Source organism: Gemella haemolysans (assembly GCF_028308085.1).
In the GTDB taxonomy this organism is placed as follows: domain Bacteria; phylum Bacillota; class Bacilli; order Staphylococcales; family Gemellaceae; genus Gemella; species Gemella haemolysans_D.
In genome coordinates this window covers 1-52,828 of sequence record NZ_JAQMFS010000070.1, presented here as the reverse complement: position 1 = coordinate 52,828, position 52,828 = coordinate 1, and the positions used below count along the sequence as shown (strand labels likewise).

Below are 52,828 nucleotides of genomic sequence, written 5' to 3'. Positions count from 1 at the left end.
AGAGGTGTTGTTTCATATGCTTGTTGTCTTCCGTATTCATAACCAGCAAAGGCTGATAGTCCGATTACAAGTGAACCACAGGCACTAGTAATAATATTCTTTTTATTCATATATATTCTCCTCAATCATTTAATTCGAAATAATTCCGTTTTATTATATCATAGTGTTTAGAGTTTGTAAATAGGAATCTTTACGATTAATTCAGCTATAAACTAAAAAATATATAATACATAAAATTAAAAATAAAGAGTAACAATTTATTTCTAAATCGTTACTCTTTATATGTTTTAATTTTTCTTTTGCCCTCTTCTTATTAATATTGCAGCCAAGATTAGCATAACTCCAACTACTTCTAAAGCTACAGTTTTTATACCAGTTTTCGGTAGCGAAGAGATTTCATTCACATTATTTATTTTTTTAGTTAATGTTTCTGGTAATTCTTCCTTCTTAACATCTACAGTTGTTTCGGGGATAACCACCCGTGCTCTTTCTTCAAGATTTTTTGTACCAATTTTTATTCGTTCTACAATCGTAAATTTACTAAAATGATTAATATTAAACTGTAGTTCCCCATCTGAATATTTACTATTAACTTTTTCAAGAGAGTTATCATTCGGAATGTGATAAACTTCTAATTCAGTATTATCCTTCTTAGTTATTATTATTTTTACCGTTCGTTCCTCATTACTATCTACCTTTTTATCATCTTTTTCAAAATGGATTTCGAACGTCTCTATAATTTTATAATCATTACCTAACTTGTTTCTAATAGATTTATTTAACTTATTATCATTTAAAGATTCAACATGTAACTTATCTGCAGAAATACTACCTTTTTTATATTCTACTTTAATATCATGACCTGATAAATTTGCAAATAACAAATCTTTATTAGGAGAATTGTTTACATCATGATATTTTTCTTTATCCGACATTACTGGGAACTTATTATCATCATCTTTTTTTACTGGAGTTTTATCTTCTTTCGGTTCTACCAACGGTTTTCTGTCTGGTTTATCAGATGGTTTATTTACAGGCTTTCCTATTGGCTTTTCCGTTTGTTTTACCGGTGGTTTTCTTACCGGTTTTCCCGCTAATTTATCTTCTGTCTTCTCTAGCGGTTTTCTAACTGGTTTATCAGTTTGCTTAACCGGAGTTTTATTTTCTGATGGTATTGGTTCAACAACCGGTCTAACTCCATTTTCATCAACAATAACTTTATTATCAGTATCCATCAGCGCCTTAGCTGTTCCAACTTTTAAACTACCCGTACTTATAAAAATACTTAATATTCCAACAGAAATATTTCTTATTGTATATTTTTTTTGTTTCACTTCTATTCTCCTCAAATGATTACAAAATCTATTTAAACTTTCTAATAATTATATTATACATTATTATTTTCATCAAGTAAAAGTTATAAAAAAGTTTGATTAGCACTCAAATTGCTAATCAAACTTTTTTTATTTCTATCTAGATAAAAATGAGAAAAATCCACTTATAATAGCAACATTAAAGAAGTCAATGAATAATGCCCCTACTATTGGCATAACGAAGAAGGCTATGTGCGAGTGTTTATATTTATCACAAACACTTTGCATATTCGCAATACCATTTGGTGTTGCTCCAAGTCCAAATCCAACGTGCCCTGCAGATAATACAGCAGCATCATAATTTCCACCCATTACTCTAAATGTAACGAAGTAGATAAATACCCATGCCAATACTGCTTGAGCTAATAATAAAGCAGCAAGTTGCCCTGCGACACTACTTAGTTCCCATAGTTTTAAACTTATCATAGCCATTCCTAAGAATAGATTTAATGAAACATCCTCTAAAATATGAATTTCTTCATAGTGTAAATCAAACTTACTTGTATGGTCCGTTACATTTCTTAAAATTGCCGCTACAATCATTGGTCCAATGTAGTTCGGAAAGTTTAAAAACTGATTTAAGAATGTAGATACATAACTACCGATAAACATTGATAATAAAATTAAGAAAAATGCTTTCGCGAAATTTTCACCATCTAATTTCTTAACATCATTATTGAATAAAAATTCATCGTTATGTACTTTTTCGTTTTCAACTTTTTCAGCAACTACTTTTAACTTTTTACCATTAATTAATCTGTTAGCTAATGGTCCTCCAAGACTAGATCCTGCGATTAGACCAAAAGTTGCTGCCGCAATCGCAACACTCTTAGCACCTGTGTGGCCCAATTCCTCAACGATCGGTGCCATCGCAGCCGCAGTACCATGTCCACCTGTCATTGCAGTTGAACCTGTTAATAGGGCTATTAGCGGATCTATTCCAGTTGCATATCCGATTCCTACCGCTACGATATTTTGAAGAACTACTAAAATTATAGCCATTAATAAAAACATAACAACTTTTCTTCCACCAACTTTTAGTAATCTCCAACTTGCATTAAATCCTATACTTGTAAAAAACACTGTCATAAAGAAACTTTGTAAAGTATTATCAAACTCAAATATTACTAAGTTTGTTTGTCTTAGGACTAGGTTTAATATCGCAAACAAGAATCCTCCAATAACTGGTGATGGAATACAGTATGTTTCAAAGAATTTAATTCTACTTCTCAGAAATCTTCCTATAATTAATATTACAACAGCCAATCCTACTGTTTGTATCATATCCATTTTTATATTAAACATATAATCATCCTTTCTATATTTGTTATATTTTCTAACATGTTGTTATTAACCTTATATTTAGAAAGTACACTTTATTAATTCTAACTTTTTGAAAATTTTCAATGTAAATTTACAAAAATATTAGTATTTCATATATTAATATTACACTTTATTTTAATTTTTTTCAAGATTACGTTAGATTTTATTACATTTTTTCAAAAATTCCTAAAAAAATAAATGAAGCAACTAAACTCACGATTTCATACAAATCATTTAGTAAAGTCGCTCCTATATAGTTAATCTAGTACTAGAATTTTATTACATTATTTGTTACTCTTTTTTAGAAAATTGGTTTTAAAAATTCTGACCAAGTCTCATAGTTTTCTTCTGATTTTGCTTCTTCTGCTGACATCCACTTGATAACAAGTGTATCATCTTCTTTTGCTTCCACTTTAGTTTTATCAACTTTACACTCATAGACAACACCTACATGGACTTGACCTACTTCTGTTTTATCATCATTTATCAACCCTATAAAGTGTAGATTGTTTAATGCCTCTTCTTCAGAAACTCCCACTTCTTCATTCAACTCTCTAGCAGCGTTGATTTTTAACATTTCAAAAATTGTTTTTCCTTCAACCTCGTTCATATGTCCACCAATACCAACAGAAGCTTTACCGTGAAGTCTTGCTTCACCTCCACCTACTAGGCGTTTATATACTAATACTTCATTAGTATTCGAATCTTTTAATAGTACGTACCCGATTAATTGTTTATAACTTGGATCTTCCTCCATATCTCCTCGACGTTTTACTTCATATGATTCGAATGTATCAATAATTTTTTTTGTCTTATCATCATTTTTTTCTATAAAACCATAGAAATGATTTTCCTCATTATTAAATAATTCTTTTCTATTTACAACTAGAATTTGTTCATCCCACTTACTCATCATTTTTTATCCTTTCTCTTTATTTTTCTTGATATGTTCCTTCTCTTAATTCTTTAGCTATTTTCGCTATCTTTCTAAATCTATGATTAAGACCCGATTTCGACAATTTTCCATCTTCAATCATTTCTGCTATTTCTTTTAATGGATACTCCGGATACTTAAGTCTTGCTTCAGCAACGACTCGCAGTTTCTCATCGATATTATCCAACCCTATTCTTTCCTCAATTATATTAATATCCTCAACCTGCTTCGCAGAGGCGTTAACAGTCTTATTCATATTCGCCATGTCGCAATTTTGCATCCTATTTACAGAGTTATTTATATCTCTAACAATTCTTTCATCTTCAAATTGGAATAAAGCTTGAAAAGCTCCTACTAAATTAATAAACTCAGCTATTTTCTCAGATTCCTTAATATAAACAATGAATCCTTTTTTTCTTTCAAGGCTTCTTGCATTCAATTTATAACTATTTAATAGTTCATTTAATTCTCTATTATGTTCCTCATAAGATGAGAAAATCTCCATATGATAACTAGATGTACGAGGGTTATTTATCGAACCACCAGCTAAAAATGCACCACGTAAATACGCTCGCTTTTTCTCATCCGTATCTATTAATTCTTTAGCAATATCTATTCTCATTGTGTAATTATCATCTAGAATATAAAGATCTGTAAGTATTTCTTTAACATTCTGATCTAAACGACAAATATAAACATTATTTTTCTTTAATTTTAATTTTTTTCGTACAGAAATATTCACATGTACATCATAAAAATACTTAATTAAAGAAAACATTCTTCGTGCAATTGAGGCATTCTCAGTTTGAAAACTTAAACTTAACCTACCATTCGATATATTTAATACACCGTTCATTTTTATAAGAGCAGATAACTCAGATAAAAATTCTCTGTCTTTTGTTATCTCTATTAAAGTTAACTCTTTTTTCATATCTGAAGCGTATGACATAAATTCCCTCCTATCTTCATTTTTCTATAACCTATATATTTTATCATGATAACAGTAAATTAACAAATCATTTGAGTCGAAAATAGAGTTAACATCGTACATTTGTAAATGATGTGAGACAAAAAAAGAGTTAACATACTATGTACATTAACTCATCTTTTCTAATATTTTATTTTTATTATTCTCATTTACTTCTATACGTTCTTTTATCCCTTGTTTATCAAAGAAAAGAACTTCATCAGAAACTTGACATAAAAACTCATAGTCATGTGTAATTATAAATATCACTACATCGTTTTTAGCTATTTGCTCGATTAAATTGCTTAATTCTAACATATTTACATAATCTAGTCCACTTGTTGGTTCATCAAATACTAGGATTTTTTTATTAGATAATAATGCAGAAGCTATTGCTACCCTTTGTTTTTCTCCACCAGATAGTGTATTAGGATGACGATTTAAAAATTTCCTAATATTTAATTTATCTACTACTTCATCAAATAACTCTAAATTATCACTACCTAACTTTATCTCCTTCTCAACAAGATTCGTAAATAGTTGATAATTTACATCTTGCATTACTTGAAATGTACTTCTTATTAAATCTTTTTTATTAAGATTTTTTCCATTAAGTATAACTTTATGTTTAGATTTATGTAGTCCACTTAGAGCATTAGCAAAAGTAGTTTTCCCACATCCGTTAGCACCGATTATAGAATAAATTCTTGAAGAAGAAAAACTCTCATTTTTTAAATAAACTTGATGAGTATGGACTTTATAATCTAGTTGCTCAATATTTAAATAATGCTCTTTATTCTTTCTAGGTTCTTTCTTACCAAGTTCTACTTTTGATAAATCTATTTGTCTAGTTTGACACGCTCTACTATCAAAGTCGGAAAGCTGTTCTTTTGTAACTTCATGCACCAGCTTGCCATCTTTAATGATATACATTCTATCGATTAAATCTTTTAAGTAATAGATTCTATGTTCAGCTACAATTATTGTCTTCCCTTTATTCTTCAATGTTTCTATTATTGAAGATATAAGTTTTATAGATTTTAAATCTAGATTACTAGTAATTTCATCAAGAACATATACATCGGCATCTAGCATCATACTAGCCATAAAAGCTAGTTTTTGCTTTTCACCACCGCTTAATTCTAAGACATTTCTATCTAGTAGATAATCTGCAGAAAACTCATTTACTACCTCATCAATTCTATTTTGAATTTGAGGTTTAGAGTAACCATAATTTTCCATACTAAAAGCAAGTTCACTAGTAGAGTCTAAATTGAAAAACTGATTCTTAGGATTTTGGAATACACTTCCTACAACCTTAGAAAAATCTTTTAGTCTATCTCCTATACTTAGATGTACAACTTTAAATTCTCCACTAAAACCACCATCAAAAAATTCAGGAGCTAGACCATTTAAAACCCTCATAATTGTTGTTTTTCCACAGCCACTTGCTCCCGTAAATAAAATACATTCACCTTTTTTGATTTCTAGTGACAAATCTTCAATATTTAATTTTTTAGATTCAACATATTTGTAATTAAAATTTTTAAATGTTATCAACTTATCACCTCATAAACATAATAAAACAAAAAATTATAGTAACAGCTACCATAACCAAATAATCGAGTTTGTTAAACTTTAATTCAATATAACTAGTTGGTTTTTCTTCATTATCTATACCACGGCACAAACACGAAACAGAAAGTTCATTAGCAATATTTGTACTTATAATTACATAAGGAACAAATATATATTCGAAAAATTTAAATGGATGAAGTAAGTAGTAACCTCTACTTACTCCAATCCCCTTCATTTTTAATGAATTCTTTATTTGTTTGTAATCTGTAAGTAAAACAGGAAAAAATCTATATAAAACTGCAAGAACTATTATCATTTTCTTTGGCAATCTGATGTTTCTTAAAAAACATATCAATTCAGATACTTTTGAACTACTAACCAACGCCATACCCGCACATAGTGGGAAATATAAAGTTTTAAACATTAGAGCTGTTAGTAGTAAGAAACTGTCAAGAACTTGAAGTGTTACTGTATGAGCAAAGAATACTTCATAAGCTGTTAAGAAAAGATATATCCCGAAAAATCTAATCATTCTTTTAAAGTTAGAACTTATTCCTAAGTATATTGAAAAACAAAGTGCAATAAATAAATGTGTGCTAATTGACATCATTTTAAACATTAAAATATTAGCAATGATCAATATAAAAATCTTAGTTCTTATATCTAACTTCAACATACTATATACCTGCTTTATTGAAATTCTTGAAATATAATTTTCTTCCAAGATAAGTTCCAATAATTGAGAAAATTATTGTGAAGATAACTATAAAAATAAATGTTTTCATATCAGTAGAACTCATAACTAAGTTAATTTTTTCTTGAGAATAATTTCTATTTTGAAGATGTTTTACATATGCATCTTTCATAAAAAACATTGGTAATATTAATCCAATATTTCCTAAATTAAAGAATAAATATGATAAATATTCATTTCCATATCTGAATGCAATCTCCGCTAAAACTGCCGCTCCAATTAGAACAACTCCACCTACTACAGAGTGACCAGATACAGTCATAAAAATACCAATAATTGCTATCATAATAAATATTGCCATATTTTTATTAATTTTATTAAAAATTAAACTATACACACTTCCACAAACTAGGGCAGCCGTAATAGAAGTATAAGTAGCAAAATAGACTTTTCCACCAAATATTAATGATGTTAAAAGTGTTGAAATTCCAATTCCCACAGCCATTACAAGAATTAATAAAATAGTATAAAGCCCTAAAGTAATTAAATCTTTAATCTGTAAATTTTTATTTTCTTCTTTGTTTATATATTTTAATTCTGTCATCTATTACCTCACTATAATTTCTTCAGTGCATCTAGAGCATTGTTGTAGTCTGGCTCTTCACCGACTTCCTCTAACACTTCTTTATAGCGAATAACTCCTTCCTCATCAAGGACGAATACAGCACGAGATAATAAACCTAATTCTTCAATTAATAATCCATTGTTAGTTTCAAAATCACGATATTTATAATCAGAAACAGTAATTGCATTATTAATTTCTTTATCAGCACAGAATCTTCCTAATGCAAATGGTAAGTCTTTTGATACTGTAATAACTACTGTATCAGCTAAATCACCTACTGCTTTATTAAAGTTAATAGTTTGTAAAGCACATACTCCTGTGTCTACTGATGGGAATGTGTTGACAATTACTTTTTTCCCTTTATAATCTGATAATTCAAACTCTGATAATGTTTTAGTAACAGCTCTAAAATTTGGGAAAACATCACCTAAATTTAACTTATCTTCAATAGTAACTGGTGTTCCTTTAAAGCTTATTGTTTTCTTCATAATTAATACCTCTTTTTAATATAATTTATATTGATAAAACTATCTACAACTAATGATAACATATTTCAATTAGAGTTAAAAGTTTTTTACATAATTTAATATGATTTTAAGCGTTTTTTATGTAGTTTTGTTATTATTTTATGATATAATAGAATGGAATATTGTTTGAAAGGATTATTTTTATGTCAAAAGAAGAAAAAGATATAGTAGTTAAAAATGATACTACAGACACGACTGAAGAAAAAGATAACTCTACATCTTTTTTTGGTCGTTTAAAAAACCAAGTGAAAACTCTTAATTTTAAAAATAATGAATCTAAGGATAACGAAAAGACAGATTCTCATATTGATGAATCTGCAATTGAAAAAGAACTTCGAGAAAAAGAAAAAGAAGTAAAAAAACAAGAACAAGAGTTAAAAAAACGTGCTTTAGAGCTAGAAAAAGCTAAAAAACAATTTGAAGAGCAACAACGTAAGATAGAAGAAGAGAAGAAGAAAAACGAACTTGCTCGTGCTGAAAGAGAAAGACTTGAAAAAGAACGTATTGCTCGAGAAAAAGAATTAGAGCGTCAACGCATTGAAAAAGAAAAAGCGGAAAAACGTGAACAAGAACGTCTTGAAAAAGAACGAATCGCTCGTGAAAAAGAACTGGAACGTCAACGCATCGAAAAAGAAAAAGCGGAAAAACGTGAACAAGAACGTCTTGAAAAAGAACGAATCGCTCGTGAAAAAGAATTAGAACGTCAACGTATCGAAAAAGAAAAAGCTGAACAAAGAGAAAAAGATCGCCTTGAAAAAGAACGTATCGAAAAAGAACAAGAAGAAAAAAGAAAAAGAGAATTTAGACGAAAAGAAAAAGAATTTAAGTTATCAGAAGATAAGAAAAAATTAGAACTATTACAAAAAGAAAATGAGAAGAGAGAGCACGAAAATACTCTTCTATCATTACAAACTTCATTAATTTCTCTAGAAGATAAAATAGAAGAAAAGAAACTTACTATCTCTACTCTAAAAAATAGAAAAGCTGATAAAGAGAAAATAATGCTAGAAGAAAAAAGACTTAATGTTTTAAATTCTCAAAGACAAGTTATTCTACAAGATATTACAACTGAGAAAAAGGCAATAGAAAAAATTCAAAAAAATCTTGATATTGAATATAAACTAGATGGGCTTAAAAAGGAAATTCACAGTATCAAAAAAGAAGTTGTCAATGAAGATGAAACCGCATTTAAAGTTAAATATATTGACAACAAACCTAAAAATATATTCATGGTATCTCTTCTAAGTATTAAAGCTTTCATTTCTAAATCTATTTTAAGAAATAAAGTTGAGAATTATGATAAAATAAAAAAAGTAGCAAAAAATATTAAGGTTAGAATTGCAACTTCAATAATCTTAGCATTATTGTTATCAATTTGTTTCTTAGTTACTCTGAAATTTATTTCTTCTGCTAAGGAGCACTATATCAGTTTCGGTGAGACAAACAATAGCGCTGTCGATACTACAGACGAATTGAAAAAACAAAAAGAAGCTGAGGAAAAAGAAAAAATTCTTAAAGCACAAGAACAAGCCAACGCTATTCGTATAGATTCAGAAGCGCAAGATGAAGAAATAACTGCGAAATTAGCTGGAACATTCTCATCTTACTCATTCGACGTGGACCGTGAAGTTACAGTTAATAAAAAAATTCACGCATTTAAATCAGCTTCTTGGTCAGAACCAGGTGAAGTAATTGAACCTGGAACAAAACTAACAGTAGATAAGATAGTTTCTCCCGCTGGTTACATTATGTATCATATTTCATCTGGGAATTTACAAGGGCAGTATATTACAGCAAATGAAAAATTTGTTTCTGTAGATAAGAAAAATGATCAACTTGAAAACTTTATCTCTCGTCCAGTAGCAATTAAATTCTTGACTACACAAAATATTTATTCTGATGAGTCTCTAAGCAGTGTTAGATCAACTTATGGTAATGGAGCCCAATTAAATATTAATGGTATTGGTATTTCTAAAAATAATAGATTAATATATCATGTAGCTGATGGATCTTTTGTACCTGTTAATCCAGTTCGTGTAATCGAAACAAACAGAGAAGCACCTAAGCAAAAGAGTAATGATAATAAAAATACTACTAATTCTCAAAATACCCAAAACCAAAACACTCAAAAGAAAACAACTAGATAACAAACTAATCCACCTTGGTTAATAACCAAGGTGGATTTTCTAATAAGAAAGAGAACATAGCACTTGGCTATATTCTCTTTTCTATTATCTAATTTCTGCTCCATTAGGAATTTCAGAATTAATTTCTACTACTCGTAAAATACCGTCTTTTTCAGCTGATAGTATCATACCTTCACTTAATTCACCACATAATTTAACTGGTTTTAAGTTAGCTACTACAGCTACTTTTTTACCAACTAATTCTGCTGGATCATAATATTTAGCAATACCAGAAACTATCTGTCTTTGATGATTACCTAAATCTAATTTGAATTTTAATAGTTTAGAACTTTTCTTAACTTTTTCACATTCTAATACTTCTGCAACCCTTAAAGAAGTCTCGAAGAATTTATCGATTGTAATTTCTTCAGCAAGTTCTACATAAGTATCGTCTTTTTCTTCTTTTGATTCAGTTTCTAAGTTTTCTAAAGCCTTAGGAGACATTTGAGTTTTAATATACTGTACTTCTACTTCTTTATCAAATCTCGGGAAAATTGGAGTTGGTTTTTCTACAACTTTAACCGTCCCATCAAATACTCCAAATGTTTTAGCAGATTCGAATACTAATAATTCTTCTTTAACACCTAATTGTTTAGCAATTTCAACAGGTGCTTTTGTTAAAGCTGGCGCTATTAAAATTGTAGCAATACGCAGGCTTTCTGCTAAATAGTTCATCACCTTATCTAGTTCAGGTTGATTAGCTTCATCTTTCGCTAAAATCCATGGTGTTGTTTGATCGATATATTTATTAGTTCTTGAAATAAACTTCCACACTGATTCTAGAGCTTTAGAGAATTGCATATTTTCCATATATTCTTCATACTCTGAAATAACTTCTTTTGATAAAGCTATTAATTCTTTATCGAATTCTGTAGTTGGTTCCACGAATTTTGGAATAACTCCACCACAGTATTTGTTAATCATTGAAATAGTTCTGTTTAATAAGTTTCCTAAATCATTTGATAAATCTGAGTTAATTCTATCGATAAAACTTTCAGGAGTGAATATACCGTCTTGACCAAATGGAACCTCACGTAATAAATAGTAACGAGCTGAATCTAAACCATAACGTTCTATTAACATGTAGGGATCAACTACATTACCTTTAGATTTACTCATTTTACCATCTTTCATTAATAACCAACCATGAGCAAAAATTTTCTTAGGTAGTGGTAAATCTAATGCCATTAGAAGTATCGGCCAATAAATTACGTGGAAACGTACGATTTCTTTCCCAACAACTTGCACATCTGCAGGCCAATATTTATTAAATAATTCTTCACTATCTCCAGTTGCATAACCTAAAGCTGTAATATAGTTAACTAAAGCGTCAATCCAAACATATACAACGTGTTTTGGATTAGATTTTACTTTCACTCCCCAATCGAAAGTTGTACGAGTAACTGCTAAATCTTCCAATCCTGGCTTAATGAAATTGTTAAGCATCTCATTTTTTCTACTTTCAGGTAGAATAAATTCAGGATGTTCATCATAGTATTTAACTAATCTGTCAGCATATTTACTCATTTTGAAGAAATAACATTCTTCACTAACTAATTTTACTTCATTTCCACTTGGTGCAATCCCACCAATCATATTACCTTCTTCATCTCTGAATACTTCTTGAAGTTGTGTTTCTGTAAAATATTCTTCGTCACTGATAGAATACCAACCTTTGTACTCTCCTAAATAAATATCGCCTTTTTCAACTAATCTATCAAAAATTTCAGCAACTGCTCTTTCGTGATAATCATCTGTAGTACGAATAAACTTACTATAGTTAATATCCATAGCTTTCCATAATTTTTTAATATCTTTAATCATTTCATCCACATAAGCTTGTTCTGAAATTCCTTTTTCTTGAGCTTTTTGTTGAATTTTTTGACCGTGTTCATCTGTACCTGTTAAAAAGTATGTATCATATCCACTTAATTTTTTATATCTAGTTAATGCATCACAAGCAACTGTTGTGTAGGCATGTCCTATGTGTAAGTTACCACTTGGGTAATAAATAGGAGTTGTAACATAAAATGTTTTTTTAGTCATCTTACAACCATCCTCTCTTTCAATTTTTTAGTTAATATACATTACTATTGTACCATATATCGCGAGTTAATGCATATTTTTTTATCATTTTTTTCAAATTTCAAAATACTTTTATATAAAAAAGACATCACTCCTTAAGTGAAAAAAATCAAAAGCAAGATTCGTTACAAACCTTGCTTTTGAGCTACTCTTCTATTAAGTTTCAAATTAATTCTTGAACTAATTTCCTCACAATGAACTTAATATTATTATAATCAAGTTTATATTATATAGTTTCATAAATTATCTTTGACACCACGGTGTTATTTTTTCTACTTTTTTGCTAATTTAGCAATCTCCACTATTGTATCAGCCGCTTTTGCCATATGTTCTAAGCAACTGAATTCATATTGTCCGTGGAAATTTTCTCCCCCAACGAAAATATTAGGAGTTGGAATACCCATGTAAGAAATTTTAGAACCATCAGTTCCTCCACGTATTGGGATTATCAATGGTGTTACACCAACATTTTTTATTGCCTGTTCGGCTACGTCAACACAGCGTTTATCTTCTTTAATTACATCACCCATATTATAATATTGATCATATAATTCATATTCAACAACATTACCATATTTTTCATTAATTTTAGCAGCAACTTCTTCTGCGAATTTTTTACGAGCTAGGAATTTCTCTCTATCATGGTCACGGATAATATAAACCATTTCCGCTTCCTCAATTCTCGCTTGCATATTGTGTAGTAAGTAGAATCCTTCATACCCTTCTGTATGCTCAGGTACTTCTTTTTCTGGGAATAATGAAGCTAATTCAGCAGCAATCATATTAGCATTTTTCATTTTTCCTTTTGCAGTACCTGGATGTACACTTACTCCTGTAATTTTATATGTAATTTGTGCAGCATTAAAGCTTTCATATTGAAGCTCTCCTAGAACTCCACCATCCATAGTATAAGCATAATCCGTAGCGAATCCTTTTGCATCAAAATGATCAGCACCACGTCCAATTTCTTCATCTGGACCGAATGCGATACGAATATCTCCATGTTCTATTTCAGGATGTTCACTTAGGTATTTAATAGCTTCTACTATTTCAGTAATTCCTGCTTTATCATCAGCTCCTAGTAATGTTGTACCATCTGTAGTGATTAATGTAAGACCTTTATAATTGCTTAAATTAGGGAACTCTTCTTTAGTCATTACAATATTTAATTCTTTATTTAAAACTATATCTTCTCCATCATAATTTTCAATAACTTGTGGATTTATTCCTTCTACATTAAAATCAGCTGTATCTACATGAGAAATAAAACCTATTTTGTCATAAGGCTTATCAGTGTTAGCTGGTAATGTCGCAGTTAAAAACCAATTTTCTTCATTTAAAACTATATCACTAAGATTTAGTTCTTCTAGTTGACCTTTCAACATACGTAAGAAATCTTTTTGCTCTGGAGTAGACGGGATTGTTGTACTAGCCGCATTAGATCTAGATTTGAAATTAACATATCCTAAAAAACGTTCTAACATAGTTTCATATTTCATTATTCTTCACCTCATTTGTATTTTCTTTTATTATAATATACTTTTTAACAAAATGTAAAGATTATAATCATATATCTTTTTTATAATATTATAAACAATCTTACTTAATAAATCTTTATATTTATGTTACAATTACATAAGTATTCTAATTTTATATTAGACATTAGTAAAATTAAATTTTAAGGAGATCTTTTTCATGCAAGAAGTTATGAATTATAAAGATACTAGGATTGAAAACTTCCATACTATCTATCCTAACCATATGAACAGACATGACACATTATTCGGCGGTCAAACTCTATACTGGCTTGACGATGTACAAGGTTTAGTAATACGTAGATATACACACCTACCCTTCTTTACAGCAAGTATTGATACATATCAATTTTTAGATGTTGTCCATAGACACGAAGCATTAATTATTGATAGTTATATTTCTAGAGTTGGTACAAGAAGTGTAGAGATTTTTGCAGAACTAAGTGCATTTAATCATGAAACTAGACATACTCGTCTAGTTGGAATCTGTTTCTCAACATTCGCTATTAATAGAGAAACTGTCCTTGAGAAACCTTTACCAAAAGTAGAATATACTGACGAAATTTCAAAATTTGTTAGTTCTTCATACGCAGATAGACAAAGCGGGAAATTAACAGCAAGACAATTTTGTAAAGAATACCTAAAATATTATAATAAATAGCAAAAAAGGAAGTGAGATTTTTTCTCACTTCCTTTTTTCTTATTATTAATCAATTGAGTAAAGTAATTCTAATACTTTTTCTTCAAATTTAACTAATTTTTCTTCTGCAACTTTCTTATCTGCATCTTTAACATAGATATAAAGTTTTACTTTTGGTTCTGTTCCACTTGGACGTAAAGTATACCAAGATTCGTCTGAATAGCTGAATTTAACAGCATCAGTTTTTTCAATTTCGATATCTTTTTCTTCTCCAGTAGCTACAGTTTTTTCTTTTTGTACTAGATAGTCAGTAATAGCTACTACTTCACTTCCAGCAATTTCACGAGCAAAGATTTCACGATATTTTTCCATCATACGTTTAATTCTTTGAGCACCTGCTGCACCTTCTAAAACTATTGAGATAGTTTTATCTAAGTAGTACCCATATTTTTCATAGAATCCGTCAAGTACGTCAACTAATGTTTTACCTTGTGCCTTGTAGAATGCTGCAGCTTCTACTAATAACATAGCGATTGTTACACCATCTTTATCACGTAAGAATGTACCAACGTTGTATCCGATACTTTCTTCATATCCCATTACATAGTTTTTCTCACCTGTAATATCCCATTCATTTGGCAATGCACAGATGTTTTTGAATCCAGTTAGAACGTCAATTACTTCTACTCCGTATTCTTTACAAAGTGGTTCAACCATTTTAGAAGTTACGATAGATTTAACTAATACTGGGTTTTCAGGAAGTTTATTTTGTTTAGCAAGATTTTCAATAACATATTGTACTAATACCGCTCCAGCTTGGTTACCATTTAGAGAAACTACTTCACCATTGTGAATTACTTCTACAGCAAGACGGTCACAGTCAGGGTCAGTCGCGATGATTACATCTGCATTAACTTCTTTAGCTAATCTTTCACCATATTCAAATGCTGCAGTATCTTCTGGGTTTGGATATTCAATTGTTGGGAAAGTTCCATCTGGATCTTTTTGTTCTTCAACAACATGAACATTTTTGAATCCACGACGGGCAAGAACTGTTGTTACAGCTTTGTACCCCGCCCCATTTAATGGAGTATAAACTACAGAAATGTCTTTATCAATATTTTCATCATTAATTGCACAATTTAAAGATTCTCTATAGAATTCTTCATCAATTTCTTGACCAATGTAAACTAGTAATCCTTTTTCTTGAGCTTCTTCTTCTGTTAAAGTAACATAGTTGTCAAAGATATCCATTGAGTTAATGTATTCTAAAACTTTATCGCTTATGTCAGATTTAATTTGAGATCCTTCTTGCCAGTATACTTTATATCCATTATATTCTTTAGGATTATGACTTGCTGTAATGTTAATACCACTAGCTGTTCCTAAGTAACGAACTGCAAATGATAATTCTGGAGTTGGACGTAAATCTTCGAATAAGTATGCTTTAACTCCGTTACTAGCCATTACTAATGCTGCTAGTTTAGCAAATTCTTTTGAAAAAAGACGTGGATCGTGTGCAATAGCAATACCTTTTTCTTGTAATCCATTGTCGATAATAGTTTGCGCTAACGCTTTTGTAGCACGAGCGATAATGAATCTATTCATTCTATTTGAACCCATACCTACTTTACCACGTAATCCCGCAGTTCCGAATTCTAATTCTTTATAAAATCTATCTTCTTTTTCTACTTCATCATCAGCTATGTTTTTTAATTGAAGTTTTTCTTCTTCAGTTAAAGCTGAACTGTTTAACCATTTTTCATATAGTTCTTGATAGTTACTCATATAATATTACCTCTAAATTATCTCTTAAATTTTAATTTTATGCCAGACCTAAAGCAATTTCCATCATTTTAGTAAATGCTGTTTGTCTTTCTTCAGGAGTAGTTTCTTCTCCTGTTACTAAAGAGTCACTTACTGTTAAGATTGTTAAAGCATTAACTCCTGCTGCAGTAGCGTTAGCGTATAATGCAGCACTTTCCATTTCAACAGCTAAAACTCCCATTTTAATCCAGTTTTCCATAGCTTTTTCATCAGCATTATAGAAAATCTCACTACATAAAATATTTCCAACGTGTACTTGTTGTCCCATTTCTTGAGCTTTATTGTATGCTTTTAATAATAGATCAAATGAAGCTGTTAAGCTATAGTTTCCTGGAATATTGTATTGGTGCATGTAATTTGAATTTGTAGAAGATCCCATTCCTAAGATTACGTCGTATAATTTTACTTCTGGTTGTAATGCTCCACAAGTTCCAATTCTAATTAAGTTTTTCACTCCAAATGTATGAATTAATTCATAAGAATAAATACCGATACTAGCTGGTCCCATACCAGTTCCCATTACAGAAATCTTTTTACCTTTGTATGTTCCAGTATATCCTAGCATACCACGCACTTCATTAAAACAAACGGCATCTTCTAAGAAAGTTTCAGCAATAAATTTCGCTCTTAAAGGATCTCCTGGTAAAAGAATCGTTTCTGCGATCTCTACTCCATTTGGTTTAATATGTGGTGTTTGTTTATGTGACATCAGTTAGTCCCCCTGTAAATATATTAATAACTTTATTATACCTTTTTTTCTTATCTTAAACAAGTTATATTAGAAAAATAATTATCTATATTTTTCAACAAATATTCTGAAAACAATAACTCTTACATGATGTTTTCATCAATAATTTCATAACATATAGTAAATATATATAAATATCAACTTCGCTAAAAATATAATAATATTTATTCTTTTTGAAAAATAATTAACACATATTTTTACAGCTTATTAAAGAATTATTAATGGTGTTTTGTTATATACAACAATATTTATTGAAAAATAATTAGATAAAAATTGGATATTAATAGTAATTTAATCAATTTTGTTATATAATTAATGTTATAAAAAATAAATTAGAAAGAGGTTTTTTTATGTTACAATTAGCTGTCTTTTTCCCAGTAATTGCGATGTTTTTCATACCTTTTTTAAGGAAAAACTTCAAAAATATTCATACTGGAAAATTTGTTATAATTGTACCATTAATTCTGTTTGGATATTTTGTATCAAATATAAAATATATCTATTCAGGTGGGACAATATATAAAAAATTAGCATTTGTTTCTAATGCAGGACTTGATATTAACCTTAATCTTGACGGTTTATCACTTCTTTTCTCATTACTAATTACAGGAATTGGTACCTTAGTAATCTTATATTCATGTTACTATATGAGTATTTCAGATGAAAAACTACATAAATTTTACATATTTCTATTAATATTCATGTCAGCAATGCTAGGAGTAGTATTATCTGATAATATGCTTAGTATGTACATGTTTTGGGAGTTGACTTCTGTATCTTCTTTCCTACTTATTAGTTATTGGCATGAAAATGATGCTTCAAGAAAGGGTGCTTTAAAATCATTAATAATTACTGTTTTTGGTGGCGTATTAATGTTAGCAGGTATCTTCATTCTTAATAGTATCACTGGTAGTTTTAACGTTAGTGAAATAATTGACTTTACTAATAATCATGGTTACAACAGTAAATATATTATCGCTATGATTCTTATTTTATTTGGTGCATTCACTAAATCAGCTCAATTTCCATTTCATATTTGGTTACCTGATGCAATGGCTGCTCCAACTCCAATTAGTAGTTATCTTCACTCTGCGACAATGGTTAAAGCCGGTATTTATTTATTACTTAGAATTGGAATTGTATTCTCATTCACACCAGCTTTTGGAAATATCTTAATTGTTTTTGGTACTATTACTATGTTATTAGGATCAATATCTGCAATTTTCTTAAAAGATTTGAAAGGAATTTTAGCATATTCAACAATCAGTCAGCTTGGAATGATGACACTTATGATTGGTATTGCAAACCTAGGTCTATATAATGATAATCATTATATTTATACTTTTGCATTTTATGCTGTATGTTTCCATATTATTAACCACGCAGCATTTAAAGCTAGCTTGTTTATGATAACTGGTATAATAGATCACTCATTCCATACTAGAGATATTAAGCAACTAAGGGGAGTAAGAATGTATATGCCTCTTGGATTTATATTAAGTATAATAGCTGGATTCTCTATGGCAGGAATTCCACCACTAAGTGGATTCTACTCAAAAGAATATTTCTTAACAGCTGTATATGGCTTATTAAATACTAGTATGCTATACATAATAATTGTTATAGCTGTTGTAATCGGTGCTCTAGGAACAGCTATATATTCATTAATATTAGCTTTCAAACCATTCCTAGGTACTTTCGATAGCAAAGTACTTGGAGATAAAAAACTTCATTTACCTAAAAATGGTATGTTTATATCTCCAATAATACTAGTAATCTTTGTGATTATTAACACATTTATTAAAGATTATATAGTAATTCCAGCTCAACAAGCTGCTCTTGCAGTAAAAACAACAAATAATGAGGTAATAACTCATATTCATCACGATAGTTTCCTATCAAGTGAACTCCTTACTTCTATTTTTGTTATAATCGCAAGCTTTGTAATTTATAAAGTTTTCGCTAGTGGTAATGGTATTTATTCAATAAACCCTAGCATTGTATCTATTCACGGTGCATACAACAATTTAGGTATATTATTACATAAAGTTAGTGGTGAACTTCACGATGCATTTATCACAAATCAACTAAGAAGAAATATGAGTTATATATTCTGTGGCCTATCAGCGACTATTATCGGTGGTTATTTTGCAATTGGTAGACCTATGATAATAAATAACTTCTCTACTATTCATTACATGAATATATTCATTGGACTATGTATTGTCCTTTGTTGTGTAGCTCTTACAAGAGTTTATAATAGATTAGTACTTATAATCCTTTCATCTGGTGTTGGATTTATGATGACTGGTTTATATGTAACTTTCAGAGCACCTGATTTGGCAATGACGCAATTCGTCATCGAGTCAATTTCTACAATTATCTTCTTGATAGCTTTCATTCTATTAACTGATAAAACAAAACAAGTAGAAAAAAATAGTTTCAAACTTACAAATGCAATTATTGCAACACTGACTGGTGTTAGTTTTATAATTGTAGGACTTGTATCTTATGCATACAAAAACCCATCAGAAATCAGCCAATTTTATTTCGACAATGTTGTAGCATCTGGTGGAGGAAACATAGTAAATGTTATTATCGTCGATTTCAGGGGATTTGATACCCTATTTGAAATCACCGTTATGACAATGGTAGCTCTAATAATTTATGCTATGTTCAAAATCATTAAAAGAGGAGGACCAAAAGATGAAAACTAATGATGTAATTTTAAAATCATTATCTGCAATTATTTCAGGTTGTATATTTCTACTTTCACTTAGTTTATACTTCGGTGGGCACTTCCTTCCAGGTGGTGGTTTCGTAGGTGGACTCCTTTGTACAATGGCTCTTGCTTTATCTATGTTCACATATGGAATAGACAAAGTTACTAAACTACTTCCAATTAATTACGTTTATGTAACAGCAATCGGCTTACTTTTCTCTATCGGAACAGCTTTTAGTGGAGTTGTTGTTGGAAAAAATTTCTTTAAACATCACTTCACTCATATCCATGTTCCAATTATGGGAGAGATGGAATTACACACAGCTGCGATTTTCGACTTAGGTGTTTACTTCGTAGTTGTTGGTGTGTTAATGTCAGTAATATTAGCTTTTGGAAAGGATGGTAAATAATGGAATTTTATATGATTATCTTATGCGGTATTCTTGTTGGTTTTGGTGTTTACCTTATGCTTTCTAAGAGTATGATGCGAATAATTATCGGTGTTGGTCTTTTTGGACATGCTGCTAACCTAATTATTCTTATCGCAGGTGGTTTATATGATGGAGATATCCCTATTATCTCAGAACTAGGAAAAAATTATATAGACCCAATTCCAGCAGCACTTATTCTTACTGCTATTGTTATTGGTTTTGCAGTAACTTGTTTATTAATTTCAATTTATATCGCTAACTACAAACTAAAAGGAAGCGATAATGTAATTGATCTTGAAGACGTTGAAAATATGAAGGAGGAGAGAAATAATGCATAGTAATTTACCTGTTATTCCAATATTTATACCCCTTCTATTTGCTGCAATAACAGTATTATTTAGAAAAAGAATAGCAATGCAACGTTTACTAACAACATTAGCTACTCTATTAGTCTTAGCATTTTCAATCTACAACATCTATCTTGTAGATAAACATAAAATACTAATATTAGAAATGGGTAACTGGGCTAGTCCTTTTGGTATTACATTGACTTTAGATGGACTAAACAGTGTTTTAGTTACAACTTCATCATTAGTATTTTTAGCAACTTTATTATATTCTTTTAAAACAATAGATAAAATACGTGAACTTAGCTTCTTCTATCCTGGTTTCTTATTAATAATGGTAGGTATTAATGGAGCATTCACTACAGGAGATATTTTTAACCTTTTTGTTTTCTACGAAATCTTACTTATGTCTTCTTACTTACTATTGTTAGTAGGTATAAATAAAGAACAACTTAAATCTTCTATTAGTTATGTACTAATGAACGTTTTTGCTGGTAGTTTATTCGTTATAAGTATCGGTTATCTTTACACAATTGTTGGTAGTTTAAATATGGCATACATATCACAAACAATTTCTTCTATGTCAGATCGTAGAGGATTATATCTTATCGGTGCTGTAATGATATTTGTGTTCTGTATGAAAGGTGCTTTATTCCCACTATTCACTTGGATGAATAGATCATATGTAGCACCTCCAATTGCTGTCTCAATTATCTTTGGGGCGCTATTAACAAAAGTTGGACTATACTCGATCATTAGAACTTACGGACTATTCTACTACGAGTCAAACTTCATTAAATCATACTTATTAATCTTAGGTGCTATATCTATAATAGCCGGATGTATTGGGGCTATTTACCAAAAAGATTTAAAACAAATAGTAGTATTTAACATTGTAATTTCTCTAGGAGTAATGGTTTGTGGAACAGCTACATTAAATACATTTGGTGTTAAAGGTGCTTTATTCTACGCTGTTAATGATATACTGCTTAAAGCTGCTTTATTCATAATCGTAGGCTTAATAATTTACGTTAGTGGTGTTAAATATGTTCAAAAATGTGGATTAATTAACAAATACCCTCTTCTAGGTTGGACATACTTTATTGTTGTCTTATCATTAGCAGGAGTACCACCATTTAGCGGATTTTATGGTAAAGCTTTAATAATTAAAGGATTAGTAGCAAACAACAATACATTTATTGCAATACTCGTTGCTTTGTCTGGATTAGTTGTATTTTACTCATTAATTAAAATTTTCTTAAATGTCTTTTACGATAATATAAATAAGAGTTTAATTTTAAAACCACTTCCTAAAGGTGTACAAATCCCTCTTATCGCTATCGTAGCAATTGCATTAATTATTGGAGTTAGCAGTAACCTATTAGATGGAGTCTTCGATAAAGGTATTCAAATGGTACTTAATCCTCAACATTATATCGATTTAGTACTTAAGAAAGGAGCATAATTATGGCACTACAATTTTTAATTAACATATTAGTTGGTGTAATATGGATGTTCTTTTCAGGAAGTTATAATTCTGAATATTTTGCAGTTGGATTTTTCTGGGGGATGGTATTATTATTCATCTTCAGAAAGACATTTGTTAAAAATATTTTAGGAGAACAACTATACTACATTTATGTATATAAATGGATAAAATTAATCTTAATGTTTTTAGTTGAATTGCTAAAAGCAGATGTGAATGTTTTAAAATTAATGTTCAAAAAAGATCTTGATGTTAATCCTGTCATTTTTGAATATCCTCTTGAAGTAAAAAAAGATTGGCAAATTACTCTTTTAGCCAACATGATTACTTTAACACCTGGTACTCTTACGGTGAATGTTAGTCATGATAATAAAGTCTTACATATTCACTGTTTAGATACTGATGATATTCCAGGTGAAATTGAAGGTATAAAAAATAGCTTTGAAAAAGCAATATTGGAGGTTGATTTAGATGGATAAAATTGTAGAGTATTCTATTTTATTGGGGATTTTCGCTAGTATTGCTATGATATTTTTCTTACTAATTTATATCATTAAAAAGCCTAGTATCTTTGATAAATTAATAGCAAGCGACCTTCTTGCTATGCCTCTTATGTGCTTAATAGTTTTAGTAAGTATGTACTATAAAACTTTTTCATATATTTCACTTATACTTATAATAGCTATTATCTGTTTAGTTGGTACTGTAGTTACTGCTAGATTCTTAGCTAAAAAGGAGGTTTTCAGTGATGATACTAAATAATATTTTAGATGTTGTTATTATACTTCTAATTTTAGTTTCTATTATAGCTATGTTAGCAACTGTGATTGGATTCATTAGGTTACCCGATGAACTAACTAAAATTCATGCTGCTGGTGTTACTGGTTCATTTGCTGTTGAATTAGTACTTATTGCTGGATTTGTTTATTTCTATAGATATTTACACGTCCTTGAATTTAAATTCTTTTTAGCAATTGGATTCTTATTCTTAGCCGCGCCAGTTTCAGCTCATATGATTTCTATAAGTGCAATAATATATAATAAGCATGTTTATTCTAAGAACAAAAAAGATGAAGCTAAAAAAGTTCTAGAAGATATTGAGAAATTAAATAAATAATAGTAATATCAATTATTAAAATCCATATAGATTCATAAATTCAAAAACTCTATATGTCATAAAAACTAATAGAATAACTCGAAAATAAGATTTTTTACAATCAATTTTCGAGTTGTTTTTTAATATTATTTCACTTTTAAATAACGCTTTACATGATATTAGTTACTTAATAAAACGCTTAAAACAACCCTAGACCTTGACTTATTTTGCTTTATATAGTAATATTCATATAGATTATAATACAAGGAGTCATTTTTTTATGAGAAAATATTTTGGAACAGACGGTATTCGTGGTATCGCAGGAGAATCACTAACTGCCGATTTAAGTTTTAAAGTAGGTAAAGCTCTTGGTAAATTACTTACTGAAAAAAAAGAACATCCAAAAGTAATAATAGGTAGAGATACTAGAATTTCATGTGACATGATTGAACAAGCTTTAACAGCAGGACTAACTAGCACTGGTGTTAATGTTATGACGGTAGGAACTATCCCTACTCCAGCAATTGCATATCTTACTAAAACAATTGAAACTGATAGCGGAATTATGATTTCTGCTTCTCACAATCCATACCAAGACAATGGAATTAAGATTTTTGGACCTGATGGATTCAAACTTACAGACGATCAAGAATTAGAAATTGAACACCTAATCGACAATTCAAACGAAATAAAAAATGCTAGTTATGAACAAATAGGAAAACTTTATAGCGGTAATGAATTAAGTCAAAAATATGTTCAACACATAAAACAATCTATTTCTGGAGATTTATCTGGAATTAAAATTGCTCTTGACTGCGCTAACGGAGCCACAACAGGTGTAGCTCCATTCATCTTCGGTGATTTAGAAGCAGATATAGAAACTATCGGATGTAACCCGAATGGTATCAATATCAACGACAATGTTGGTTCAACAAAAATCAATACAATTGCAAACTTTGTTAAAGAAAATAATGTAGATGTAGGTTTTGCATTCGATGGTGATGGTGATAGAGTTTTAGCTGTCGATTCAAAAGGAAATATTGTCGATGGTGATAAAATAATGTTCATCTTAGCAAAACATTTAAAAGAACAAGGTGAACTGAAAGATAATATGGTAGTATCAACAGTAATGAGTAATATTGGATTCTACAAAGCAATAGAAGAAAATGAATTACAATCAATAAAAACTGCCGTAGGTGATAGATATGTTGTTGAAGAAATGAGAAATAACGACTACTCACTTGGAGGAGAACAATCTGGTCATATTATTCTTATGAACTATGCGACAACTGGTGACGGTATTCTTACAGCTGTTAAACTGGCTGATATAATTAAATCTTCTGGAAAGTCATTAGAAGAACTAGCTAATGAAGTTAATATTTATCCACAAAAACTAGTCAATATTAAAGTAGTGGATAAAAAATCTGCTATGGAAGATGCAGAAATTCTTGCTGAATGTAAAAAAGTAGAAAAAGAATTAGAAGGAAATGGACGTATCTTATTACGAGCTTCTGGTACCGAAAATTTAATTCGTGTAATGGTAGAAGCTAGTAGCGATGAACTAACAGATAAATATTGCGAACAAGTTGCAAAAATCGTCCGTGAAAAATTTGAAGTAAAATAAATCACAAAAAGAAGTTAGGATTAAAAACTAACTTCTTTTTATATTTTGTGTTTTTAAAAGATACAACTGTAATTCCAATAATCCTATAAAATCAATTTACATATTAAAATATTCCACCTTTTTTCTATACATTATCTCAAACATTTTTTTATATTTTTAGTTTTTAAAGCGAAAAATAATAACTTAATATTATATTAATTTTTCTTAAATGACAAATTAGCGTTATTAAAACTCCTACAAATGCCTATTATATTTACATCTTTACAGTAAATTATTTAATACTATTTTTTACTATAATAATAGCATTAGTTGTATTTAATATATAAATAATAATATAAACTATTATCAAAATTTTAATCTTTTTATATAAATCGAGTTTTATTAATATTTTACCAAAATATAACTGAATTATTTTAAAGAAAATTATATTTTCCTCTTGTTTTTTGTATATACTTCTGTTATACTTATAAATGAAGTAATTATTATATTACTTCAATATGTTCTTTTATTATAAGTCTCCCTAGCTTATAATAAAGACTTTTCATATTTACTCCCTTATTTCTACCTTACAATATTTTTTGTAAGGTAGGTTTTTTTTATTTTCATTTTCTGAAATAACAATTAATTTCCACTGTTTTTTTCATAAAGTACATATTTTTTTCTCAATTACAACAAAATTGTCTTGACTTATTTTCTTTCCTAAGGTAAACTTTAATGTGTAGAGAAAAATTATATGAGGGAGGGGAAGATATGATACAAATCGAAAATCTTAACGTTTCCTACAACCAAACCCCTGTTCTTTCTGATGTTAACTTAGAAATTACAGGAGCTAATATAATTGGTATTATAGGACCAAATGGTGCTGGAAAATCCACTTTAATAAAAGCTGTTTTGAACATAATACCATCAACAGGTAGTGCAAAAATAGATAATAAAATCTCTAAAGAAAATTTAAATAATGTTGCTTATGTTGAACAAAAAATTAATATCGATTACAATTTTCCAATAAAAGTAAGGGAATGTGTTTCACTTGGTTTATATCCAAAAATCGGTATTTTTAAAAAATTAAAAAAATCAGATTGGCAAAAAGTAGACGAAGCATTGAAACTTGTTGGATTAGATCAATTTTCAAATCGTCAAATCAGCGAGTTATCAGGTGGTCAATTTCAACGTGTATTAATTGCTCGTTGTCTTGTCCAAGAAGCAAAATATATATTTTTAGATGAACCTTTTGTTGGTATTGACTCTGTTAGTGAAGAAATTATCATGGAAACACTAAGAGATCTTCGTTCTAAAGGACATACAATTTTAATTGTACACCACGACTTAAGAAAAGTTCATTCATACTTTGATAAAGTACTTATACTAAACAAAGAAGTTATTTCTTATGGTGATACGAAAGAGACTTTTACTAGAGAAAACCTTACTAAAGCATATGGTACTGACCTATTCTTCATGGGAGGTGAATCTAATGATTAAAGAATTTATAGATGGTCTTTATAGTTTTCATTTCTTGCAGAATGCTCTTATCACTGCAATCGTGATAGGTATTGTGGCGGGTGCTGTTGGATGTTTTATTGTACTTAGGGGAATGTCTTTAATGGGAGATGCTATTTCTCACGCAGTTCTTCCAGGAGTCGCCCTATCATTTATATTAGGAATTGACTTCTTTATAGGTGCGATTGTATTCGGACTATTAGCGTCAATTATCATAACATTTATAAAAGGTAATTCAATAATTAAAAGCGATACCGCTATAGGTATTACATTCAGTTCGTTTTTAGCCTTAGGTGTTATCCTAATCAGTGTTGCAAAAAGTTCTACAGACTTATTCCACATCTTGTTCGGTAATATTTTAGCTGTTCAAGACTTAGACATGTATATTACAATTGGAGTTGCTATTTTCGTATTACTTGTAATAAAACTATTCTACAAAGAATTATTACTAACTTCATTTGATGAATTATTGGCAAAAGCAATGGGAATGAAAGTTAATTTCTATCACTATTTACTTATGATACTTTTAACTTTAGTATCTGTAACAGCAATGCAAAGTGTTGGTACAATTCTAATTGTAGCAATGCTAATTACTCCTGCTGCTACAGCATATCTTTATGCAAATAGTCTAAAAACAATGATTCTCTTATCATCTACAATTGGAGCATGTTGTTCTGTACTCGGGCTATTCATAGGATATTCTTTCAATATCGCAGCTGGATCTAGTATTGTTTTAACATCTGCTATTGTTTTCGCAATAAGTTTCTTTATTGCACCAAAACAACGCTTTGTTAAGCATAAAAAAAAATAATTTAGGTAATAACATACAAAGAATAAACTAGTTTTTATCTAATCTAAATTAATATAATAATCCCTTTAAATAAACTTATTAAAATAAAAAATACTTCCAAAGTGAGTTTATTTAGAGGTGTTATTAAAAAGGTTTTAATTGATAATGATTATTATTAGTTATGTAAATCTATTTTATTCTTTGTCTTACAAAAAAAATAATAAAGGAGGCCTATAATATGAAAAAATTAGGTTTTAAAAAATTAAGTTTTCTAGCGCTTATTTTTACTTTAGCTGTTGGATTATTTGCTTGTTCTAGCGCTAAACAAGACTCAAATTCTAACGAAGCTACAAAATTAAAAGTAGTAGCAACTAACTCTATCATTGCTGATATTACTAAAAATATCGCTGGTGATAAAATTGATTTACACAGTATCGTACCAGTTGGTCAAGACCCACATGAATACGAGCCACTTCCTGATGATGTTAAAAAAACATCTCAAGCTAATCTTATCTTCTACAACGGTATTAACTTAGAAACTGGTGGTAACGCTTGGTTTACAAAATTAGTTCAAAATGCTAAAAAAGAAGAAAACAAAGATTACTACGCAGTAAGTGAAGGTGTTGATGTAATTTACCTTGAAGGTCAAAGCGAAAAAGGTAAAGAAGACCCACATGCTTGGTTAAACCTTGAAAATGGTATGATTTATGCTAAAAATATTGCAAAACAATTAGAAGCTAAAGATCCAAAAAATAAAGATTTTTACGAAGCTAACCTTAAAACTTACTTAGAAAAACTTTCTAAATTAGACAAAGAAGCTAAAGAGAAATTCAACAACATTCCTAAAGAGAAAAAAACTATTGTAACTAGTGAAGGATGCTTCAAATACTTCTCTAAAGCATACAACGTACCATCTGCTTACATTTGGGAAATCAATACTGAAGAAGAAGGAACTCCAGATCAAATCAAAACTCTAGTTGAAAAATTACGTAAAACTAAAGTACCTTCTCTATTCGTAGAAAGTAGTGTTGACGAACGTCCAATGCAAACAGTATCAAAAGATACTAACATTCCAATTTACGAAAAAATCTTCACTGATTCAATTGCTGAACCAGGACAAAATGGAGATAGCTACTACAGCATGATGAAATGGAACTTAGATAAAATTTCTGAAGGACTAGCTAAATAACTATATTATAGAATCTCATGTACATTTTTATGTATATGAGATTTTATATTGATTTTTCATATAAAATCGTTTACAATTAAAGATGAGAAAATTTATTAGGAGTTATTTATGAATATTATTAAAAATTTACCTACACCTATTGCCGGTTTAGCACTTGGTTCAGTAGCGTTAGGAAATCTATTACAACCATACAGTCCTAAATTACAATTATTATTTTGTCTTTTATCTTTTATAATAATTGTACTTTTAACTATTAAATTTGTGTTGGGATTTGATAAATTAAAAAAAGAAATGGAAAATCCTGTAATTGCAACAGTTCTTGCAACTTATCCGATGAGTATTATGCTTTTAAGTTCATTTTCGAAAAAATTTATCGGCGCTTACAGTGTTCCCTTTTGGATAATTGGAATTCTTCTAGATTTATTTGTTGTTTGTTATGCAATTTATAATTTTATTTTGAAAGAAAAACATATCAAAAACATTTATCCAACTTGGTTCATCACCTTCGTTGGACCAGCCGTTGTAACTGTAACAGCAATAAATTACAACTTAGAAACACTAGGATTAATTTACTTCTATTTTTCTTATATTAACTATTTAGTGTTATTACCTTTCGTTCTTTATAGAGTTTATAAATATAAGCATTATAACGATGGTGATTATCCTACTATAACAGTATTTTCTGCCCCTGGTGGATTATTACTAGCTAGTTATATGATAGGAGTTACACAAAAAAGCAACTATATACTTACAGTATTAGTACCACTAACGATATTATTGTTTATATTTGTCTTAATCCAATTACCTTATTTACTAAAAAGAAAATTCTATCCTAGCTTTTCTGCTTTTACTTTCCCATTAGTAATTTGTGCGATAGCATTTCAAAAAACTGGAATATACTATCAAATAGCTGAATTTTCTGTTTTGAATATCTTAATTCATCTAAGTGAATTACTGGCGGTAATTATTGTAATTTTTGTGTGGTATGGATTTATTAAGAATTTATCATATTCAAATAATTAATAGTATATACATTTGAAGGACACAGTTCAAAATTGTACTGTGTCCTTCTTTTATATATTTTTCTTAGCTATAGAGTTAATATGATCTAGTGAAGAAAATGCACTCTCGATTTCAACATACCCTTCATCTTCTAATTTTTTCAAGTTCTCAGGAGCATTTATACCATATGTATATTCAAAGTATTTAGGAAACCATGTTTCCGTTGTAAATGTCCCGAATTCTATTCTCCATAACAATATAATATCACCTGCAAGAAGATTATTCTTTAAAGTTACCATATTTCTTTTAGGTACTGGTTTAGGATTTAACAACCATTTGTCTATATTCCTATCTGGAGAAATATAAGGCATATTTTCATGATTTATATATATATTTCTTTAATTCTCTTATCCATTTACTTTATATTATCCTCAAAGTTTTCTATTACATCTTTCAACTCTAGTTCTAAGATATAACTAATACCTTTTTCTTGCATTGTTACTCCGTATAAAGTATCCATAGCTTCCATAGTTCCTCGTCTGTGCGTAATAACTAAGAACTGATTATTCTCTGAATAAACTTTTAAGAATTTAGCAAATCTATTAACATTCTCTTCATCCAGCGCCGCTTCTACCTCATCAAGTACTACAAACGGAGGATTTTTAACCTGTAATATCGCAAATAGTAAACTTATCGCAGTTAAAGATTTCTCCCCACCTGATAATAATGAAAGGTTTTGTAGTTTTTTACCAGGAGGTGAAGCTTCGATTACTATTCCAGTATTTAATATGTCATTTGGTGATTCTAAGGTCATGTCCGCATAACCACCTTTGAATAGTTCTTTAAATATCTTATTAAAGTTCTCAGCTACTTGAACAAACGTCGTTAAGAAACGTTCTTTTACTTCTTTATCAATCTCTGCGATAGTCTCTTCTAGTTTTTCTTTCGCTTCTACAAGATCGGTAATTTGCTCATTATAGAAGTCATAACGTTCTTTTACTTCTTCAAATTCAGCTATAGCATTTAGGTTAATATTGCCTAACTCCACTATCTCTTTACGTAGTCTTACTACATCGTTCTTATATGAAGGTACTTCACCAATAATATCGTCAGTCAATCTATCTGATACACTTTCATAAGTCACATTATAGTTAGTAACAAGATTTTCTAAATACTCATCGATTTTAACTTCTATCTTAGTCTGTTCAACAGTTAGTCTTTCAAACTCTGAAGTTTTTTGACGTAGACTTTCGTTATTTCTTTGTTGAGCTACTGTAATTTCTTTTTCTCGTTTGAATAATCCTGTTTTTTCCATATCAAGATCTGATAATAACGTCTTAAGCGTTGTTAAACGTTCACTGCATCCAGCAATTATTTTAGAATTATTTTCTAATATCTGAAGTTCATCTTCCTCACTCAATGACTCAGCATCTTTAGACATTTCTAATCTTGTCAACTGTTCGTTCACATCTAATATATCTGCTAATAGAGATTCTATTAACTCTAGACCATGCTTAGTAGTCTCTTCTAATTTTGATTTTTCAATCTTAAGCTCAGCAATTTTCTCTAAGAATAATTCCTCAGCACTTTGAGCATTTTGTTTCTTACTACTCTCTTCTTTAATCTTCTCATCAAGTTTTTGTAGCTCGATTCTAATCTTCTCAAGACTTTGAGTTAATTCGATAATATTACCTGAATCATCTTCATTGTCTTTGAATTCTAATAATTTTCTTTCATTAAATTCTATATTTGCTTTAATATCAGCAATCTCAGAATTTTTATGATTTATACTTAATTCTAATTGCTTAAGTTTTAAAATCGCTTCTTCTTTTGTTGATTTTAAACTTCCAATTTCATTCATTACTTCTTGTTGTTGATTTTCTAATTGATGTTTCTCACTATCTAATTTTTCAATCTTATCATTAATTTTAATAAGATTTTGTGAAAGTTCATCTAATTCTGCCTTATGTTTAATAGACGAGTTATTATTTTTATTAATAGCACCTCCTGTGATAGATCCACCATTGTTAATAATTTGTCCATCAAGGGTAATAATTCTATTCCTAAAATTAATTTTACGAGCTATTCTATTGGCGTTATCCATATTATCAACAATAAGAACAAGCCCTAATAGGTGAGATATTATATTTTTATACTCACTATCAACAGTTATAAGATTTTCAGCAATATTGATAAATCCTTCTTCATTTACTACTGTTCTATAAACATCACTTGCTATTGCTTTTGCTTTAATATTATTTAATGGTAAAAATGTAACTCTACCTTTATTAGTTTTCTTTAAATGATTAATACATTGTTTAGCAACATTCTCGTTTTCTACGATAATGTTTTGTTGTGATTGACCTAAAGCAATATCAATAGCAACAGCATATTCTTTATCAAATTCTACAATATTTGCTACACTATTGTGAACACCAGCTAGAGAATCTTTATTAGCAAGAATCTCTTTAACTCCAATATTATAAAAGCTTAAATTATTAATTTGATCTTCTAAGAACTTCTTACGATTTTCCAAGTTGCTCTTGAAGTTATATCCTGTGCGAATTTGCTCCTCAATATTTTTCCTATTTGAATTAATTAAAATATTTTTCTCAACTAATATATCAAGTTCTTTTTGAAGATTAGATAATTGTTCATTTAATACCTTTTGTTCTTCTGTAGCTGTAGAAAATTCTTCTTCTCTTACACTTAAAACTTGTTTTTGTCTTTCAATACTATCAAGTATCTCTTTAGTATTTTCATCAACACTCTCAAGATTTTTCTTAGCAAACTCTATACTATTCTCTAGTTTAGTTTCTTCGTTTATTAAATTATAGTAAGAGTCTTTTAGTTCTTCTATATTTCTTTCGATTAACTCTAGTTTACTCTCTTCACCCGATTCTAACGAAGATATTTCTTTGTTAATCTTTTGAATTCTCCCCTTAGTATCAGCATTTAGATTTTCTCGTTCAGCTAGCTTACTTTCAAGGTTTTGTTTTCTTTCCTCAAGATATTTAATGTCATCGTTAATTTTTTCACTTCTAAGTGTTCTATTGTTTTTTCTTTCCTCAATAACACTTAATTGTGATTGAAGAGATTCTTTCTTTTGAACTAATTCTAACTCCTCATCATGATATTTCATGTAAGTTCTATCGAGTGAAACTAAACTATTCTTGATGCTTTCTAAATCTTTAATAAGTTCTTCTTGTCTACTTTCAAGTCCAAGTTTTTCAGATTCTTTCTCATGTTTAACTTGTAGTAAATCTGCAAGTCTTTTTTGATATTCAGCAATATTGTAAACATTTAATAAAATATCTTTTTCTTCAAGTTCATTCGAATAATCTAAATATTTTTGAGTTTTATTTTTCTGATCTTCTAAGATTTCATAACGACCTGAGATTTCTGAGAAAATATCATTTAACCTCATTAGATTATCATTTGTTTTCTCTAATTTAAAATTAGTTTCTTTTTTCTTATTTTTATATTTTAATACCCCTGATGCCTCTTCTATTATAGCTCGACGATCAACAGGTTTAGATGAAATAATATCTTCTACCTTACCTTGAGTAATAATACTGTAACTTTCTTTATTAATCCCAAAATCAAGATAGATATCCGTAATATCTTTTAATTTAGCACGTTTATTATCAATGTAATATTCACTATCACCATTTCTATACAAACGTCTTTTAATTTCACAACTATCTTCTCCGTTAGAAAATGTTACCGCTACTTCAGCAAAGTTTTTTCTTTTCGCATCTTCAGTCCCCGAAAAGATAACATCTTTCATGCTACTACCACGTAAATTTTTAGCAGACTGCTCCCCTAAAACCCAACGAATAGCATCAATTATATTACTTTTTCCCGAACCATTCGGTCCAACAACACCGATTAAGTTATTTTTAAATTCAAACGTTGTCTTCTTTTGAAAAGATTTAAAACCTGTAACTTCAACCTTTGCTAATTTCATCTTTGTTTCCTTTCATTATTTTTAAATATCTTTGTATCCTAGTTTTTCTAATGCTTGTTTGGCTGAAAGCTGTTCAGACTCTTTCTTAGTCGTTGCAGTTCCACTTCCATACTGATTTCCACCAATTAAAACAGCACTCGTGAAAGTTTTAGAATGTGATGGACCCGTAGAATCAAGTACTACATACTCAATTTCACCTAATTTAATTTTTGAAATGTACTCTTGTAGTATAGTTTTATAATCTACAAAGCTATGATATTCAAGGTCTTGAGCTTCTGTAAATAACGTGTTATGTAAGAAAGTTTTTACCACCTCAAGATTTGACTCTAGGTACATTGCTCCTGTGAAAGATTCAAAAATATCAGCAAGTAAAGCTGCTCGACTTCTTCCACCCATCTTTTCTTCACCTTTTCCTAGATAGATACATTTATCTAAACCTAGTTGCAAAGCGTATTTAACCAATGTTTTTTCGCAAACAATAGATGCACGTAACTTAGTTAGCTCACCTTCAGGAAGCTCAGAAAATTTCTTAAATAAAAATTCGCTTGTTGTAAGTTCAACAACAGCATCCCCTAAAAATTCCAAACGTTCATAATTCAAATGCTTCGCGATTCTTTTCTCATTAGTATAAGAAGAATGAGAAAATGCATTCTTAAAATTCTCACTGAATTTCAAATTAAAACCATACTTTTCATTCAAATTAGTAAGTAATCTTTCAATATATGTTCGTTCCACAATAATTCTCCTTTCTTTTTTATTAGGAGAAACTCAATATTTTTACATAAATTGATTAAGTTTCTCCCATAAAAATCATTATCGTTTATTAAAATACGTTATTAATCCAATAAAAACTCAGAGAAGACATCATTTCCATAGAATAATCCTTTTCTAGTTAAACGAAGTTTATTACCTTCAATTTCCAAGTACCCTTCTCTTACGTTTTTATCAATAACATCTTTGAAGATTTCTTCTGCTCTTTTTCCATATTTTTCTTCAAAAAGATCTAAATCTACACCTTTTAATAGACGTAGTCCTAAGAACATTTCCTCTTCGATTCTTTCCTTAGTCGTTACAATATTTTCTTCACGTCTAGCGTGCCCTTTTTCTAACATACTGTCGATATAGAATTTTAATGCACCTTGGTTAGCATAACGTACTCCATTAATATATCCATGGGCTCCCGCTCCAAGACCATAATATTCAATATTCTTCCAGTAACTACTATTATGAACACTCTCATGACCAGGACGAGCAAAATTGCTGATTTCATACTGTTCATAACCATTTTCTGTTAAGAAGTTAATAACTTCATTGTACATTTTCTCTTCTGTCTCGTTCGAAGGTAATGTAACTTTCTTATCTCTCACCTGATTATAAAGCTTAGTCTTCTGTTCTAGAATCAATGAATAACATGAAATATGACTAATATTATATTCTGCAACCTTCTTCATACTATCATACAAGTCATCCATAGTTTGCTTCGGTAGTGAAAACATTAAATCAACATTAATATCTTCAATACCATGTTTTTTACAATTAGCAATCGCCATATCTACATCGTCAGCAACATGTCCGCGTCCAAGAATTTTTAACAGTTCATTATTAAAAGTCTGGACCCCCATGCTAATTCTATCAACTCCGTAGCCCTTTACCAAAGCAACCCGAGAATCAACAAGATCCTCAGGGTTAGCTTCAAAAGTAAATTCACGCAGTTGTTGTGGAATTTTATTTCTTAATGCAGTTAATAATCGATGAAGTTGTTCATCATTTAATGCACTCGGTGTTCCACCACCAATATAGATAGTTTCAACATTTTGAATGTTTTCCATACTCTCAATTTCTTTGATTAAGCAATCTATATACTTGTCGACAGGTTGTCTTTGTATATAAAACTTGTTGAAATCACAATATGAACAAATATACTTACAAAATGGAATATGAATATATACTCCGCGTGGATAACTTTTCATTATTCTTCATCCATTTTAAGAACAGCCATGAAGGCATCTTGAGGAACTTCTACGCTACCAACAGCTTTCATTCTCTCTTTACCTTTTTTCTGTTTCTCTAATAGTTTACGTTTCCTACTAATATCCCCTCCGTAACATTTAGCAAGAACGTTTTTACGCATAGCTTTAATAGTTTCACGAGAGATAATTTTATTTCCAATTGCAGCTTGGATAGGAATTTCGAATTGTTGTTTTGGAATAAGTTTTTTAAGTTTTTCTACAATAACTTTACCACGTTGGTAAGCAAATTCTCTGTGAACGATGAAGCTTAAAGCATCGACTTGTTCACCATTTAATAGAATATCCATCTTAACAAGGTTACTATCTTTGTATCCTGTTAATTCATAGTCAAATGATGCATATCCTTTTGTATTAGATTTAAGTTGATCGAAGAAATCAAAGACGATTTCTGATAAAGGTATATCATAAGTAATATTAACCCTTGTATCATCGATATATTCCATATTTAAGAAGATACCACGTTTCTTCTGACAAAGATCCATAACAGCACCTACATAGTCATTTGGTACCATAATGCTCGCCTTAACGAATGGCTCGGTAATCTTATTAATTTTTTGTGGATCTGGCATTTCTGATGGATTTGACACATCTACTAGAGTTCCGTCAGTTTTTTCAACTTTGTAAATAACCGATGGTGCAGTAGCAATGATATCAATATTAAATTCACGTTCGATACGTTCTTGAATAATTTCCATGTGTAACATTCCTAAGAATCCACATCTAAATCCAAATCCAAGTGCTTGAGAAGTTTCCGCTTCATATTGTAAAGCAGAGTCATTTAGCTCTAATTTTTCTAGTGCTTCACGTAAGTCATTATATTTCGATGAATCGATTGGATATAATCCACAGAATACCATTGGGTTTAATTTTCTGTATCCAGGTAATGCTTCTTTAGCTGGATTATTCGCTAATGTGATTGTATCCCCTACACGAGTTTCACTTACATTTTTAATAGATGCACAGATAAATCCTACATCCCCTGCAGTAAGTTCATCAACGATTTTCTCTTTAGGTGTGTGAATACCAACCTCAGTAACCTCGAACACACCACCAGTAGCCATCATTTTAATCTTATCTCCAGCTTTTACAGTACCATTCTTAATACGTACTGAAACGATAACTCCTCTATACGCATCGTATAATGAGTCAAAGATTAATGCTTGTAGTGGTTCAGCCGCATCACCAGATGGAGCTGGAACGTATTCTACGATTTGTTCTAAGATTTCATCAATACCAATTCCTGCCTTAGCAGAAGCTAGAACGATATCGTCTGTAGGTAATCCAATTACATCTTCAATCTCAGTCTTAACCTTCTCAGGATCCGCTGCAGGTAAGTCGATTTTATTAATAATTGGAATAATTTCTAAATTATTGTCTAATGCTAAGTATACGTTAGCTAATGTTTGCGCTTCGATACCTTGAGCAGCATCAACTACTAAAATAGCCCCTTCACATGCTGCTAATGAACGTGATACTTCATAAGTGAAGTCTACGTGTCCCGGTGTATCGATTAAGTGAAAAATATACTCTTCTCCATTTTTGGCAGTATATTGTAATTGAACTGCATTAAGTTTAATTGTAATACCTCTTTCACGCTCAATATCCATTGAGTCAAGAAGTTGTGCTTTCATTTCACGTTGTTCTAACGCCTTTGTTTTTTCTAAAATTCTGTCCGCAAGAGTCGATTTCCCGTGGTCAATATGTGCAATTATAGAAAAGTTCCTTATTTTCTTTTGCCTTTCATTTCTTTTATCCATTTTATTCTTCCTTTACAAATCTTGTTTTTCTACGTAGTCTTTAGCTGTATAATACGAAAAACCATCCCTTATTAGCTTTTCAATCAGCTTTTGTTTAAATGCATATCCTTCATATCTGCGACTATAACTTTGATAAGCCCTTCTAAAATGCTCATCTAATATTTCGTCTTCATTTTCATCTTCATAGTCTTCGAAAAATATGTCAAACACCTTTCTTATTATATCAGATGTAAAGCCATTTGTATAAAGTTTTTGTGTTATTTTTTGAACTTTTTTGTTTTTCGTTTCTCTTCTTACTTTATACTCACGTTCAATAATTTTATAAAGCATTTCTATCATTGCTTCTTCTGTACAAATCTTGGCAATATTTTCATCTATAACATCTTTATCTAAGCCTTTTTCTAATAATTTTCTTTGTATCCAGTATGGCCCCTTTAAATTTAGATTAAAATAATCTGTTACAGCAGCTTCTACATAATGATCATCATTCAGATAACCAATTTCTATTAACTTCTCAATTACTTCATCAATAACATTATTAGCAATCTCTTTTTTCTGAAGGTATTCTCTTATGTCCTGCTTAGTTCTTAGACCAAATTGTAAATAATGTACTGCCTTACTATAAGCACTCTCAACACTTTCGTGAGCAATAATTTCTTTTAGTTGCTCTTTTGATAAATCTATTTTTTTTATAAGTCCATATTTAATAATCGTATCTTCAGAAACATAAAAATGTTTACCATTTTCCAAGTCTATTTTATACTTAACTTTGAGCTTTGTTATATTTGTAACTTGCAAATTTACACCTACTTTCTACATTCCTCGCTAAAAACTCTTACCTTTAATTTTATCAAAAATCACATAAAAAAGAAAATGTTAGAAAGAAAAGATTAACGAAATCTAACTAGTACAAAAAATCAGTTTCGTTAACCATTTCATTTTTATTTACTCTAAATTTATATCTAAACCTAAATTGCAAAGTTAAACGCAAAAAATTCTAGATAAATAAAAATATTTTTATCTATCTAGAATTCATGTTCTTAAAGTTTATATTTAGGATCCTTCTTTCTTAGCTCTAATTCTTTATCCGCAAATTCCTTTACATCATTTTCACTATCGACAATTTCTTTAGCATATTCCTTCACATCTGCTTTCAAAGATTCTCCTTCTACAACAGAATCTTTACTTAAATTATCCAAGATAGCTTGATCTTTTTTAGTAAATTGTCTATTATCATCATGTTTTTTTATTGCTAATCTTATCATTTTACGACGTAAAAATGTTTCCTTCACTATATCTTGATGATTTCTTGTCCATGATAAAAATAATACAAATAATAATACGATACCCATATATCCTAATGCGGGATACGCATAAGAAATTAAATCTTTGAACCCAGCAAAACTACATAGATATCCAACAACAACTATTATAATTATATTAATTTTCAACTTCTTATCATCATTTGAAGAAAAACGTTTCGCTGTTGCATAAAACAAACTAAAAGCAGTATTAAATATTAAAGCAAAAATAACTAATGCATAAAAAACAGCCAACCACGGATTAATATCCTTTACAATTTTTAATATCGGTATTTCAGCATCTATTATATCGGCACTATTAGCAAAAAGAGTTGCTGTTGCGAACAGAATTAAAACCCCTACCATTATACCACCAAGAGCTCCACCTTTTTTAGCAACACCTATTCTTACGACTGAGCCACCTAGAACAAATGCCATAGACACACCAGTTAACACGCAAAGAGAGAAATAGTTAATTACAGATACCCAAATATTCGGCATTGGAGATGGAATAGTCTTAGAAACTTCATCCAACATACCATAATCATAACTCTTTCCTACAAATGTATAAACTGTTATTAACAATATCAATACAAACACTATCGGAGTGAAAACCCCTAAAATACTAGTTATCTTCTCAAAATCCAAAAATGCTACAATTACTATCATAACCGCACAAAGAAGCGCTCCAGCCCAATTCGGTATTCCAAATTGTTGCTTTAAATTCGCTCCAGCTCCAGCTATCATGACAAAACCTATAACAAAATTAGAAATTATTAAAGTCCAGTCTATTATTTTATTTAAAATTGGTGTAGTTATTTCTCCAAAAACTTCTTGGTGATTATTAGCTTGATAATAAGAGCCTAATGTTAATATAATTTTCCCAAAAACCATATTCAAGATTCCTAAAACTACAACACCTATCAATCCAATTCTACCAAAGCTTAAAAAGTATTGTAGAATATCCTGCCCAGATGATAAACCTGCTCCAACTATCACACCGACATAAGCTAGTGCTATTCTTAATGATTCATTTTTCATTTTGACCTACCTTTCTTGCTATATACTATTTATAAATATTTTTTATTATGGGAGTGACTCAAAAATCGTGATTTCGAAGAAATCGATTTTGTCGAGTCACCCCCGCACAGTTTATTAGATATCTAAAAAGCTTTCATAAAGCAAATTTAGATATCAATAAACCACTGCGTCTATGAATTATCATATACACTTTTTTAAAAATTTAGGACTTTTGAGTCAGCCTCCCTCTTGTTTTCTTATCTTTTCAATATCCATCTACTACCTTACCATATAATTCTATTACTGTAATTAGCACGATAAAAATTTACAATATCAATTATTTTTTTCAAAAAAATTGTCACTTGAAGAATAAAGTTTTCTTAATAGCATATTATTCCATAATACAATTAAATATAAAAAAAATCAAGAATGAAGTCTTGGAGGGTAAAAAAATAATTCAATATCTTAACATTAATTCTTAACAACACTATAACAAAATATTAAAAAACCTTATCATATCAATGGAAAAATAAAGAGTTAAACATCAGAAGAAAACCCACGAGTGATTACTTTAAGAATTTTCTTATGTTTTTAAGTTTATCTACTAATATGATTTTTTCAAAAATCACATAAAAAAGAAATGTTAGAAAGAAAAAAATCCTCAAACCGTAAGGCTTGAGAATTTTTATTTTAAACTAAGATACTACGTTATTTTTTAATTAATCCTTCTTTTTGTAGATATTCTTTTGCTACATCATAAGCAGGTTTACCTTCAATATCTACTTTATAGTTCATTTCAGTCATTTCTTTTTCTGTTATTTTTCCAGCAAGTTTATTTAAGATTTTTTCAAGTTCAGGATGTTTTTTCAATGTCTCTTCTCTTAATAACGGTGCCCCTTGATATGGTGGGAATAAATGTCTATCGTCATTTAATAATTTAAGCTTATTAGTTATTATTTTACTATCCGTTGAGAATACATCGATAATATTTACATCACCATTCGAAATAGCTTGATATTTTAACGCTATTTCCATAGTTTTAACATTAAGATTCAAGTGATAAAGATTTTTAAGTCCTATACCACCATCTTCTCTATCATTGAATTCCAATGAGAATCCAACTTTTGAAGAATTTTCTACTAATTTTATATCTGAAATATTATTTAATTTATTTTTATTTGCAAAATCTTCTGTTACGGCTAAAGCATAAGTATCCTGGAATTTTGTAGGTTTAAGGTACACAAGATTATCTTGTTCAAAAATTTTATTTTTAGCAACTTCATAAACCTCATCAGGATCATTAGAAGCAACAGTCTGAGGTGTTTTTAATAATGTTGTAGTAACTGTACCTGTGAATTCTGGATAAATATCAATACTTTTACCTTTTAACGCCTCATATAAGAAGCTTGTTTTACCAAAATTAGGTTTAACTTCAACATCAATATTTGTCTCATCTTCTATTAAAAGTTTATACATATTTATTAATATCTCAGGTTCTGCTCCTATTTTACCAGCTATTATTAGTTTATCATTAGACATTTTTCCAATTGGGAAGAAGCTAATAGTTAAAGCTACTACAGCCGCAAGTAATGATGCTAAAATAGTTTTTGGTTTTTTATCTTGTAAAAACTTAATTAATAATCCAAATAGAATTGCTAGTATTGCAGATGAAATAGCACCAATTAGAATTAACGCTGAATTATTTCTATCTATTCCTAATAAAATAAATGAACCTAATCCTCCTGCTCCTATTAAAGCGGCAAGAGTTGCTGTACCAATTATCATAATACTCGCTGTTCTCACACCACTCATAAGTATTGGCATAGCAAGTGCAAGTTTAAATTTTTTCAACTTCTCTAGTTTTGTCATACCAAAGGCTGTTGCTGCTTCTTCTAATGATGGATCAATCTCCGATAATCCAGTAATCGTACTTTGTAGTATTGGGAATATTGCATAAATTACCAATGCAACGACTGCTGGTAATGTACCAATCCCCATAAATGGAATGAATAACCCAAGTAATGCAAGAGAAGGAATAGTTTGGAAGATACCCGTAATTTGTAAAAACCATTCACTTGTCTTCTTATTACCTGATATAATTATTCCTAACGGAACTGCTATAAAAATTGCAATAATAAGTGATAATAATGAAATTTGAAGATGTTCATATAAACCAGTTATCCAATCACTTTTTCTTTCTAAAAATGTACTTACTAAATTCATTATTTATTCCCCCTTGCAAAAAATTCGCGAACAAAGTCATCCGCAGGGTTTTCTTTTAATACTTCTGGTGTAGCAATTTGAACTACTTTACCTTCTTTTAAAACACAAATTCTATCAGCAAGTTTCATCGCTTCATCCATATCGTGAGTTACAAAAACTGTTGTCATTTTATATTCATTGTGCAAAGTTTTAATTAAATCCTGTAACTGAACTTTACTAAGCGGATCTAGTGCTGAAAATGGTTCATCCATCAGTAAAATTTTAGGATTAGCGATAATTGCACGTAGTATTCCTACACGTTGTTTTTCTCCTCCAGAAAGTTCCTTAGGAAGACGATTCATATAATGTTTTGGATCTAATCCTACTTTTTTCAGTAGATCCTCAGTCTTTTCTTTAATTTCTTTCTTATCAAAGTTTTTCATTTCTGGAATTAGCGCAATATTTTCTGCAACCGTAAGATTCGGAAATAGTGCGATTTGTTGAAGAACATAGCCTGTTTTAAGTCTTAATTCCCTTAAATCATAATCTTTCAACCTCTTATCTTCAAAATAAATATCACCGTCAGTTTGTTCTATCAATCTATTTATTAACTTTAAAGTTGTTGTTTTTCCACTTCCACTCGGTCCTACAAGAACAAAAAATTCTCCTTCTTGTATGTCAAAACTTAATCCATCAAGTATTAAACCATTTGTGGAACAGCATAATGAAACATTGTTATATTTAATCATTTTTATATTTCTCCTTCCAATACTAGTTTCTCAATACTTTTCTTCATGTTATCGTTAAAGATTGTATAGTATTCTATAAATAGTTTTTGTTGTTCACTTGAAAGTTGACCTATTGCTTTCTCTTCAGCCTCTCTAAGAGGATCCAAAATTTTTGATGCATATAAGTAACCTTTTTCTGTAAGTCTAACTATTTTCTCTCGCTTATCTTTTTCTTGTTCCCCAAAATAAATATAGCCTTTTTCCTTAAAAGTCTTCATTGCTGCACTAACTACTTGTTTCGTAGAATACGTTTTTTCACAAATAGTATTTTGCGTTATCCCATCCTTTGTATAATAAAGACAGGTTAATATTAATAGCGATTTACCTTGCAAACCATTTTTTCTAGCATAATACTCATATAATGAGTTGTTTTCATATTTTTTTCTAGAAAACATACTTGAGTATTTTAATAGACTATTCACTTATTTTCACTCCCCACCTAAAGTCACAATTATTATCAGTAACAATACTATAGACATGCTCTTCATCTTAAAACTTCAAAGGTGTTTTTTGTTTTTACATTTATTCTTCACTGTTATAAACAATGAAAAGCAATTTCAAATCAGTAAAATCTTTTGACTATTATCTTTTTAAAAAACTCATTAGTAATTTTTTAAATACTAATGAGTTCATTCTAACTCTATAGTTTACAATTGTCAATAATTTAGTTTTAATGAAAATAGACAATCGATAAATATTTTACCAATTGTCTTAAAAATTTATTAAATTCATATTTAAAAATATTAACGCCTATTTGTTCTCTATCCTTTGTTTTATCTTGTTATAGCGACGAATAACATTGATACGTTCCAATAAATATGGTAATAAAATAATAACAATAATAATAGAATTTATTACTTTATTTAATGTTTCTCCAAAGACTCCTATCAATAGTCCTTTATTTATAATTGAGATACATAGATAGATACAACACAGAATAGCTGTCCCTAGATTTACCATCCAGAATATTTTCGTGTTTGTCTTCTTAGTACTAAAATGCTCTATTTCTTCATCCGATAACTTTGTTAAAAGTATTTTCTCTTTTTTTATCATCTCTCTAGATATTCCAAATACTATCAAGTAAAAAATACAGAATATCATCGAAAATACTTCAAAAATAATTTCTAAATTCATAATATCCACCTCCATTTAAGTTTATTATATTACATTGCCTGTACAAAAAATTACCCACATATACCATGTAAAATGGAGAAAGGGACTGATAAAATAATCAGTCCCATATATTATGAAAAAAAATATTATTAAGTTTTGTTATGTTTATATTATATCCTACTTACCTTACGTGAACTTTAGACTATAATTAAAATGAAATTAAAGTTGAAAAATTTTGAAAAGTTATTTTAAAATACAATACTTAGATAAAGAATATATTATACTGATTAAAAACTAAAAACTATTCCTGAAATGGAGAAAGGCCCATCTTTCGATGAGCCATATATTATGAAAAAAAATATTATTAAGTTTTGTTATATTTATATTATATCTGATATACCTTATATGAACTTTAGACTATAATTAAAACTTACTTAAATCTATTATTTACCTAACTTCTCCGCTCTTTCTAAAGATGCATCGATATTCTCACATATATTTTCAGCACCAATTTTCTCTACGAATCCTGCTTTTTCCATAACATGATATGGTTGTTCATTTACGTGAGATAATATTAAAGTTAGACCACGTTTTTTACAAGTTTCCAATATTTCTTCAAGTACTTCTAATCCCGAAATATCCATAGCTGGAACATTACGCATTCTTATAATTAAAACATTTTTCCCTTCTCCATGTTCAAAGTTAGTAAACACATTTGCTGCACCGAAGAATAACGCTCCAAAAATTTCATAAACTATAGTATTATCAGGGACATATTTTAAATCAACTTCCTCAGATAACTTATCATCATCAGATGAACCTTTATAAGTCCATTGTCGAACTTCTGCAATATCTGACATACGTTTTAAGAATAAGAAAGCTGCTAATACCATACCAAACTCTATCGCAATAACTAAGTCGAAGAATAACGTTAATAAGAAAGTAATAATTAATACCGCAATATCACTCTTCGGTGCAGTTTTTACCATACGTACACAAATACGCCAACCACTCATATTATAACCTACAATTATCAATATTGCCGCTAAACAACTCATAGGTATATACGATGCATATGGCATTAAAAATAATAGTATTAATAATAAAGTAAATGCGTGTACCATTCCAGCTACTGGTGTTCTCCCACCATTTTTCACATTAGCTGCCGTTCTCGCAATTGCACCTGTTGCAGGTATTCCTCCAAAAAGTGCGGACATAAAGTTTCCTACACCTTGAGCTACTAACTCAGCATTAGATTTATGCTTACTTCCTGTCATACCATCAGATACTACAGCTGATAACAGTGATTCTATAGCTGCTAATATTGCAATAGTAAATGCTGGTAAAATCATCTCTCTTATTAGAGAAAATGAAATTGACGGCATTGTAAAGCTAGGAAGCCCTGCTTTAATCGTATATAGATCACCAATAGTTTTAACTGGCAATTTAAAAATAGCTACTAAAAATGTTGTAACTAGTATTGCAATTAAAGATCCTGGTATTTTCTTAGATACTTTTGGCCAAAATACTTGGATTAATATAGCAAGTACACCTATACCCAAAGTAACAAAGCTAATACTTTTTATATTTTGTCCATACGCTACTAATTTTCCAATGAACTCTGCAGGAACTGCTCCCATACTTAACCCTAGAAAATCTTTCACCTGACCAACTACTATTCCCATAGCGATCCCTAGTGTAAAACCGATGGTGATAGTTTTCGGAATAAATTTAATTAAGTCACCAAAGTGAAACAACCCCATTAGAATTAACATAACTCCTGCCATAAGTGTAGCAACAGTTAATCCTGCAATTCCATGTTCAGCTATTATCCCATAAATAATAACGACAAAAGCAGCCGTAGGTCCACCAATCTGAACCCTACTCCCACCTAAAAACGAAATAAAAAAACCTGCTATAATCGCAGTATAAAGACCTTGTTCCGGATTCACTCCAGATGCTATCGCCAAAGCAATCGACAAAGGTAATGCTATAACAGCTACTATTAAACCAGCAATTATATCTTTTAAGCATTGTTCCTTTGTATAATTTTTCATCACACTAAACAACTTCGGCTTAAGATATTTAAATGAATTCATCTTCTCCTCCTATTTCCTAAGAATCTTTAGTATTACTAGTTTAGCACATAACTAGCAAAAACTCTAGTTAAATCAGAAATACTCTTGAAATATTTTAAAATTTTCTAATATATCTTATAAGAACTAAAATCAAATCTATTATATAATAAATTTTATCTTTTATAAATTTAAAAAAAGGCTTGAAAATTTACTTTTCAAGCCTTAGACAATTACTAATATAATTATAAATTAAATTTCTCTTTGATGTCTCTTATTACATCTGCCAATAGTTCCTTATTGGCAGTATCATACCAAGTTCCATCCATTTTATTCCTGAACCATGTTAACTGACGTTTTGCATAACGGCGTGAATTCTGAGAAATAGCTGCAATAGTATCTTCTTTAGAAACATTACCCTTAAGATACGGAATCATCTCCTTGTATCCTATCGCACCTAGAGCTTGAAGTTCCATACCATATTCATCAATAATCCCTCTTACTTCCTGTTCAAGCCCTTCTTCAAACATCAATTCAACTCGCTTATTTATACGATTATATAGGACTTCCCTATCGGTATTAAGAACTATTAAAAACGGATTGTAACAATCTAGAACAGTATCACCATTGTTGTTTGTCGTTACAGATTTCTTTTCATTCATCACATAATTATACGCATTAATTACACGACGATGATTATCTATGTCGATCGCATTATATGTATCTGGATAGTTTTCTTTTAGGTACTCTCTTGCCATATCAACATTAATATCATAAGTTTTTTCCTCTAAATCAGTAAACTCATAATTATTAAGAACAGCATTCATATAAAAACCAGTTCCGCCGATTAATAAAGGCATCTTTCCTCGACCATTTATCTCCTCTATTTTCTTACGTGCAAGTTTTTGAAAATCATAGACCGAACAAGTATCAGTAGGTTCTAGTTCATCTATCAAATGATGAACTACCCCATTCATCTCTTCTTTTTTCACTTTTGCAGAACCTATATCAAATTTTTTATAAATTTGAACACTATCTATAGAAATTATTTCACAGTTGAACTCTTTTGCAAGTTCTATACTAAATGCTGTTTTCCCAACTGCAGTTGGACCTACTATCGCTATTAAAGGTATTTTTTCCATCTTACCTCCTACACTATGCGTTTAAACATTTTCTCTAAGTCTTTTTTCTCCATTTTTGTGATTATCGGACGTCCATGTGGACACGTAAATGGATTCTTACATTCATAAAGATCACTTATTACTTTATTCATCTCGACATCTGTAAGAACTTGATTCGCTTTTATAGACATTTTACAACTTGCCATAGCAATTGCATCATTTCTTAATTCGTTGAAAGTTATATTGTTATTTCTTAGAACTTTCTCGACAATAATTTTTATCATTTGTTCTTCGTCTTCTTCTATCCAACCAGGAAATTCTCGAACAACATAAGAATTATCTCCAAATTCCTCGAAAACAATACCAAGTTCCTCAAATTTTTCTAAATTATTACGAACCTCAGCAGCTTCATCTACAGAAAAATCAAACATAAGTGGTATTAACATCTGTTTTTTATAATTCTTTCTTTCTATAAATTCACGTTGCAGTTTCTCATAATTGTATCTTTCCGCAGCAGCGTGCTGATCTATTAGAAATAACTTATTATCCGCTTCTGATAAGATATATGTTTTAAAGATTTGTGCTAATACTTTTAAGTCTGGTAGAGTTCTAACTTTTGTATCATCATCTTGAACAATTTTCGCATCTTTAATTTCATTAAAGTGACTATCATCTTTAACTACATTAGAAACTACTTCTCCTGCACGATTATCATAACTCGACTTATCTTCTTTTTTAGAGAAATTCATGAAATTTTCTATCTCTTTTTTTGTTGGTTTATCACTAAACTTATTTCTATTATCACGAGGATGTGAACTATAACTTAAATCCGGTAAATCACTCTTAATTCTCTGAGTTTTACTTCTTTGATTAAACGTGTTTTCTTTACTTTGTACCGGTGTTTTTCCTTCACCAAAATTAGTTAACAAATCTCCACCAAAAAGAAACTCATTTTCTTGAACAATATAATTTGTTGATTCTTCTTGGTTATCAGAAATACTACTGTCATCTTCTATTTTTATCCCTAGTCCCTTCGATTCTTCAAAGAAACTATTCTCATCTTGAACACTGTCCGAAACTCCTCTTTGCTCTCGTGAGAAAATACTCTCATCTTCAACATCCCCAAACTTATTATCAAGTTCATCTAAAAAATTTATTTTTTCTATTTTTGCTTTTTCTTTTTTTGTAAGAACATTATTCATTCCTTGTGGAATATACGTATAATTACTTAATCTTTCAGCGATAACTTCTTTGATTAAGCGTATTAACTCCGCTTCTTTCGATAATCTCACTTCTTGCTTAGTTGGATGCACATTAACATCTAATAAAATCGGGTCCATTTCTATATTAATAACACATAATGGATACCTATTTATCATTAAAAGCGTTCCGTAAGCATCGATTATAGCATTTTGAATTCCATAATTTTTAATATAACGCCCATTGATAAAAATATTTATATAATTCTTACTAGCTCTCGTTTCTTCTGGTACAGAGATATAACCGAATACTTTGTAATCGTCGTTACTCCCACTGAATTCAATCATGTTTCTAGCGACACCCATATTATAGATTTTAGATAAAATCTTATGAACATCACCATCACCATATGTTTTAAAGCTAATCTTCCCATCTACATGCAATTCGAAAGCTACATTAGGATAAGATAGGGCAAACTTATGAATAATATTAGTGATGTTAGCTTGTTCTGTATGAGGATTACGCAGATATTTCAACCTTGCTGGTGTATTGTAGAATAAATTTTCTACACTTAAATCAGTTCCCTTAATAGGAGCGTAATATTCTTCTGAAACTATTTTCCCACCTTCAAGAACTAGCATCTTCCCTTGTGCTTCTCCTGCACAACTTTTTATCGTTACTTTACTCACAGATGAAATACTCGCTAGTGCCTCACCTCTAAACCCAAGTGTTTCTATATGGAATAAGTCATAATCAGCACTTATTTTACTCGTTGCATGGCGTAAAAAAGCACGTGCTAAATCATCATTAGAAATACCACTACCATTATCAATAATTCTAATTTGTTGAATACCAAATTCTTTAATTATAACTTTAATATTAGTACTTCCTGCATCGATAGAGTTTTCTACAAGCTCTTTAACAACAGAAGAAGGTCTTTCAACTACTTCTCCCGCCGCTATTTTATTTGATAATTCTGCAGATAATATATTTATTTTTCCCATTTAATTTATTTCACATCCTCACTTATTTTTCTCTGTAATTCATAAAGAAGATTGAACGCCTGCATTGGAGTTGTTTCTAAGAAGTTCACAGCTTCTAATTGCTTTTTGATTTCATCAAACTTCTCATTATCACCATCAAAATCCAATTGTAATTTCGCATAATTTTTCTTCGATTTCTCTTCAGCTTTTAGTTGTTTTCTAATAGTTCTCTCTAACTCTTCTTTAAGTTCTTTTTCTAATTCAGAACGAAGCTGTAATCTTAGAGACTCTTCATCTACTTTTATAACATCTTCTTTAACTACCCTGCTACTATATTCTTTTTCTAGTTCCTGACGTATTTTTTCTCTTAATTTTTCTTCAGATTCTTGTGATGAAACATCACTTAATAATACTTTGTTATATCTAGCATTATCAACAAGGTCCTCACTACCTTTGCTTCCACTTTCTAATTCTCTTAAGATTTTATTAGCACCTACGATAACGTCTTCTGGTAGATGGGCAAGTTGAGCAACATGAATACCATAACTCTTCTCGATAGGTCCTTCATTAATTTTATATAAGAAAATTAGTTTTCCATGATCTTCTTTTGCAGAAACATGGATATTCTTTATTCCCTGGGTAATATTTTCTAACTTTGTAAGCTCATGATAGTGAGTTGAGAATAATGTTTTACATTTAATAGTATTATTAATATATTCTAATATTGATTGAGCTAAGGCAATACCGTCATAAGTCGATGTTCCACGACCAATTTCATCAAAAATTAATAATGAATTTGCAGTAGATTCGACTAAAGCATTCTTCGCCTCAATCATCTCAACCATAAACGTCGATTTCCCTCCAGCAAGATCATCACTCGCACCTATTCTCGTAAATATTTTATCGAAAATCGGTAAATTCGCAGAAGTCGCTGGAACAAATGACCCAATTTGTGCAAGAATCACAATAAGAGCAAGTTGTCTCATATAAGTAGATTTACCAGACATATTAGGCCCTGTAATAAGCAAGATATTATTATCTTTATCTACTTTACAATCATTACTAATATAACTATCAGCGCTCACATTTCTTTCGACAATCGGGTGACGACCATCAACAATATCAATAATATTATTATCATTAAATTCAGGTTTTACATAACCATATTCTTCCGCTACATCAGATAATGAAACGAACACATCAATATCACTTAAAGTATTCGCAACTCTTTGCAATCTTACGATATAATTATGAATCTTCGTCTTAACTTCTTGGAATAATTGTAATTCTAACTCTTCAATTTTAGTCTTAGAATTTACGATATGTTCTTCAACTTTTTTCAGTTCTTCAGATACAAATCTCTCACAGTTAGAAAGAGTTTGTTTCCTATGATAACCTAGTTCTGTTGGATCTATAGTCTTAAGCCCTACTTTAGATACTTCGATAAAGTAACCGAAAATCTTATTGTATCCAACTTTTAGATTTTTAACCCCGGTTCTCTCTTTTTCACGTTCTTCGATTTCTAGTAAAATTCTATTTCCGTTTTTACTAGCATTTTTATAACTATCTAATTCTTCATTAAAGCCTAATTTAATTACATTACCTTCTTTAACAGTCTGACCGGCTTCTTCATGGATTGTTGCTTCAAGATAATCGTATAAATCTGTTAATTCATCGATATTCTCTGCGATATCTTTTAATTTATTAGATTCAAATCCTAATAATAATTTCTTAATTTCTGGTATTTGAGCCAATGTTTTCTTTAGATTCAATAATTCCTTAGGACTTACAATATTATAAGTAACTTTTGTAGAAATCCTCTCAAGGTCATATACTTCTTTCAAACTAGTTTTAACATCAGCTTTTTCGAAATAATGTTTTGTAAAATCTTCTACGATTTCCTGACGTTTTTTAATTTCTTTAAGATCTAACAATGGATTTTCTAACCATTTTTTTAGTTTTCTTGATCCCGCAGCTGTTGAAGTTTTATCTACAATACTAAGAAGAGAACCTTTCTTACCACCATTAGCCATGTTCTGAGTAACTTCTAAGTTTTTTAACGAATAGTTAGTCATATAAACAAACTTATCTTTGAAATATACTTCAAAATCTTTAAGGCTTGAAATATCTTTATTTTGAGTTTTTTCAATATAATCTAAAAGAACATCACATGCTACACGTAGATTGGTGTCAATAATATTACTTGTTTTTTCCTTAGTAATATCATTATTTAATTCAACTTCAGTAATATAAGCACTAATATCCAACTCTTGATCTTTTATGCTAATTACTTCTTTAATATTATTTTTTAGTACTTCGTCTTGTAGGTCAGCCATAGTTTTTAGTACAGTACAACGGCTATCACCAGTCATAATATCACAAAATGCGAAGTAGATATTATTATCCTTTACATATGCACTACCTAGATAGTTATTCTCATCATAGTTTTTGTAGTTCATATAAGTCCCTGGTGTGATTACCTGAACTACCTTACGCTCTACGATTTTCCCTTGACCAGGTTCAGAAACTTGTTCGCATATAGCTACTTTGTATCCATTATTTACTAAAGTATCTATGTAAGTAGCCGATGAATGAAATGGGACTCCACACATAGGAATTTTTTCAGCTCCTCCATCCCGAGCAGTTAAGGTTATTTCTAATATTTTTGACGCTCTAGTTGCATCTTCAAAGAACATCTCATAAAAATCACCAAGACGGTAAAATACAAACGCATCTTGATAATCTTTCTTTATCTTCAGATATTGTTCTATCATTGGAGTATATTTCATCTCAAAAGTTCCTTTCTCTTTATTTCTTCCATGTATTTATAACATATATAATTTTAGCATAAATCGTTATTTTTTAGTAGTGTGACATGTGGTAAAACACATAAAAGCTAAAAATAGGCTATGAAAATAAATTACAATTTTCTCACTATTCCTAAAATTAATCTTTTGATAATTGATTATTAAATTTTTATTTGATATAATCGAGTTGGAGAGAGAAGTTAAAAGGTGTAAAAACACTCATTAAAGATGGTGGCTACTTCAATATGAAAGGAGCTGATGCTTATGCTCATAAGTATCGAAATCTTGAAAAAAGGAGTAGCAAATTGTCAGCATACGAAATCATACAGACGATTATCGGAATAAATCTATTGATTGTTACAATAGTTGGCGTATGTATCTCAGCATTAAAAAAAGACAATAAAAAATAACCATCTTAAACTTTGGCCGGTTAGATGGTTATGTCTATAATCAATTAATCAGAGCCACCGTCTTTACAACGGCTCTCTCCTTTATATTTATATTCTAGCATATGTGAAATAAGAATGCAATAATTTTATTACCAGATTAACTTTCCCATAAAATTTTCCTTTTACTTTATCAAAAGATTAATTTATACGGCATACATTATCCATAATAATTGAGCAACACTTATAGACTCACACAGCATGAAAATTAACGTATTTTTACTTAACATACTTTTTCCTCCTAGTAATACTCTATAACAAGTACATTTTATCATATTATCTTTAAAATTTGAATACACTATTAAATTTTTTATATTCCCATACTGTAGTAACTCTTCTGTCAATTGATTATTAAATTTTTATTTGATATAATCAAGTTGGAGAGAGAAGTTAAGGGATGTAATATCTTCTAATAAGGATGGTAGCTACTTCAATATGAAAGGGGTTGATGCTTATGCTCATAAGTATCGAAATCTTGAAGAAAGGAGTAGCAAATTGTCAGCTTACGAAATCATACAGACGATTATCGGAATAAATCTATTGATTGTTACAATAGTTGGAGTATGTATCTCAGCATTAAAAAAAGACAATAAAAAATAACCATCTTTAACTTTAGCACGTTGATGGTTATTTTTAACTAAATTTAACCTGAGCTACCGTCTTTTAAGTTAGTCGTTTATTTTTCAAAGTCAAGGACTGAAGAAAAATATTACGAATAATTTATACTACGACTACTATAATTTCTACGAACGTAGTGAGTTAAGAAATTATTAGTAAAGTCAGTGCAAA

The 52,828-nt window shown here is 29.8% G+C and carries 43 protein-coding genes; 16 read left to right on the top strand and 27 right to left on the bottom strand.

Annotated elements, in window-relative coordinates:
- Positions 1-287 precede the first annotated feature (287 nt).
- From PNO30_RS06035 to tpx, 8 genes are all read right to left on the bottom strand, one after another.
- The gene (locus PNO30_RS06035) at positions 288-1,334 is read right to left on the bottom strand and encodes an LPXTG cell wall anchor domain-containing protein (protein WP_271987529.1); all 1,047 of its coding nucleotides are present in this window, start codon (positions 1,332-1,334) and stop codon (positions 288-290) included.
- Between the two features lie 135 nt (positions 1,335-1,469).
- Positions 1,470-2,678, bottom strand: a complete 1,209-nt coding sequence (gltS, locus tag PNO30_RS06030) for a sodium/glutamate symporter (protein ID WP_271966107.1) — start codon at positions 2,676-2,678, stop codon at positions 1,470-1,472.
- Between the two features lie 319 nt (positions 2,679-2,997).
- Entirely contained in the window at positions 2,998-3,609 is a 612-nt protein-coding gene (locus PNO30_RS06025) for an NUDIX domain-containing protein (RefSeq protein ID WP_271987531.1), read from the bottom strand.
- 19 nt (positions 3,610-3,628) lie between these two features.
- Complete coding sequence (gene whiA / locus PNO30_RS06020) at positions 3,629-4,579, bottom strand: DNA-binding protein WhiA (RefSeq protein ID WP_271987528.1); 951 nt, start codon at positions 4,577-4,579, stop codon at positions 3,629-3,631.
- A 147-nt stretch (positions 4,580-4,726) separates the two neighbouring features.
- Entirely contained in the window at positions 4,727-6,157 is a 1,431-nt protein-coding gene (locus PNO30_RS06015; protein ID WP_271987527.1) for an ABC transporter ATP-binding protein, read from the bottom strand.
- Between the two features lie 4 nt (positions 6,158-6,161).
- Positions 6,162-6,851, bottom strand: coding sequence for an energy-coupling factor transporter transmembrane component T (locus PNO30_RS06010; RefSeq protein WP_271987526.1), 690 nt, complete (start codon positions 6,849-6,851; stop codon positions 6,162-6,164).
- A 1-nt stretch (position 6,852) separates the two neighbouring features.
- Complete coding sequence (locus PNO30_RS06005; protein WP_102170443.1) at positions 6,853-7,473, bottom strand: MptD family putative ECF transporter S component; 621 nt, start codon at positions 7,471-7,473, stop codon at positions 6,853-6,855.
- 11 nt (positions 7,474-7,484) lie between these two features.
- Positions 7,485-7,982, bottom strand: coding sequence for a thiol peroxidase (tpx, locus tag PNO30_RS06000; RefSeq protein ID WP_271965722.1), 498 nt, complete (start codon positions 7,980-7,982; stop codon positions 7,485-7,487).
- Positions 7,983-8,164: 182 nt separating this feature from the next.
- On the opposite strand from tpx, the gene PNO30_RS05995 reads away from it, so the two are divergent.
- Positions 8,165-10,168 (top strand): DUF5776 domain-containing protein, encoded by a 2,004-nt coding sequence (locus PNO30_RS05995; RefSeq protein ID WP_271987525.1) that lies wholly within the window; start codon positions 8,165-8,167, stop codon positions 10,166-10,168.
- Positions 10,169-10,252: 84 nt separating this feature from the next.
- Here the strand turns inward: PNO30_RS05995 and metG are convergent, their stop codons facing one another.
- A complete protein-coding gene (gene metG, locus PNO30_RS05990) occupies positions 10,253-12,253 on the bottom strand; it encodes a methionine--tRNA ligase (RefSeq protein ID WP_271987524.1) in 2,001 nt (666 codons plus the stop codon).
- A 311-nt stretch (positions 12,254-12,564) separates the two neighbouring features.
- Positions 12,565-13,791 (bottom strand): peptidase T, encoded by a 1,227-nt coding sequence (pepT, locus tag PNO30_RS05985; protein ID WP_271987523.1) that lies wholly within the window; start codon positions 13,789-13,791, stop codon positions 12,565-12,567.
- Positions 13,792-13,987: 196 nt separating this feature from the next.
- On the opposite strand from pepT, the gene PNO30_RS05980 reads away from it, so the two are divergent.
- The gene (locus PNO30_RS05980) at positions 13,988-14,488 is read left to right on the top strand and encodes an acyl-CoA thioesterase (RefSeq protein ID WP_271987522.1); all 501 of its coding nucleotides are present in this window, start codon (positions 13,988-13,990) and stop codon (positions 14,486-14,488) included.
- Positions 14,489-14,533: 45 nt separating this feature from the next.
- On the opposite strand, the gene PNO30_RS05975 is transcribed toward PNO30_RS05980, so the two are convergent.
- Both PNO30_RS05975 and deoD read right to left on the bottom strand, forming a co-directional pair.
- Positions 14,534-16,255: a phospho-sugar mutase gene (locus tag PNO30_RS05975; protein ID WP_271987521.1), complete on the bottom strand. Its 1,722-nt coding sequence runs from the start codon at positions 16,253-16,255 to the stop codon at positions 14,534-14,536.
- A gap of 37 nt (positions 16,256-16,292) precedes the next feature.
- A complete protein-coding gene (gene deoD / locus PNO30_RS05970) occupies positions 16,293-17,003 on the bottom strand; it encodes a purine-nucleoside phosphorylase (protein ID WP_271987520.1) in 711 nt (236 codons plus the stop codon).
- A 389-nt stretch (positions 17,004-17,392) separates the two neighbouring features.
- On the opposite strand from deoD, the gene mbhE reads away from it, so the two are divergent.
- From mbhE to PNO30_RS05910, 12 genes are all read left to right on the top strand, one after another.
- Complete coding sequence (gene mbhE / locus PNO30_RS05965) at positions 17,393-19,759, top strand: hydrogen gas-evolving membrane-bound hydrogenase subunit E (RefSeq protein WP_271987519.1); 2,367 nt, start codon at positions 17,393-17,395, stop codon at positions 19,757-19,759.
- Complete coding sequence (locus PNO30_RS05960; RefSeq protein ID WP_003147002.1) at positions 19,749-20,174, top strand: Na(+)/H(+) antiporter subunit B; 426 nt, start codon at positions 19,749-19,751, stop codon at positions 20,172-20,174. The genes mbhE and PNO30_RS05960 overlap by 11 nt, the downstream gene beginning before the upstream one ends.
- The gene (locus tag PNO30_RS05955) at positions 20,174-20,533 is read left to right on the top strand and encodes a Na(+)/H(+) antiporter subunit C (RefSeq protein ID WP_003147003.1); all 360 of its coding nucleotides are present in this window, start codon (positions 20,174-20,176) and stop codon (positions 20,531-20,533) included. Before PNO30_RS05960 ends, PNO30_RS05955 begins: the two co-directional genes overlap by 1 nt.
- On the top strand, positions 20,526-22,007 hold the full coding sequence (locus PNO30_RS05950) for a proton-conducting transporter membrane subunit (protein ID WP_271987518.1): 1,482 nt from the start codon (positions 20,526-20,528) through the stop codon (positions 22,005-22,007). The genes PNO30_RS05955 and PNO30_RS05950 overlap by 8 nt, the downstream gene beginning before the upstream one ends.
- Positions 22,008-22,009: 2 nt before the next feature.
- Complete coding sequence (locus PNO30_RS05945) at positions 22,010-22,507, top strand: Na+/H+ antiporter subunit E (RefSeq protein WP_271987517.1); 498 nt, start codon at positions 22,010-22,012, stop codon at positions 22,505-22,507.
- On the top strand, positions 22,500-22,790 hold the full coding sequence (locus tag PNO30_RS05940) for a monovalent cation/H+ antiporter complex subunit F (RefSeq protein ID WP_271987516.1): 291 nt from the start codon (positions 22,500-22,502) through the stop codon (positions 22,788-22,790). Before PNO30_RS05945 ends, PNO30_RS05940 begins: the two co-directional genes overlap by 8 nt.
- Positions 22,777-23,145, top strand: coding sequence for a cation:proton antiporter (locus tag PNO30_RS05935; RefSeq protein ID WP_271987515.1), 369 nt, complete (start codon positions 22,777-22,779; stop codon positions 23,143-23,145). Before PNO30_RS05940 ends, PNO30_RS05935 begins: the two co-directional genes overlap by 14 nt.
- Positions 23,146-23,404: 259 nt before the next feature.
- On the top strand, positions 23,405-24,748 hold the full coding sequence (gene glmM / locus PNO30_RS05930; protein ID WP_271987514.1) for a phosphoglucosamine mutase: 1,344 nt from the start codon (positions 23,405-23,407) through the stop codon (positions 24,746-24,748).
- Between the two features lie 750 nt (positions 24,749-25,498).
- Complete coding sequence (locus PNO30_RS05925; protein ID WP_271987513.1) at positions 25,499-26,227, top strand: metal ABC transporter ATP-binding protein; 729 nt, start codon at positions 25,499-25,501, stop codon at positions 26,225-26,227.
- A complete protein-coding gene (locus tag PNO30_RS05920; protein WP_271965837.1) occupies positions 26,220-27,056 on the top strand; it encodes a metal ABC transporter permease in 837 nt (278 codons plus the stop codon). Before PNO30_RS05925 ends, PNO30_RS05920 begins: the two co-directional genes overlap by 8 nt.
- A 217-nt stretch (positions 27,057-27,273) precedes the next feature.
- Complete coding sequence (locus PNO30_RS05915; protein WP_271987512.1) at positions 27,274-28,224, top strand: metal ABC transporter substrate-binding protein; 951 nt, start codon at positions 27,274-27,276, stop codon at positions 28,222-28,224.
- Between the two features lie 108 nt (positions 28,225-28,332).
- Complete coding sequence (locus PNO30_RS05910) at positions 28,333-29,247, top strand: TDT family transporter (RefSeq protein WP_271987511.1); 915 nt, start codon at positions 28,333-28,335, stop codon at positions 29,245-29,247.
- A 50-nt stretch (positions 29,248-29,297) separates the two neighbouring features.
- On the opposite strand, the gene PNO30_RS05905 is transcribed toward PNO30_RS05910, so the two are convergent.
- The 15 genes from PNO30_RS05905 to mutS form a co-directional block, all read right to left on the bottom strand.
- Positions 29,298-29,558, bottom strand: a complete 261-nt coding sequence (locus tag PNO30_RS05905) for a hypothetical protein (protein ID WP_271987509.1) — start codon at positions 29,556-29,558, stop codon at positions 29,298-29,300.
- A gap of 83 nt (positions 29,559-29,641) precedes the next feature.
- On the bottom strand, positions 29,642-33,196 hold the full coding sequence (gene smc, locus PNO30_RS05900; RefSeq protein WP_271987508.1) for a chromosome segregation protein SMC: 3,555 nt from the start codon (positions 33,194-33,196) through the stop codon (positions 29,642-29,644).
- A gap of 21 nt (positions 33,197-33,217) precedes the next feature.
- Positions 33,218-33,931, bottom strand: a complete 714-nt coding sequence (gene rnc / locus PNO30_RS05895) for a ribonuclease III (protein WP_271987507.1) — start codon at positions 33,929-33,931, stop codon at positions 33,218-33,220.
- Between the two features lie 101 nt (positions 33,932-34,032).
- Positions 34,033-35,166: a radical SAM family heme chaperone HemW gene (gene hemW / locus PNO30_RS05890; RefSeq protein WP_271987506.1), complete on the bottom strand. Its 1,134-nt coding sequence runs from the start codon at positions 35,164-35,166 to the stop codon at positions 34,033-34,035.
- Positions 35,166-36,983, bottom strand: coding sequence for a translation elongation factor 4 (gene lepA, locus PNO30_RS05885; RefSeq protein WP_271965846.1), 1,818 nt, complete (start codon positions 36,981-36,983; stop codon positions 35,166-35,168). Before lepA ends, hemW begins: the two co-directional genes overlap by 1 nt.
- A gap of 12 nt (positions 36,984-36,995) precedes the next feature.
- Positions 36,996-37,781 carry a RecX family transcriptional regulator gene (locus PNO30_RS05880; RefSeq protein WP_271987504.1) on the bottom strand — a complete coding sequence of 262 codons (786 nt, stop codon included), beginning with the start codon at positions 37,779-37,781 and terminating at the stop codon, positions 36,996-36,998.
- A 242-nt stretch (positions 37,782-38,023) separates the two neighbouring features.
- On the bottom strand, positions 38,024-39,325 hold the full coding sequence (locus PNO30_RS05875; RefSeq protein WP_271987502.1) for a hypothetical protein: 1,302 nt from the start codon (positions 39,323-39,325) through the stop codon (positions 38,024-38,026).
- Positions 39,326-40,012: 687 nt separating this feature from the next.
- Positions 40,013-41,527, bottom strand: coding sequence for an ABC transporter permease/substrate-binding protein (locus PNO30_RS05870; protein WP_271987501.1), 1,515 nt, complete (start codon positions 41,525-41,527; stop codon positions 40,013-40,015).
- The gene (locus PNO30_RS05865) at positions 41,527-42,255 is read right to left on the bottom strand and encodes an ABC transporter ATP-binding protein (RefSeq protein WP_271987500.1); all 729 of its coding nucleotides are present in this window, start codon (positions 42,253-42,255) and stop codon (positions 41,527-41,529) included. The genes PNO30_RS05870 and PNO30_RS05865 overlap by 1 nt, the downstream gene beginning before the upstream one ends.
- Before the next feature lie 2 nt (positions 42,256-42,257).
- Positions 42,258-42,716 carry a MarR family winged helix-turn-helix transcriptional regulator gene (locus PNO30_RS05860; RefSeq protein ID WP_271987498.1) on the bottom strand — a complete coding sequence of 153 codons (459 nt, stop codon included), beginning with the start codon at positions 42,714-42,716 and terminating at the stop codon, positions 42,258-42,260.
- A gap of 328 nt (positions 42,717-43,044) precedes the next feature.
- Positions 43,045-43,428: a hypothetical protein gene (locus PNO30_RS05855; protein WP_271965852.1), complete on the bottom strand. Its 384-nt coding sequence runs from the start codon at positions 43,426-43,428 to the stop codon at positions 43,045-43,047.
- Between the two features lie 422 nt (positions 43,429-43,850).
- Positions 43,851-45,506 carry a SulP family inorganic anion transporter gene (locus PNO30_RS05850; RefSeq protein WP_271987496.1) on the bottom strand — a complete coding sequence of 552 codons (1,656 nt, stop codon included), beginning with the start codon at positions 45,504-45,506 and terminating at the stop codon, positions 43,851-43,853.
- A 221-nt stretch (positions 45,507-45,727) separates the two neighbouring features.
- Positions 45,728-46,624, bottom strand: coding sequence for a tRNA (adenosine(37)-N6)-dimethylallyltransferase MiaA (gene miaA, locus PNO30_RS05845; protein WP_271965854.1), 897 nt, complete (start codon positions 46,622-46,624; stop codon positions 45,728-45,730).
- 8 nt (positions 46,625-46,632) lie between these two features.
- The gene (gene mutL / locus PNO30_RS05840; RefSeq protein WP_271965855.1) at positions 46,633-48,807 is read right to left on the bottom strand and encodes a DNA mismatch repair endonuclease MutL; all 2,175 of its coding nucleotides are present in this window, start codon (positions 48,805-48,807) and stop codon (positions 46,633-46,635) included.
- Positions 48,808-48,812: 5 nt separating this feature from the next.
- Positions 48,813-51,575, bottom strand: a complete 2,763-nt coding sequence (mutS, locus tag PNO30_RS05835) for a DNA mismatch repair protein MutS (RefSeq protein WP_271987495.1) — start codon at positions 51,573-51,575, stop codon at positions 48,813-48,815.
- 323 nt (positions 51,576-51,898) lie between these two features.
- Between mutS and PNO30_RS05830 the strand changes: the two genes are divergently transcribed.
- A complete protein-coding gene (locus PNO30_RS05830) occupies positions 51,899-52,003 on the top strand; it encodes a putative holin-like toxin (protein WP_271987493.1) in 105 nt (34 codons plus the stop codon).
- A 471-nt stretch (positions 52,004-52,474) separates the two neighbouring features.
- Positions 52,475-52,639, top strand: a complete 165-nt coding sequence (locus PNO30_RS05825; RefSeq protein ID WP_271987491.1) for a putative holin-like toxin — start codon at positions 52,475-52,477, stop codon at positions 52,637-52,639.
- The last annotated feature ends 189 nt before the right edge of the window (positions 52,640-52,828 follow it).

Coding starts and splice junctions, on each gene's coding strand:
- PNO30_RS05855 (WP_271965852.1), bottom strand. CDS start 43,428: ATGAATTTAGAAATTATTTTTGAAGTATTTTCGATGATATTCTGTATT.
- whiA (WP_271987528.1), bottom strand. CDS start 4,579: ATGTCATACGCTTCAGATATGAAAAAAGAGTTAACTTTAATAGAGATA.
- PNO30_RS05975 (WP_271987521.1), bottom strand. CDS start 16,255: ATGAGTAACTATCAAGAACTATATGAAAAATGGTTAAACAGTTCAGCT.
- PNO30_RS05960 (WP_003147002.1), top strand. CDS start 19,749: ATGAAAACTAATGATGTAATTTTAAAATCATTATCTGCAATTATTTCA.
- glmM (WP_271987514.1), top strand. CDS start 23,405: ATGAGAAAATATTTTGGAACAGACGGTATTCGTGGTATCGCAGGAGAA.
- hemW (WP_271987506.1), bottom strand. CDS start 35,166: ATGAAAAGTTATCCACGCGGAGTATATATTCATATTCCATTTTGTAAG.
- PNO30_RS05850 (WP_271987496.1), bottom strand. CDS start 45,506: ATGAATTCATTTAAATATCTTAAGCCGAAGTTGTTTAGTGTGATGAAA.
- PNO30_RS05950 (WP_271987518.1), top strand. CDS start 20,526: ATGCATAGTAATTTACCTGTTATTCCAATATTTATACCCCTTCTATTT.
- PNO30_RS05915 (WP_271987512.1), top strand. CDS start 27,274: ATGAAAAAATTAGGTTTTAAAAAATTAAGTTTTCTAGCGCTTATTTTT.
- PNO30_RS06005 (WP_102170443.1), bottom strand. CDS start 7,473: ATGACAGAATTAAAATATATAAACAAAGAAGAAAATAAAAATTTACAG.
- mbhE (WP_271987519.1), top strand. CDS start 17,393: ATGTTACAATTAGCTGTCTTTTTCCCAGTAATTGCGATGTTTTTCATA.
- gltS (WP_271966107.1), bottom strand. CDS start 2,678: ATGTTTAATATAAAAATGGATATGATACAAACAGTAGGATTGGCTGTT.
- PNO30_RS06025 (WP_271987531.1), bottom strand. CDS start 3,609: ATGAGTAAGTGGGATGAACAAATTCTAGTTGTAAATAGAAAAGAATTA.
- PNO30_RS05940 (WP_271987516.1), top strand. CDS start 22,500: ATGGATAAAATTGTAGAGTATTCTATTTTATTGGGGATTTTCGCTAGT.
- PNO30_RS05875 (WP_271987502.1), bottom strand. CDS start 39,325: ATGAAAAATGAATCATTAAGAATAGCACTAGCTTATGTCGGTGTGATA.
- mutL (WP_271965855.1), bottom strand. CDS start 48,807: ATGGGAAAAATAAATATATTATCTGCAGAATTATCAAATAAAATAGCG.
- PNO30_RS05865 (WP_271987500.1), bottom strand. CDS start 42,255: ATGATTAAATATAACAATGTTTCATTATGCTGTTCCACAAATGGTTTA.
- PNO30_RS05955 (WP_003147003.1), top strand. CDS start 20,174: ATGGAATTTTATATGATTATCTTATGCGGTATTCTTGTTGGTTTTGGT.
- PNO30_RS05920 (WP_271965837.1), top strand. CDS start 26,220: ATGATTAAAGAATTTATAGATGGTCTTTATAGTTTTCATTTCTTGCAG.
- metG (WP_271987524.1), bottom strand. CDS start 12,253: ATGACTAAAAAAACATTTTATGTTACAACTCCTATTTATTACCCAAGT.
- PNO30_RS05980 (WP_271987522.1), top strand. CDS start 13,988: ATGCAAGAAGTTATGAATTATAAAGATACTAGGATTGAAAACTTCCAT.
- pepT (WP_271987523.1), bottom strand. CDS start 13,791: ATGAAATATGAAACTATGTTAGAACGTTTTTTAGGATATGTTAATTTC.
- PNO30_RS05925 (WP_271987513.1), top strand. CDS start 25,499: ATGATACAAATCGAAAATCTTAACGTTTCCTACAACCAAACCCCTGTT.
- PNO30_RS05935 (WP_271987515.1), top strand. CDS start 22,777: ATGATACTAAATAATATTTTAGATGTTGTTATTATACTTCTAATTTTA.
- miaA (WP_271965854.1), bottom strand. CDS start 46,624: ATGGAAAAAATACCTTTAATAGCGATAGTAGGTCCAACTGCAGTTGGG.
- PNO30_RS05945 (WP_271987517.1), top strand. CDS start 22,010: ATGGCACTACAATTTTTAATTAACATATTAGTTGGTGTAATATGGATG.
- deoD (WP_271987520.1), bottom strand. CDS start 17,003: ATGTCACATAAACAAACACCACATATTAAACCAAATGGAGTAGAGATC.
- tpx (WP_271965722.1), bottom strand. CDS start 7,982: ATGAAGAAAACAATAAGCTTTAAAGGAACACCAGTTACTATTGAAGAT.
- PNO30_RS05870 (WP_271987501.1), bottom strand. CDS start 41,527: ATGAATTTAGTAAGTACATTTTTAGAAAGAAAAAGTGATTGGATAACT.
- PNO30_RS05995 (WP_271987525.1), top strand. CDS start 8,165: ATGTCAAAAGAAGAAAAAGATATAGTAGTTAAAAATGATACTACAGAC.
- mutS (WP_271987495.1), bottom strand. CDS start 51,575: ATGAAATATACTCCAATGATAGAACAATATCTGAAGATAAAGAAAGAT.
- lepA (WP_271965846.1), bottom strand. CDS start 36,983: ATGGATAAAAGAAATGAAAGGCAAAAGAAAATAAGGAACTTTTCTATA.
- PNO30_RS06010 (WP_271987526.1), bottom strand. CDS start 6,851: ATGTTGAAGTTAGATATAAGAACTAAGATTTTTATATTGATCATTGCT.
- PNO30_RS05910 (WP_271987511.1), top strand. CDS start 28,333: ATGAATATTATTAAAAATTTACCTACACCTATTGCCGGTTTAGCACTT.
- smc (WP_271987508.1), bottom strand. CDS start 33,196: ATGAAATTAGCAAAGGTTGAAGTTACAGGTTTTAAATCTTTTCAAAAG.
- PNO30_RS05825 (WP_271987491.1), top strand. CDS start 52,475: ATGAAAGGGGTTGATGCTTATGCTCATAAGTATCGAAATCTTGAAGAA.